The sequence below is a fragment of the Pseudomonas sp. V98_8 genome, from assembly GCF_029967975.1.
In the GTDB taxonomy this organism is placed as follows: Bacteria; Pseudomonadota; Gammaproteobacteria; order Pseudomonadales; family Pseudomonadaceae; genus Aquipseudomonas; species Aquipseudomonas umsongensis.
In genome coordinates this window covers 106,314-162,986 of record NZ_JASCAE010000003.1, presented here as the reverse complement: position 1 = coordinate 162,986, position 56,673 = coordinate 106,314, and the positions used below count along the sequence as shown (strand labels likewise).

Below are 56,673 nucleotides of genomic sequence, written 5' to 3'. Positions count from 1 at the left end.
GCCAGTCCTTGTAGCTGGCCATGCCGGCGAAGTCCGACCACTGGCTGGGGAAGTCCGCCTGCTTGAGCGGCTTGTCGGTGGACGCGCTGCTGATGCCGGTGATGCGTCCGTCGAAGCCGCGCATCAGGAACCATTCACCGCCGCCGATCGGGTCCGGGTACAGCTGGCGAATATGGTGTTTGGCGTTGGGAAAACGCTCGTCCTGCAACAGGTCGGCGAGTTCCTTGGGGTACTGGGCCAGGCCTGGCGAACTGCGGTAATAGCTGCGCAGTGCCTGGGCGTACTGGGTGCCGACCCAAAGCAATTGGCGTTCGCGGTCGCGCCGCGAAGCGGTGGACCACAACTCGCCGGCACTGGCCAGGCCCATGCCCATCACCATGATCAAAAACAGCACACCCAGGTAGGTGAAGCCGCCTTGTGCCGCAGGCTTACCACTCGGAATAAAGGCTGCCATCACGCGCCCTCCCTGTGGCTCCACTCTTGATATCGGCGACACCGCCAGCCACGCCGTCAGGCGGTGCAACCAAGACCCAGGCGTCCTTGCGTTCGACAATCGGGTCCATCGGCGGGTTGCGCAGGTAGCGCTGTTCAACCAGTTGCTCGATGGAGTCGGGATAGCGCCCGGTGTCACCGTAGTAGTGATCCAGTGCTTCGCGCATCGCCGACAGGCTCTGGCGCAGGGTGGTCTCCTTGGAGGCCTCCAGGCTGTTGAAATAGCGCGGCAAGGCGATGGTCATCAGGGTGGCGATGATTGCCATGACCACCATCAGTTCCAGCAGGGTAAAACCCTTTTCCCGACGCATATACTCACCACTCCCGGTAGGCGATGCCGTTGAGACCCTTGCCGCGGGCCTTGGAGTAAACGTCAAAGACGTCCTCGCCCTCCCGCGGGTTTTGAGCCGTACTGTCGTAGGAGCGCAAGCCCCAGCCACCTTCGTCGTCGCGCTTGACCGGTGCCAGCGGGTCATGGGGTACGCGGCGCAGAAAATAGAACTTGGCACCCTTGGCGCTGCGCACATCACGCACCCCTTCGACCAGCACCTGCAGGTTCGGCGGGTAGCCGCTGCTGTTAAGCGACTTCTCGATGTACCCGGCGTCAAAAGCACGCTTGTAGGCGTCGATGGCATCGCGGATCTGGTACAGCGCGGTACGCAGTTCCTGCTCTTTGCCCCGGCGCACCACGGTCTCGGTCAGCGGCGCGGCCATGCCGGCCAGCAGGCCGATCAACGACAGCGTCACCACGACTTCGATCAAGGTAAAACCGCGTTGCGAGGCGTTCATGATCAAGGCTTCCCAACAGTAACGGTGGTAGCGATCGGTGCGCTCATGCCGTTGGCCTTGACCTCTTCAACCTCGACCTTCGAGCGATCCGGCGCCTGGATGTGCATGCTGGTTTCGGTGCCCGTGGTGAATTCCATGTCCGACGGACTCTGGTACGGCAGGTTGCGCACGATCCGCGGGGTGATCGACAACACCAGCTCGGATTTGCTCACGTCGTCCTTGTTGCTGCCAAACAGGCGCCCCAGGCCAGGAATATCGCCAAGACCGGGAATCTTGTTGCCGGTGCTGCCATGGTCGTTGCGCATCAGGCCGGCGAGAATCTGCGTTTCGCCGTCATGCAGGCGCAGTGTGGTCTGCGCGTTGCGGGTATCGACCTGGACCGGAATCGTGCCCTGGCGGGTCGGTTCCAGTGGCGTGGCGTTGCTGACTTCCAGGGCCACCTTGATCGCCACTTCGTTGTTCAAGTGCACAGTGGGCTGCACTTCCAGTTTCAGACCGACGTCCAGGTAAGTCACGCTTTCGGTGATCACCGGTCCCTGGGTCGACGGCACCGACGTGGCGCTGATGATCGGCACACGCTGGCCGATGTGAATGCGCGCCTGTTCGCGGTTGCTGACGCGGATCACCGGGCTGGCGAGGGTATTGATGTCCTTGTCCTGGGCATTGATCTTGGCCTGTGGCGAGGGCTGGATGGTGATCCGGCTGGAATTGATGCCCTTGAGCTGATCGAGCAGGGTCACCGCCGAACCGTCGCTGTTGACCACGCCGAAGGTGTTCGGCCATTGCAGGCCCAGGTCGAGAATCCGCTGGGTGGCGACCTCCATCACTTCCACTTCCAGCACCACTTCGGGGTTGGACTGATCCTGCGATTGCAGGAGCTTCTCGGCCATGCGCACGGCGTCACCGGTGTCGCGCATGGTCAGGGTGTTGAGGCGTTCGTCGACGAACACGTCGCGGGTCTTGAGCATGGTCTTGACCATGTTCAGCGCGGTATTGGCATCGATACTGGTCAGGTAGAAGGTGCGCATCACCAGCTCCTGGTAATCCTTGAGCTTCTGCGGCGAGTCCGGGTAGATCAGCAGGGTGTTTTCGTTCACCACTTTCTGGTGCAGCTGGTTCTGTTGCAGCAGCAGTTCCACGGCGTCTTCGATGCGCACGTCGCGCACGAAGATGGTGGCTTTCATGTCCGGGCGCAGGTCCTTGTCGAAGATGAAGTTCAGGCCGGCGACCTGGGACAGCACTTCGAAGATGGTCTTGAGATTGGCGTCGCGAAACTCCAGGGTTACCGGCTTGTCCAGCTTGGTGCGCAGTTGCGGATAGGCCACCACGTTGCGGCTCTGCACCAGGCGGATATTGCCTTGCAGTTCCAGGGCGCCTTCGTTGTTGGGGTCCAGTTCGAGAATCTGCCTGACCTGACGCTCCGCGCCGTAGATGTCGCCACGGCGCAGGTCGCCACGGGCCAGTTCGAGTTTTTCATCGAGGTTGCGCATGTGTTCGAGCTGACGCATGGCGTCCTGGGCGCGGCGGTTGTTCGGTTCGATGGTCAACACCCGGCTGTACCCCATGCGAGCGGACGCGAAATCACGCTGGGTGCGATCCATGTCGGCCTGGGTCAGCAGCGCCGTGACCGCACGGGCACGAGCGCTGTTGAGGGCAATGTGCAGCTCGGTGTCGCGAGGGTTTTCCCGCAGGCCCTCCTCGATCCGGGCCAGGCCGGCTTCGTACTGGCCCTGTTCGATCAGCTCAGAGGCTTCTTCCTTGGCCACCTGCGCCGAGCTGCAGGCGGCCAGCCCTGCACAGAGGCAGAGGCTCATCAGCAAACGGGACTTGTTCATTGCGCGCTCCCCACAGACAAGGTCTGGGACAAATGCAGAGGCAAATAGACCAGGCTCAGTTCCAGATCGGAAATGCCCTCGATCTTCCATGTTTCGTCAATCACATCCCCTTTACGCACGACGTAGATCTTTTCGCCGTTTTGCAAAAACACTTGCAGGTCGGTGCGATCGTCCATCCGGCCGATGAACTGGAACGGCATGGGCGGTGCAGTGGGGACCTGCACCACCGGTGCGACATTGACCGGTTGTTCGGTGACGCTGGCCAGCGTCGGCGCGGCCTTCCAGCTGCGCGCGGCGAACAGGTCGCCCGCCGGGCTCAGGTCCTTGATCGCCACGGGCGCAGCAGAGGCCTGCGCTGCTGGCAAGGCGCCGCGTTGCTTGCCTTTGACGGGCGTGGCCACCGCGGCCACTTCAACGTCACTGTCGTCAGCCTGTTTAAAGTATTCGGGCAACCAGGTCAGCGCCGCGGCCACGCCGAGGAACGCCACCCAACCCACTGCACGTTTGTTGTTCATCATGACCTCGACAGGTAAAGGGTCATGCGGATCCGCCCGTTCAGGTCGGTGTCGGCGATCTTCTTGCGCGAAAGCTCCAGGTCCTCCACCACCACCGCCGGCAACTGGCCGAGCAAGGCGTGCATGAAGCGCCGCAGTTGCGGGTAGCTGCCCCGCACCGGCAACAGGATCTGATAGCGCGCCAGGTGGGTCTTGGGATCGATGCCCAGCGAGTATTCGCCCCTGGACAGGGTGATGCGTTCCTGGGCGGCCAGCGCATAGATCTTGTCGATGGCGACGGTGGCCTGGGGCTGGGTCGGCAATTTGCTGCGGAAATCATCGAGCTGGCGTTGCGGCACGACCGGAGCTGCGATCGAGCCCTCCTCGACCTTGGCCAGGTATTCGCGGGCGTCCTGGGTCTGCTGGCTCAGGTGCTGCAGCGCCTGCCAGTCCGGCAACAAGCCGAACAGGCCGTAGGCCAGCGCCAGCACCAGCAGGGCCAGCCCCGCCAGGCCCGGCACGCCGAGGCTTTGCAGGTATTCGTGGACGATCAATCTAGGGATTTGCATCGCCAATCTCCCAGGTAGCCGACAAGTTGAATTGCACCGGGTGTTCCGGCACGTTGGCGACGATTTCGTGGCTGAGCAACGACACGTCGGAGAGCTCGTCGCAGGCTTCGAGGCGGCGGTGGAAGTCGAGCATGGCGTCCAGGTCGCGTGCCTCGGCGCTGATCCGCACCTGGCCCTTGCGGGCATCCGGGGTCAGGGTCAGCAAGGCAATGTTGTCCCGGGGCATGGCTTCCAGGGTGGCGAACAGGCGCTCCCAAGGGCGGCGCAACTGCTGCGAGACCTTGCGCATCTCGGCCAGGTTCTGCGCCTGTTCGCGGGTTTCGGCCGGGGTCAGATTGACCTTGGCGCCGGTGTCGCCGGTGAGGACGCGTTGCGTGGTTTGCAGATGACCTTGCTGTTGTTCGACCTCCCCACTTACCTGTTGTTGGATGACGATGCAGGTCAGCGCCAGCACCACGCCACCGGCCAGCAGGCTCCAGCCCAGGGGACTGGAGCGGCGGCGCGGCTGAAAGTCGAGCATCAGGGGGCGCATGTCAGGCCACCGTCCGGGACATGACGTACAGGCTGTCGCGTACGCTGGTCCGGCCTTCTTCGAAAGTGCGCAGGTGTACGCCTGGCACCTCGGGGTGCGAATCGATGCGTGCAGGCGCATGCAGGTAGACGTTCAGTGGCCGCTCACTGGTGGACGCCTGCAATTGGCATTCGCGACCGACCAGCGCGCTCAGTGCGGCATCGCTATCGCTGCTGCCCACCGAGCGCACCGCCGTCCAGCGACCTTCGCGCGCCAGCAGCATCACGCTGCGCACCGGTTCTGCGACCACGAACAGGAAGTCGCCGGCGTCGAAGCTTTTGTCGAAGTGGTTGAACGCCGCCATCAGGTACGGTTGCACCGAACGCAGGCGCAAGCCACGGCCACTGACCAGGGCACGCAGGCGCTCGATCAGGTCTTGCGGCAGCGCGCTGGCGATCCGGTCGTAGCCGGCGGGTTCGGCCGACAGCACCAGGCTCCAGGGTTGGTTGGGCGCCCCGTAGAGGTCTTCGAAGCACAGCTGGGCAAACCCGCGCAGTTCATCGGGGCTGCTGATCTGCTCGCTCCAGGGCACCAGGCAAAACCGGCTGAAGTGGCCGGAGACCACCACGGTCAACTCGGCACCGGCACGGGCATGTTCACCCAGCAGGCGGTCGAGGGTTTCCAGGGCGACCGTCCAGGCCATGAACCCTTCATCGATGAAGCCGACGCTGCCCAGCCACAGGGTGTCGCCACCCTGGCGCTGACCGAGGCCGACACCACTGGCGCCGAGCACGGCGACATAACGCTCACGAGATAAAAGTGACACGATTGATCTCCTCGAGAGTGGTCCGGCCTTGTTGCACCAGTTCAAGCGCCGATTCGCGCAGCAGGCGCAAACCGCGTTTGCAGGCGTGGGCCTTGATTTTCGAAATGGGTTGGCGCTCGACGATCATTTGCCGCAGCTCATCGTCCAGGTGCAGCAGCTCGGCGATCGCACTGCGTCCGCGGTAGCCGGTGCCACGGCAATGACCGCAACCCTTGCCATGGACGAAGTGGTAGTGCGCGACCTGTTGCGGGTCGAGGCCCGAGCTTTGCAGCTCCTCTTCGGTCGGCGCGTAGGGCGTGCTGCAAGCGCTGCACACCAGGCGGATCAGGCGCTGGGCCAGCACCGCATTGAGTGCGGAGACCAGGCTGTAGGGGTCGATTTCCATCTGGGTGAAGCGGCCGATCACGTCGAACACGTTGTTGGCGTGGATGGTGGTGAACACCAGGTGCCCGGTCAGTGCCGATTGCACGGCGATCTGGGCAGTGTCGGGGTCGCGGATCTCGCCGACCATGATCTTGTCCGGGTCGTGGCGCAGGATCGAGCGCAAGCCGCGGGCGAAGGTCAGGCCTTTCTTTTCGTTGACCGGGATCTGCAGCACGCCGGGCAACTGGTACTCCACCGGGTCTTCGATGGTGATGATTTTGTCCACGCCGTGGTTGATCTCGGTGATCATCGCGTACAGCGTGGTGGTCTTGCCGCTACCGGTGGGGCCGGTGACCAGCACCATGCCGTAGGGTTCGGCGGCCAGGCGGCGCAGTTGGCGCAGGGTTTCCTCTTCAAAACCCAGGGCCTGCAACTGCACGCCGCAGACCTTGTCGGCCAGGTCCTGCTTGTCAAGCACCCGCAGCACCGCGTCCTCACCGAAAATGCTCGGCATGATCGACACCCGGAAGTCGATCTGCCGGCCGCTGATGCCGATCTTGAAGCGACCGTCCTGGGGCACGCGTTTTTCGCCGATGTCCAGTTCGGCCATGACCTTGACCCGGGAAATCACCTGCTCGGCGAATTCGTTGCCCTGGATCTTGCTGATGTTGTTGAGCACGCCATCGATGCGGTACTTGATCACCAGGCCGCTGCCGGTGGTGCCCAGATGAATATCGCTGGCGTGCATTTTCAGCGCGTCGTAAAGGGTCGAGTTGACCAGCTTGACCACCACGCTCGAGTCTTCGCTGATGCTGGTCAGGGACAGGCTCTGCAGGGTGTCGATTTCGGTGTTGCCATCAGCCTGGGCGTTGAGCGATTCCACCGCGTGGAAGCTCTCTTCGTGGCGCGCCAGGTAGGCTTTCAGGTCGTCGGCGTGCACCAGGTACAGTGGCGCGCCGTGCAGGCAGTCGTCGATCCAGGCCAGTCGAGCGCTGTCGAAGGGATCGGCAAACACGCCGATGACCGCATCGTCGTGACGCAGCAGGATGAATTCGCGCTTGAGGCATTGGGCCAGGGTGACCCGGTCGAACACCGGGGTGGCTTGAAACAGGCTGTCGGTGTCGAGCACCGGGTAGTGCAGGGTCGCGCCCAGGCACTGGATAAAGGGCATGGGAGCCAGTTCGCAGAGCGCCCCGAGGGCTTCGAGCATGCGCTCGCCGGAACTGCCGGCCCGGGAACGGGCCTGGGCCAATTGCTCACTGGTGAATCGAGTCGGTACGCAATCGCGCGCTGGCACATCGACGACAAGGGATAGACGGTCCATGGCTTGCTCTCCAACACCCGGGGCTTAGAGCCCTGTCGGCGCGGCGAGCAATTGCGGCGGATGCCGGAACCTCTTGTCGCGCCATTACTCCCCGGTGAGCAATTGTTCGTCGTCTGGCGCTGTGGAGGCCGTGTTACTTCGTCGGCGATCTGCAAGCACCCAACTACCGTCGTACAACTGCAGCGGGAAACTCTCGGTCCTGCTCTGGCGTCGTTCGACAAAGCCTTCGCTACTGCTCACTCCCGCTTTGGGTTCGCGCTGGCGCCCCAGAAGGTCAAGTACTGCACGTGCCAGTTCCGCCAACGGAAACGGTTTGAACAGGATATGGCTGACTCCCAGTTGCCGGGCCCTTTCGCAAACCTCTGCGGTGGGGTGCCCCGTGATCAGCACAAAATGACACTTCCTGTTCTGGCGGACGGCATCGAGCACCTCAAAGCCTTCCATATCGGGCAAGCGGTAATCGAACACCATCACATCGGGTGCGAAATCGTCAGCTTCCACGATTCCTTGCGCACCGTCGTGAGCAATCCGGACTTCCAGCGCTTGCGCCTGCAGGTAACCCTGGAGGTTTTCCGCCAGCAGCTGTTCGTCATCAACAACCAGTACTTTGTTTAACAAGGTGGACTCCTTGAAACCGCAGGTCCGAGTCCCGAACCTGGCGGAGTGCGCGCCTTGATAGGTCTAACGCACACTTCATGCCAGGCTGAGTGCCGGTAATTTTATGTATTCATGTCCTTGAATTTAAAAGCAATGCCTTAACGTCCACATTCCCCACCCCCCAAAAGCGGGGGAAAGCGATCGGATGCGCATCGACGCTTTCCCCCACAGTTGGGGAAAGCTCATTCATCGTCAATGCGTTCGATCCGATTGCTTGCGCGCAGCTGAGCCAGCGCCTGCAGACGAGCCTGGACCTGTTTCTGTCGGGCAAGGTAAGCCCGAACCATTTCAAGTCCCTGCTCTTCTGAGACATCGGCAGCCTCCAATCGGTTCTGCAGCAAGATCAAATGCCAGCCAACCGCCGTGCGCACCGGCTCGCTGACGGCCCCGGGCTTGAGGGCAAAAGCCGCCGCTTCGAACTCCGGCAGCATGCGCCCACGGGTAAAGTAACCCAGATCGCCGCCGGCGCTGGCCGAAGCGTCTTCGGAACCGCTACGGGCCACACTGGCAAAATCGGCGCCCTGATCAATCGAGGTGCGCATTGCCTGCAAGCGTAGTCTCGCGGCTTCGACTGTGGAAGCATCCGCACCCTGAGGGACTTTGATCAGGATATGCCTGACCTGGATTTCCTCGGGCCGATTCATCTCGGCGCGGTGTTCCTGATAAAACGCCCTCACCTGTTTTTCGTCCGGCGCATCCGCCTTGGTGAGTTCGGCAAACATCTGCTGCGCCGCCAGGTCACGGCGGGTGTATTCGATGTAGGCGGCCTCATCGAACCCAGCGTCTTCCAGGCGCCGGGCGAACACCTGTGCGCCACCCATGGCCTGACGGGTCTGTTCCACCTGGTCGTGCACCGCGGTATCGCTGACCACCACCCCGCGCTTGACCGCTTCCTGCCACAGCAGCTCCTTGTCGATCAAAGCGTCCAGCGCGGCCTTGCGCAGTTGTTTGTAGGCGCTGGGACTGCGGATGCTGGCGACTGCCCGGCCCTGATCCTCCAGGTATTCGGCGAAATAGCGCTCCAGGCGCAGCTGGGAAATTTCCTCGCCATTGACCCTTGCTACCGCCGGGCCATTACTGGAAAACGCGGCGGGCACCCATAGGGTCAATAGCACCAGCACAGTCATGAGTTTCATGTTCGGCCTCCGGATCAGGGCATGGCGGCAATGGGTTTGTAGGGGGCGACCAGGTAGAAGCGCTGGTCTGGCAGGTCCACGGTGACCACATGGGCGCCGTTCAGGCCCAGGCGTCGACCCGGCCCGAAACTGATCAGCGGGGTCAGGCCGGTATCGAAGTCATGCAGGCCTTCCAGGGCATTGATCAGTTTTTCCCGGCTGGCATCGCGTCCCGCCTGTTTCATGCCCTCGCTGAGCAACAGCATCGAACTGTAGGCACCGACCTGCAGCACCGCGTGTTCGCCGCCGAGTCTCTGGCGCTCGCGCAGTTGCGTCAGGGCGGTGCGCCCGGTCATCGTCCAGTCGCTGGGCACGAACGGATACGCCAGGAACACCCGTCGGGAAAAACCGCTGGGCACTTGCAGCAGATCCCCTGCCACCTGATTCGAGGCGGCGAACAGGTACGGCACCTGGCCCGCGGTCTGCAGCCGCTCGGCCAGGCGACTGAAACCGCCACTGCTGCCCATGTAGAACACCGAGCGCGAGCCCAGGGGCAACTCGTCCTGCGCCGACTCGTAAGGTTGCAGGCGCACTTTCTGCCAGTCGTTGTCCTGCAGGTACTGGGCAAGTTTCTCGGCCGCCAGGCGCTGGCCCGGTTCGTTCGGGTAGGCAATCAACGTCGGGCCTTGCAGCACGCGCAGACTGGTGGCGGCATAATTGGCCAGCGCGATCATCTGTTCGCGCAGCCCCGGCAACGGTTCGAAAATCTGTCGACTGGCCTGGGCCGTGCCTTGCAATGACAGCGGCCCGATCAGCGGCACGCCGGCCTGTTCCAGGCGCGGCGCCAGCTCGGCATCCAGCGCCGGCACCAGCGGTGCGACCAACGCGAAAACCTGTTCCTGTTCGATCAACTGGTCGAGCGCCTGCTCGGCACTGGCACGGTCGGGACCGGGGTCAAGGATGGTCAGGCGCACCTGCCGGCCATGAATCCCCCCCGCTTCGTTGATCCGTGCCACGCTGCCCCTGAGTACCGCCGCCACAGTGGCCCCCTCCTCGCCCAGCATGCCGGTACTCGGCAGCAAGGTGCCCAGGTGCAGGCTGTCGGGGCTCAGGCCCGGATCGCGCTCATCGGCCAGGCGCTTGAGGTAGGCCGTCAGGTTGCGTTGATCGTTCATCGACAGCACGAACCGCGGCATCGCTGCATCCAGCCGGTTGTTGCCCGGGTCACGTCCCTCCTGGATCGCACGGGCCAAAGTACCCTCGGTGTAGGCCGGGTAGGCACGCCCGTTGATCTGCTGTTGACCATAGGTACTGGTCAGCCGCGACCAGCTCAGGTCTGGCGGGCGCACCCCGCCTTCCGGGCGCCCCAGGCCATCGCTGCCGTGGCAGTTGGCGCACGGCAGGCTGGTGGCCGGCAGTAGCATGCCCGCCGCCCCGATCCTGGCCATGATCGGTTCACCGCTGGCCGAAACCCCCTCGCGGTACAGCCGTTTTCCGGCGCTTTCGCTGGGCGTCAGCGTTAACGCCTGGGCGCCCAGGCTGATGCCACCGAGAAGAAGCAGGCTGAGGATCAAGGCATTTTTCATGGCCCGGACTCAACGACCAGCCACGGGCATTGCCAGCAACTGCAAGCGCTGGGCAATGGCCGCGGCCGGGGCATCGGGACGGATCTTGCTCCAGCGCTTGTTGGCCACGTCACCGACGATCAACTGGGTGGAGTGCTGCTCGGGGGACGGTATGACCTGGCCAATTCGCCCAAGGACCAGGTCCATTTGCGCTTTGTCGCCGGTAAGAAAAAGCCAGTGGGGCTCATCGACGCCCTGCTTCAAGGTGTAAGCCTTGAGTACCGCCGGGGTGTCCCGCAGCGGATCACTGGTAAGGGAGATAAAGGTGATGCCGTCCGCCTTGTCGCCCAGCACTTCGCGCACTTGCTTGAGCTTCTGGGTGATCAATGGGCAGGCATCGGTGCAACTGGTGAAAATCACATTGAGCAGCACCACGCGGTTGTGCAGCGCGTCGCTGTAGAAACGCAGGGTATTGCCGTTCTGGTCCTGCAACGGCGTGTCGGTGAACCAGGTCTTGGCATCGCGAGTGCCACCAGCCGGCTGCGCGGCAGCCGCCACCGTGGCGGAGTCGGTTGCGGTTTGCTCGTGCCCTTCATGGGCCAAGGCCAAGGAGCTGGCGAGGCAGGCGCAGAGGCTCAGGGCGATCCAGTCGAGAAGTCTCATGGCTGATGCTCCATGGCGATGGCGGTGTGTTTGGCGTGGGCGTTGCGTTCACCGCTGAGCTTCTCCACTTGCCGGGTCAATACGGCCGGGTCGGTGAAGCCGTAGTAGCGGGTCCAGTGACGACTGTTGCCGTCCCCCACGAGGATCAGCGGTGCGTGATTCTTGAAGTCGCCACTGAAACTGCCCAGGCCCTTGAGTGTTTCGTTGACCGACTGAGTGGAGCCGGTCAGCCAGCTCCAGCCCGGACCGTTCTGGAAGGTGCGTGCGTAGTCGTTCAGGCGCTTGGCATCATCGCGCTGCGGATCGATGCTGATCGACACCAGTTGCACCTCGGTGCCGACCCGTGCCCCCAGCTGTTTCTGCACCTTGCCCATGATCGACGACACCACCGGGCAGACCGTGGTGCAACTGGTGTAGATAAAGCTCATGACCACGATCTTGTCGGCCACCAGGTCTTTTTCCAGGCGCACGGTCTTGCCGTTCTGGTCCACCAGCGCGACGTCGGCGAACTTGACCTGGGCGGTCTCGGAACTGGCGCTTTTGGCCGCCATGGTGTGGCCGGCATGTTCATCGGCCGAATGGGCCAGGGCCTGGCCGATCCCGGCAGTCAACAGGCAGAGCGTCAGCAGTCCGTGATATGCGAATCGGTTCATGTCGATGTCCTCTTCAATGAGCAATGCCGGGGGTCACCCGAACGCTGGCAAACGTCTGGTCGTCGAAATTCGCGCCCAGGGACGCCGCACGCACGTGCAGGTACCAGGCGCCTTGCTGGTCAAGGGTGACCGGGGCTTCATAGATTCCATTGCCGACGTCCAGTGCCGCGACGTAGTGGGGCCGTGAACTGGGCGCCAGGAAGTAGCGCACCTGCACGTCCTTGACCCCGCTGCGCTGGACCTTCTGTTTGCCCTGGACGATGCGAAAGCGCACGACAAACGGGTTGCCCAGGGCGGCCGTGGTCTTGTCGAGCATGAACTCGACTTTCGGGATGCCGGCGACGGGGCCCAGGCTTGCGTTCGGCTCAACCACGGCGCTGAAACAATGGATGATGTTGGGCTGGTTGAGCAGGAACGCCACGTCGAAGCGCCCCGCCGCCGGCAGCTTGATCCGCGCGCTGTATAGCCCCGGTTCGACTTCGCGCAGGCTGCGGTCGATGACCAGTGCCGCACGGGCTACTTGTCCGCGATTGGGGTAGCCGGACATCGGCGCGTTCATGCCTTCGGCGTAGAAGTAGGTGGTGTTGTCCACCGGGTTGACCACAAATACCGCGTTGTCGTCCCGCGACACCGCCAGGCTCGAGGCCAGCGGCAAGTCACCGGCCAGGCGCGGCGGTTGCGGCCCGGCTTCAAAGCCCTGGCTGATCGGCTTGCGGCCTTCACCGAGGGACGCCAGGTTGATCATCGTGACCTTGGGCGAGGCCAGTCCGCGCACGTAGGCATAGGCCTTGGTGAACACCACTTGATAAGGTTCGGCGGCCACGTCCAGCTCATGGATCAGCGAATCGGTGGCGGCGTCGATCACCGCGGCCTGATTCTCCAGGGTATTGAGCACGATGCCGAAACGGCCGTCGGCGCTGAAACCCATCGGGCCGAGGCCCTGCTTGATCTTGATCACCCGCCGCACCGACTGATTCGCGGCGTCGACCACGGTCACCGTGCCGTCCTTGCCATCGGCTACATAGGCCGCGCCGGACAGTGGCGAGTACACCACCGACAGCGGGTGCGAGCCGGTCTTGAGCTGCTTGGCGATGGTCAAGGTGGCGACATCGATGATGCTCAGGGTGCCGTCGTCGCGGTTGGTGACAAAGGCGAAGCGGCTGTCCTTGCTGAAGGCGATTTCGTGGTGGCCGCTGCCAGTTGCCAGGTGCTTGAGGGTCTTGAGGCTGGCGGTGTCGATCACCGTGACCCCGGAAAGCTCGGCCGACGGCGCGTTGTTGCCGACCCACAGCAAGCGCTCGTCCGGTTGCAAGGCCACGCGCACGGGCTGGCTGCCTGCGGCCACCGAGTCGAGCAGCTTGAATTGCTCACTGTCGATCACCGCGACTTCGCCCGCCGTGGGCATCGACACGAACACCCGCTTGTTGTCCCTGGGGGTGACCCAATCCATCGGTGGTTGCTTGATATCAATGCGGGTCATGGTGCTGGTGATGCCGCCCACCGAGACCGAGGGGTCGACTACCGAGACGCTGGCATCACGGTTCATCACCATCAGGAAGTAGCTGTTGAGGTCGAGCAGCGGCCGTGCTCCGATACTTGATTTAAGGAACACCCCGACCCGCGCCTTGCAACTCTGCTCGCGGCCCTGGGCCTGGTCAGCGGCGACGGTTTCGGGGTCGATCCAGGCACCGGGGGCAACGCCCGCCAGCGGTTGGCCCGACGCCTTGTCGGTGACGTTGAAACGCACATCGGCAAATTCACCCTCGCGCAACACGCCGTCTGCAGCCAGCGGCCGCACTTCGAGGGCCACCGACACGCCGTCACGTTCAAGCGTTTGGCCGGTCCAGGTGTCGGGCAGCGCGATGTCGCTTAGCAGGGTCGGTGGCGACGTGCGCCACACCCCGAGCCAGATCAGCGCAACCCCGACGACCAGGGCAACACTGGCGATTTTGATGGTCCTGTTCATGTCACATCTCCCCTTCAGATCTGTGCCTGCTTCACCGCGTCCCCCTGTGCGAGCGAGCCTGCTCGCGAAGAGGCCAGCACATCCAGCATTGATGTGTCTGACACTCCGCCTTCGCGAGCAGGCTCGCTCCCACAGGTATTGCGTTGTTTCCCGCCCTACGGCGCTGGCGCCGGTTCCGGTTCGTTGGTTACCCGCAACAATCCCCACAACCCGGAGGTGTTGCCGTAGGCGCCGTAGTCGCGGAACAGGTAGTCACCCGGTATCGCGTTGACACCCCCGGCGCTCGGCAGCATGAAGCTGAAGTGCGCTGCCGGCAGGACGCTCTCGCGGGCGCCGATGTACATCGACATCGGGTTGTAGCCGAACCGCACCGAACCCACCCCTGGCGTACCCATCGGATAACCACCGGTATCGCTCTTCTCTGGCTGGAACGGATTGGTCGACCAGACATGACCGTCAAGCTGGAAGGTCGTGCCGCGACTGCCGCCGGTAGGCATCAGGATGTGCGTACGGAACGGTTGTCCCGGCTTGGCATAAAGCACCGGAGTCTGTGGATCGCCGCCCACCAGCGCGTTGCTGAAAGCCATGTGTGCGTTAGGCACATCGCCATAGCCATGCCCGTCAGCGTGTCCGAACGGCGCATCGGGGGCGAGACCGAAGCGATACCACATCGGTTCTGTCTTGTAGTTGATGGCCATGCTGGAGTTGTCCTGCGGATCGGTCGGTACACCGGCCTCCGAGGCAATACCTTCCACCGGGCGACCATTGGCCCAGCGCATGTTCAACGCCTTCTGCCAGACCATTGCGAAGTCGCGGTAGGTGGTTTGCGCCGGTGCGGTGACGGTCGCATTCACCTTGCGCGCATCTTCAACCCAGGTAGCGCCGACAGGCAGGATGCTCATCGCCCCACCCAGGCCTTTTTGCGACTGCTTGATGACGTCCGCCGGCGTGATATTCAACCCACCGAACTCCACCGCAGTGGCGTTGATGTTGTCGACACTACGCCCAAGTTGCGTAATCGGTTTACCTTCACGTTCCAGGTGCCCGGCGTAGTACTGATACGTACGGCTCGGATACGCCCCGGTGCTGCCTACCCGCGGTGGCACCGTCTGGATCGGGTTGGTGCCGACGTTGGTCCCGTCGGATTTGGTGATGTCGTAAGCCAACAGTTGTGCGTGCAAGCCTACGGTGCTCGATGGCCGTATCAGGTTATTACTGAAGGTGGTCGAGCCCTCGCCGTTGTTGCGATCACGCTTGACCATACCCATCACCGATGCCGTCTGGGTCAAGTCTGGCATCACGCTCGGCAGACGGTTCTCCAGGGTGATGTTGATGCAGTCACCGGCCGCTGCACGCAGTACCAGCGGCTCGACAGGTACACCGGCTTTGAGCTTGCCGGTGGCCGGGTCGAGGTCGGCCTTGCGCACATAGAGGATCGCGGTCGGGTCATGCAAAGGCCCGCTTTGCCCGCCGATGGTGAAGGTCACACCGTCTGCAGGGTCGGTTACGGTGACCTGTGGAATGCTCACCGCCCGCGAGTTGAACACCAGGGTGCCGCCGGCCGGATTCAAGGGCCCGCCCACGTGTTGGCCGAGGCCCGCGGGATCACCGATGGTCAGGCCCAACGGATTGGTGAGGATGTCGTTGGCCAGCGCCGCGACCACTTCATAGTTGCGTTGCGGCGTCGGCCGGGTGCCGATGCCATTGGGGTTGGCGCCATACCTTGGGCAGACGCCGTCGAAGGCCACGGTGTTGCGCATACCCATCGGTTTCGGATTGGTCGGCAAGGCAAACAGATCGTTGCGCTGGGTGGTGTAGTTGCGCATCACGCCCCAGATTCCGCTCCAGTAGCCTTCAATGGATGCGTCCATCGAGTACAGGTAGTCACCGGTGGTGGCCGCCGAACTGGACAGCATCGAGACCGGCGCAACGAAGCCCATCTGCTCGGAGATGCCGATCATCTGCGACGCGCGCCAGCCGGAGTTGGAGCTGTTGCCGAAACCGGACCCACTTTGCAGCCACTTCACGCCGTGCAGGGTGACGTTGTGCTCCTCTTCATGACCGCCGGCATGCACCCGCAGCCGCACGTTGTCGCCGGTGTAGGTACGCAGCATCGGGGTGAACGGATCGCCAGGTTCGGCGCCGCCCTTGTTGATGTGCGGCGGGAACAGCGTGGTGCCGCCGGTGGGGCCGGTGGCCGAGGTAATCAGGTTCGGCGCCAGGTTCATCGCCGGGATTGCACGGTCGGTACGGCTTTGCATGGCGTACGCCAGGTCGCCGCCCAGGCCGTCGGCCTGCATGCCGCGCTTGCCGTCCGGGCCGACCTTGTTCGGGTCATACACCCGCAAGGCCAGCGGTTCGTTGCGATAGTTGACGACGAACATGCCCGGGTCATCCACCGAAATGGCTTGTGGGCAAGGCCGGCTTGGGCAGCCGGGCATCAGCCCGCCGCGGGCTTCAACCACCTGCTCCAGCAGGGTCTCGGCTTCCTTGCGCACTGGCGGGTTGATCGCGTAGCGGAAGCTGTCGGCGGTGGCCGGGAAGCTTTGCGCATCGGGTTTACCGTCAGGTCCGGCGCCCACGTACACGCCGGCTTCATAGGCGTGCTGGAAGTCGCTGTACTCGAGGAAGAACTCACGGAAGCTGTCGTTCTTGCCGTCGCCGTCCAGGTCACCGGTGGAAATCACCGCTTGCCACGAAGTCGGCCCGCCGTCCTGGCGCGCGCCGCTGTACAACGGCTCGCCGGTTTCGGCGTGGAACCAGGTGGAACCGGCAGGTTCGGCCAGCACGGTGGCATACAGGCCGATCTGTTGGTGAGTCGATGGGCCGAGGTGGTCGTGGGTAAAGATGGTGCCCAGGCCACGATCGACGCCTTTGGCGTTGACCACAGGGTCGACAAACCAGCGCTGCATCGCCGTACGTGCACCCACCCAATCGGCCCGTCCAAACTGGCCGAAGTACGGGTGGTTCTTGGCTTTCGGGCAAGCCGGCGTGCCGTCACGCGGATCGCTGCCCTGGCACTGGTTGAACTCGCGGATGGCGTGGATGCGTTCTTGCACAGCGCCCGGGGAGAGTACGCCGTCTTCGTAGTTCCAGCCGTTGGAGGAACCATCGGCCGACACCAGGTCCCACTTCGGCAGGTGAATGTGCTGGCCGATCACGTCGGTCGGCGTGCGCACCTGATAGTCGTCCATCTCATAGGTGGCCGGCACCAGGTTGGTTTGCTGGTACTGCACGCAGTCGAAGGTGTTCATGCGCATCACCAGGGGCTCTGGCGGACGCTGCTTGGTGATCACCGGCCAGGCGTCTTCCCAGAGCGCCAGGATGCGCGCTTGCGGGAAGTGGTAGCCGACCTTGTTGTACACCGCATCGAACTGGATGTTGGCCGCTTTGTAGATGCGCGGACGGTCGGCGGTGAAACTCGAGGAGCCGACGTAAGACATGCCATCGAGCCGCTCGCCGCTGTTGAATTCACCGGTGCCGGCGCTGCTGCTCAGGCGTTTCTGGCGGTCGTCCATGCACGGTTCGTAGTACGGCGCACCGGCCATGGGCAAGGCACCGTTGGTGCGGAAGGCCCGTGCCACGATTTGATTACCCGGCAACAGGGCGAAGCTTGGGTGGTCCTTCTTGGCGTGGAATGCCATGGCCGCCTGCTCGACTTCGGTGCCCTCTTCCGGCAGGTAAATCGGCTTGGCTCGGGTCACCGTCTTGGAGAAATCCAGCGACGTGGTTATGGTCTCGGCCTCGCCACCGGCAGACACGCCGTCCAGCGCATGGCGGCCCAAACCACCGTCCCAGCCACCGGACTGCGCCGGATCAAGGTCGGCCCACAAGGCTTTGCCCGTCGCTTTCAGGGCCTGCGCCGTGGCGGCATCAAGCATGTCCAGTGGCGGAGTCGGTGGGCGTTGGCCGACCGAGCTTTCCATGCCGCCAATCCAGAATGGATAGCCAGGGTTTTTCAGCGTGCCATCGGCGTTGCGGTTGGCTTCGCTGCGATCCACCAGCGCCAGGGAACCGATGGCCTGTGCGCCACCGTTGCCGCCATGGTGCTCGCCGTCATCGTCGTCTTCTTCATCGTCGTCATCGTCGTTGGCGGCCACCAGGGCCTGGCCGATTTTCGGTACGACCGCGACTTTGCCGGGCATCGGTGCCATGGCTTTGCCGGGCAGCGGCACCACCGCCGGGATCGGCGTGCCGGCAACGATCTCGCCATCGGGCAAGGCGCGCGCGCCAGCCGCGGGTTTACCGCTGCGCAGGGCATAAGGCTCGCTGTGGAATCCGTCGGGGCCTTGTTGCGACACTTCCAGCCTGGTGCCTTCTTCAAACACGTCGTGCACCCGCCACATGGACCACATGCCCTGGGCGAAGTGCGGGTAGAAGTGGCAGTGATAGATCGCATCGCCCGCTACCCGGTTGCGGTTGCCCGAACCGCCGTTGGCGATTTCATAGGTGTAGCCAGCACCCGGACCGATGCCCTGGGCGTCCACATAGTCGGAGTTGTCATCGTTGGGGTTGAACAGCCACTGATGCCCGTGCAGGTGGAAGATGTGCTGTTCATGGCCGTTGTGGGTGTTGCGGAATTTGACGAAGTCTCCGATGTAGCTGTGGTTGACGTTGGACGGCTCTGACGGATACAGCGCCATGGTCGCCTTGACGCCCACCTGATCGGCGCTCGGTGTCTGGCCGGGGGTAATGCCTTCCAGGCCGGCGTTGGCCGGTACGTCCACCAGCATCGCCACGTCACCCACGGTGTGGGAACTGAGGAAGAATTCTTCGTAGGCGCAGGACAGGCAATCGTGCATCGGGCCTACACCGAGACGGTTGGCCACGACTTCGGCACCCATGCCACCAGAGCCGTAGTTGATCATGAACGAATCGCGGGTCGGCTCCAGCACATGGGCCATCACCGGGTCGGCCCAGTAGGCTGGGAAGGCTTGGGTCGCGGCGGTTTCATCCTGGAATTGCGAGGCGAAATCGCGAAACGGCTCCAGTCGATTGGGAATGGCCGGGTTGCGTTTGCCCATGGCTTCCAGCGGATACGTCGAGGGCGGGAAGCTGCCATCGGCGTTGCTGCCCATGACGATCGCGTCACTCTCGCTGGAAATGATTTCATTGCCGTCGACCATATTGATGATCGGCGTACCGGCCTTGCCTTCACGGATCCACGGTTCGCGCTGCGGGTAACGCGCCTGGTAATCGACGATCGGCTGACCGGCCGGGGTGCGGCCGGTGGTCGCCAGGCGCATTTCTTCTTCGGTCACGGTGTTGCGGTAAGTACGCCCACCCTTGGGCACCACCACGACCTGGCCGAACAAGCCGTTGGCCACGTTGCCGGCCGCTCCTTCGCCACCGAAGGTTGCGCCACGGCTGCTGGCGGCGAACACCCCTTCGCGTTCGGCATACAAGGTGTAGGAGCGGCTGGCACCCGGAGCGATCAAGCTGTTGGCATTGCGGCCGGTGAACGAAGCGATGTCATCGATGCTGTTGACCGCTTGCATGCCGTTGACCTGGAAACCGACATGCCGGTCGGCGACCTGTTCGTCGACCTTGAAGATTTCGTTGTTGCCAACCTGGATGCCTTCTTCCTCGCCCTCCCCCTCCTCGTGGGAACCGGGGTTGGCCTGATAGGCCAGCAGGTTCTGCAGGTTGATGGTCAGGCAGTCACCGGCGGCCACCCGCAACACCAGCGGACGCGGACGCTTGTCGGGACGCAGCGACACCTTGCCCGGCACCGCCGCACCGCCCTGTGCCAGTGAGATGTCATGGTCATCGACCACATCGCGGCGCAGGGCGAACATCATGCCGTTGACGTTCTGCGCACCCAGGCGGTTGAACATCAGCGGCTGGTCCAGCGCCACGACGTTGGCCACCAGGTTGCGTTCACATCGTGCTGCCGCTTCGGCCAGCTCGATGCCGAACATCGACGCGGCCAACAGCAGCCATGGAAGGACGGATGGAGCGTGAAAAATGCCGGTCATGATCACGGGCCTCACTGTGGGTGCTCACAGGAATAATTCTCGACAAAATCCTTTGAGCAATCTGTATGCCATAAAAATTCTTTATAACTATCAATCGTTTAGAACAGCCATTTAACTCACCGGGGGATATTCCCCATTAATTCCCCACTTTTTTGCCGGGGCCACCATCCCCCAATGTTGGGGAAACCCTCCCCTGTCTGCGATCACAACGGCGCATCGGCGGCCAGTCCCTGCAGACGCCGGTATTGGTTCAAGACGTTGGGCACATAACGCTGGGTTTCGGCGAATGGCGGGATCACCCCGCCACGGCTGATGACCGCCTGAGGCCCTGCGTTGTAGGCGGCCACGGCGAGGGCGATGTCGTTGTCGAACAGGTTCATCAAGCGCTTGAGATATTTGGCCCCGCCCTGGATGTTGGCCTTGGGGTCGTAGACGTTTTTCACGCCCAACTCCCGGGCGGTGTCGGGCATCAGTTGCATCAAGCCGCCTGCGCCTTTGGGCGATACGGCACCCGCGTCGTAGTGGGATTCGGCCTGGATCACCGCGTGCAGCAGCGCCGCCGGCAACTGGTTGTCCATGGCGGCCTTGGAGACCAGCTCGGCATAGGGTCGCGCGGCAATCATTTGCGGCTGCCGGTCGAGGCTGACCACCGCCGCCTCGACCTCACGGACCACCCGTTCATATTGACGGCCGGGTCGATGGACGTTGGACAAGACGTAGTCGCCCTTGGCGTCCCTGGAAACAAAGACATCGGCCTGCGCAACGCCGGCCAGCAGCATCATGCCAAGCAATCCTGTGGTGAGAGTTTTCATTGTTCTACCTCCCCTGACCGGCCCCGAAAAATGGGGGTAATGCCCCAATGGCCGGTCGTGTAGCAGCCATACGCAAGCACTGTGCCGAAAGCGCCAGGGCCCGTGGCACGGGGAGTACAGAAGGATGCCCAAGCCTTTGCCCGTCATGTGCATGGCAATTGCATAAGCCTCTATCGCGACCCTTCTGCCGACTGTGTGAGGTCATCATGAAACAGCGACACGCTTTCGCCCTGCGCACGCAGCGCGGGTTCACATTGCTAGAACTATTGGTGGTGCTGGTGGTGCTGGGGCTGTTGGCCGGCATCGTCGCGCCGAAGTATTTCGCGCAATTGGGCCGCTCCGAAGTGAAGGTGGCCAAGGCGCAAATAGAAGGCCTGGGCAAGGCCCTGGACCTGTACCGCCTGGAGGTCGGCCATTACCCGTCGACCGAGCAGGGTTTGCAGGCACTGGTCACCGCCCCCAGCGATGAAGCCCACTGGACCGGCCCGTACTTGCAGAAAAAACTCCCGCAGGACCCATGGGGGCGTAACTACACCTACCGCTACCCTGGGGAAAACGGCGAGTACGACCTGCTGTCCATGGGCAAGGACGGGCAACCCGGCGGTGAAGGCGAGAACGCCGAAGTCACCAGTTGGCAATGATGGGGAATGGCGACCATGCGTTTTCACCTCAAGGCGGTAGGCAAGGCCGGTGTGGTTTCGATGACGGTCGAAGCGCCGGGCGACAGTGAAGCCCGGCGCATCGCCGAAGACCAGGGGCTGCGGGTGGTCAGCCTGCACGCCGAACGACACTGGCGGGCACTGCGCGTCAAGCAGCGTGAAACCTTCAACCTGGTGTTGTTCAGCCAGGAACTGACCACACTGCTCAATGCCGGCCTGCCGTTGATCGATGCGCTGGAAAGCCTGGCGGAAAAAGAGAATGCGCCGCAAGCCCGCAAGACTTTGAGCGAACTGGTGCGCCTGCTTTATGAAGGCAAATCGTTTTCCCAGGCATTGGCCCAACTGTCGGCAGTGTTTCCGCCGCTGTACGTGGCGTTGGTTCAGTCCAGTGAGAAAACCGGTGCCGTAGGCGATGCGCTGGGTCGATATGTCAGCTATCGCCAGCGCATGGACGAGGTTCGACAGAAGATCGTCAGCGCGTCGATCTACCCCATGCTGTTGCTGGTGGTGGGCGGTGGCGTGGTGCTGTTCTTGATGGGTTATGTCGTGCCGCGCTTCAGCCTGGTGTTCGAAGGGCTGGGGTCGAACCTGCCGTGGCTGTCGCAGATCCTGATGAGCAGCGGGATGTTCCTGCACGCCCACCAGGGCGAATTCTTTGGCGCACTGGCGGCGATCGTCATCGCCCTCGCCTTTCTGCAACGACAACCGGCCTTTCGTCGAGGCCTGGACCGCCTGATCGAAAAACTCCCGGCGGTGCACCAGCGCATCTTCATGTACGAATTGGCGCGTTTCTACCGTTCCCTGGGGATTTTGCTGCAAGGCGGCATTCCACTCGTCACCGCCATGGGCATGGTCCGCAACCTGCTCACCCCGGCCTCCCGATTGCGCCTGGACCAGGCCTGCGAACGGGTACGCGAGGGGCAGTCGTTGTCGACGGCGCTGGAACTCAATCACCTGGTGACCCCTGTGTCCCTGCGCCTGCTACGCGCCGGCGAGCAGTCCGGCAACCTCGGACAGATGATGGAGCGCAGCGCCGACTTCTACGACGAAGAAATCAGCCGCTGGATCGAATGGTTCGTGCGCCTGTTCGAACCCTTGCTCATGACCTTCATCGGCCTATTGATCGGGGTGATCGTGATTTTGATGTACATCCCGATATTCGAGCTGGCTTCCAGCATTCACTGAGCCCTCTGGGGACGGGGCCTGGCGGTTTGTTGCAGGATTTATCAACGTTGCACCGAATAAAATTTCAAGTTGAGGTGTTAACCGACGTACCTACTGGATTTTCCCTACCGAACGAAGCAGCACGCGGCATGGTTTATCAACGTTGCAAATGAAAAAAGAAGACGGAGATCGATATGCACATGAACAAGCTTTTGTTGGCTGTGGCTATTGGCGCAGTTCTGTCAGCGTCTACCGTACTGATTCCGGACAACTTGTCGGGGGTTTCGAGCGCTCAAGCTAAAGAAGGCGGTAGTGGTGGCGGTGGTGGCGGTCACGGCGGCGGCAGTGGTGGTGGTGGCGGCGGCGGTCACGGCGGCGGCAGTGGTGGTGGCGGCGGCGGCGGTCACGGTGGCGGCAGTGGTGGTGGCGGCGGCGGCGGTCACGGTGGCGGCAGTGGTGGTGGTGGCGGCGGCGGCGGTCACGGTGGCGGCAGTGGTGGCGGCGGCGGTGGTAATGGCGGCGGTCACGGCGGCAACAGCGGCGCCAGCGGTCATAGCGGCAGCGACCACGCTTCGGGGCACGCCGGCAATACAGCCTCGAATTCCGGGCGTAGCAGCAACCACGCCGAACCGGGTGACGATCACGGCGTACATCGCGCCGGCGAAGTCGGTGATGACCATGGGGTTCATCGCGCCGGTGATGACCATGGCGTGCACCGTGCCGGCGAAGTCGGCGACGATCGCGGCGTGCACCGTGCCGGTGAAGTCGGTGACGATCGCGGCCTGCATGCCGCCGGCGAGCCAGGTGACGATCGTGGCGTTCACGTCGGTGGCGAACCGGGCGACGACAAACGCGTCAACTGACCTGCTTTACCCCTTGCAGGAGCGAGCCTGCTCGCGAGAAACGTCCAGACAACGGATGCATTCAGACTGCCCGCGTCATCGTTGACGTCCATCGCGAGCATGCTCGCTCCTACAAGGGGTCCAGGCGGTCACGCAAAAACTCGATCAACGCCTGCACCGGTCGCGACGTCTGACGATGCTGCGGATACACCGCCGACAACGTCAGCGGCTGCGGTTGAAACTCCTCCAGCACCGCCATCAGTCGCCCGTCCTTCAGAGCCGAACCGACAATAAACGTCGGCAAATAGGCAATCCCCATCCCGGCAATCGCCGCGTCCTTGAGCAACTCGCCATTGTTGACCCGCATGCGCCCGGTGACGTTGACCAGCAACGGCTTGCCCTGCCCCTCAAAGCGCCATTGCACTTGACGCCCGTGGCCATAAGGCAGGCAGTCATGATGGTGCAAATCATCGGGTTTGAGCGGCGTGCCACGCTCCGCCAGGTAAGTCGGGCTTGCGCAATAGACACGCTGGACAGAGGCGATGCGCCGCGCGATCAGCGTCGAGTCTTCCAGTACTCCGATGCGCAAGGCCAGGTCATAACCTTCGCCGAGCAGATCCACCGGGCGATCGCTCAAGTCCACCTCCACCGTGACATCCCGATAGCGCTGCAAAAATTGCGGCAGCAGGCATCCCAGGTGCGCGAGCGCAAACGACAGCGGCGCACTCACTCGCAGGGTGCCACGCGGTTCGGTAGTCTGCCCAGCGATACCTTGCTCCACCTGCTCCACTTCACCGAGCAAGCGCAAGGCCGACTCGTAGTAACGCTGGCCCAGGGGCGTGACATCCAGCCGCCGGGTCGAGCGATTGAGCAGTCGCACGCCCAGTCGCTCCTCGAGTTGCATCAAGCGGCGGCTGACAAACTGCTTGGACAACCCCAGTTGATCGGCCGCGGCGGTGAAGCTGCCGGAGTCCATCACCTGGCAAAAAATTCGCATATCTTCGAACGGGTTCATTGTCATGCCTTTGGTTGACAGTCAGGCACTTTATAGCGACTTCTCCCCTTTTTATCACCCTATCGCATAACAATGTGGCAGCGAGCCTGCCCGCGAAGACGACAGGCCAGACACTGTTGCAGTGTCTGTCAAACCGTTTTCGCGAGCAGGCTCGCTCCCACAAGGTTCGCGTTTTGGCCGACGTTCTTACTTGGCGGTGAACGTGGTGTAGCTGTTGATCAAGTTGCGGTAGTTCGGCAGACGTTCGGACAGCAGGTTGGCCAGGCCTTCCATGTCGTTGCGCCAGTCGCCTTGCAGCTCGCAGGCCACGGAGAACCAGTTCAGCAGATGAGCACCGGCGGCCGACATGCGGGCCCAGGCAGCCTGTTGCACGGTGGTGTTGAAGGTGCCGGAAGCGTCCGTCACCACGAACACTTCAAAACCTTCGGCAATGGCCGACAGGGTCGGGAACGCAACGCACACGTCCGTTACCACGCCGGCGATGATCAGTTGCTTGCGACCGGTGGCCTTCACGGCCTTGACGAAGTCTTCGTTGTCCCAGGCGTTGATCTGGCCCGGACGGGCAATGAACGGCGCATCCGGGAACTGCGCCTTGAGCTCCGGCACGATCGGACCGTTAGGCCCTTTATCGAAACTGGTGGTGAGGATGGTCGGCAGCTTGAAGAACTTGGCGATGTCGCCCAGGGCCAGCACATTGTTCTTGAACTCGTTAGGCGAGAAATCCTGCACCAGCGAGATCAGGCCGGTCTGGTGATCGACCAGCAGCACAACAGCGTCGTCTTTGTTCAAGCGAGAGTACGGTACGTTGCTCATGAATAAACTCCTTGGTGGATGGTTGTCGCTTGCTGCGCGCGACCAGGAGGCCGGCGCTTATGGGTATTCGTCAAAAAGCAAAGCACGAGCAGCCGAAGGCGCCCCAGAAACCGGCAAAATCACTGACGGGTGCATTCGACAGACGCGCCCGTTCATGGCTGTGCGAGTGCACCGCGCAGGGACCGCTGCACTGGTGAACCTGCGCCTGCAGCGGCGAGTTCGGCCGCCAGTGCCCCGGTACTTTCACCACCGGCGACCAGTCCGGCAGCACCGGCACGCTGGCAGGTCCCAGCTTCTCGAAATCCCCGGCGGCATACACCACCTTGCCGCCGACCACGGTCAGTACCGACTCGATCCATTTGATCGCTTCTTCCTCGACGCTGAAAAAGTCCGCGCTCAATGCGGCCACGTCCGCCAGTTGCCCAACCTTGATCTGACCTTTCTTGCCCTGCTCGGAAGAAAACCAGGCGCTGCCATGGGTGAACAGTTCCAGCGCGGTCTGCCGCGACAAGCCCTCGGCGTGCAACGCCAGGCCACCGACGGTGCGACCGCTGACCATCCAGTACAGCGAGGTCCAGGGGTTATAACTCGACACCCGCGTCGCGTCGGTGCCGGCACCGACCGGCACACCTTCGGCCAGCATGCGCTGGATCGGCGGCGTGGCTTCGGCCGCCTTGGCGCCGTAGCGCTCAACGAAATATTCACCCTGGAACGCCATGCGATCCTGAATCGCGATGCCGCCACCCAACGCCCTCACCCGCTCGATGTTGTGTGGGGTGATGGTTTCGGCGTGGTCGAAGAACCAAGGCAAACCGTTGAACGGTATGTCACGGTTGACCTTCTCGAACACGTCGAGCATGCGGCTGATGGACTCGTCGTAGGTGGCGTGCAAACGGAACGGCCAGCGCTGTTCGACCAGATGGCGCACCACCGGCTCAAGCTCGTCTTCCATGCTTTGCGGCAGGTCTGGGCGCGGTTCGAGGAAGTCCTCGAAATCCGCCGCCGAAAACACCAGCATCTCCCCGGCGCCGTTGTGCCGCAGGTAGTCGTCGCCCTGATGCAACTTGACGCTGCCGGTCCAGTTCTGGAAATCCGCCAGCTCTTCCTTGGGCTTCTGGGTAAACAGGTTGTAGGCGATGCGAATGGTCAGTTGCTGGTCCTTGGCCAACTGCTCGATCACCTGATAGTCGTCCGGATAATTCTGGAAACCACCGCCGGCATCGATGGCGCTGGTCAGTCCCAGGCGATTGAGTTCGCGCATGAACTGGCGCGTCGAGTTGACCTGATACTCCAGCGGCAACTTCGGCCCCTTGGCCAGCGTCGAGTACAGAATCATCGCGTTGGGGCGCGCCACCAGCATTCCGGTGGGGTTGCCATTGGCGTCGCGCACGATCTCGCCACCCGGCGGGTTCGGCGTATCGCGGGTGTAGCCGGCAACGCGCAGCGCCGCACGGTTGAGCAAGGCGCGGTCGTACAAATGCAGGACGAACACCGGGGTATCGGGCGCGGCCTGGTTAAGCTCTTCGAGCGTCGGCATGCGCTTTTCGGCGAACTGGAATTCATTCCAGCCCCCGACCACCCGCACCCATTGCGGCGTTGGCGTCCGGTCGGCCTGCTCCTTGAGCATACGCAGCGCATCGGCCAGCGACGGCACACCTTCCCAGCGCAGTTCGAGGTTGTAGTTCAAGCCGCCACGAATCAGGTGCAAGTGCGAGTCGTTGAGCCCGGGAATCACGCAACGGCCCTTGAGGTCGATCACTTGCGTGCCCGAGCCACGCAACGCCATGGCCTCGGCATCGCTCCCCACTGCGACAAAGCGGCCATCACGGATGGCTACCGCACTGGCGTGTGGGTTCTCACGGTCTACGGTATGAAATTGGCCATTGAACAGAATCAGGTCGGCGTTCATCGCGTTTCCTTGGGCGAAGTGGATGAGGACAGCCAGGGCGCGAACAAGCGCGTCGCCATCGGCATGAACAGGTACACCACCGACAGCACGATGGTCAGGGTGATCAGGAATGTCGCGACCACGTATTGGGAGAGAAAGGCGTTGAGTTGCAACAGCGGTCCCCAGAGCAACGGCACCAGCAAGGTATGCGGCAGAATCACCAACAGCGTGACCACAGCCTGCTTCCAGCGCGGCGGCGGCGAGCCCGTCTCGGCCTGCGGGGCGAACCAGAATTCGTTGACCGGATTGACCTCGGTCTGGTCGCCGTCGGCCAGCATCGGCGTGGCTTCTTTGACCAACGCCTGGCGTTGCGGCGAATCGAGCCAGCGCTGCATCGCGCCGGGGGAACAAAAACGCAAGACGCAAGTGTACATGTCGAGGCCGGCGTTCTTGCCGCGCATCACATCCACACCCAGGTGCCCTTCCTGCTGTCCGGCGACACTGACAATATTGCGCAGCCAAGCCTCGTAGGGCACTTCAAAACCGGCTTTGACCCGGTGTTTGATAACCAGGGTCACGACCTCCTCGAAAGGCGAGTCGGGCACGTTGGAATCAGGCATGACGCAGGGCTCCGGCGAAACGATAGGGGGGGCGAACAGACAACCACGGGAGTTGATCGCCGCTATTGAGTTGGATAGTGCCGTTGCGGAGAAGAAAAAAATTGAATGTACGTGCTGTCTTTGCGAGGGGACGCGCAGCCACGGGACAACAGGGGTCGTTGTGGTCGCGCGCTTGCTCGCGATGGCGCAGCGTGTCAGTTAATATAGCTGTTGAATGACGAACCGCATTCGCGAGCAGGCTCGCTCCCACAGTGGGTCCGTGTACATCTGCAGGAAACAGGTCGGCTGTCAGGCCGCCATCGCGAGCAGGCTCACTCCTACAGTGGGTCTGTGTACATCTGCAGGAACCAGGTCGGCTTGGAGGCCGCCTTCGCTGGCAAGCCAGCTCCCACAGGGGATGGGTACATCTGCCAGATGTTGGTCGGCTGTAAGGCCGCATTCGCGAGCAAGCCCGCTCCCACAGGAGATTGGGCACATCAGGAAGGTCAGGTCGGCTGGGAGGCCGCCTTCGCTGGCAAGCCAGCTCCTACAGAAAAGCAAAAGCAAAGCGGCGTACACCACCCCGCTCTTCACCACTCATCAGGCCGAGCGTTAGCTCGCCTTCAGCTTTTGATCTTGATCTTGATCTAGGGACTCGCCGTAAGGGCGAAACCATAAGCCGCCGTTACCGCAGCAACGGATATGTACTCAAACAACCAGGTCGACTACCAGGCCGCCAAGGTCAAGCCAGAACAGCCAAAGGCTCAGACATGAACTGACTGATGCGCGACCGCAACCAGCGCTCCGCCGGATCATTGTCATGCACCCCACTCCACGCCATCGACAACTGCGCCGCGGCAATCTCGAACGGCGGATCTTCAGCGCGCAAGCCACACCCCTCCACCAACGCACAAGCTGCATAATCGGGCACCGTGGCAATCATCTCGGTCCCGGCGAGCAACGCGCGCAAACCACTGAACTGCGGAACCCCCAGCACCACACGGCGGGTGCGACCCACCTTCGCCAGATCCAGATCGATATTGCCGCTCAGGTCTCCGGAAAACGAGACCATCGCATGGGGACGCGCACAATACTCATCCAGGGTCAGCGTTCCTGGTCGCTTGTCACCGCGCAGCACTTTGCAGGGAATATCGCGCAGTTTCTTGCGCTTGGCATTGGCCGGCAACTCGGTGGTGTAGCTGACGCCCACGGAAATTTCCCCCGACGCCAGTAAGGCCGGCATCAGCAGGTAATTGGCCCGGCGTACCACCACGACAATGCCCGGTGCTTCTTCCTGCAGCTTGCTCAGCAGTGGCGGGAACAACCCGAACTCGGCATCGTCCGACAGGCCAATGCGAAACACATCGCAACTGGTCGCCGGATCGAACTCCTTGGCACGACTGACCGCGCCGGAAATGGTATCCATCGCCGGTTGCAGTTCCTTGAGAATCGCCAATGCCCGCGCCGTCGGCTCCATGCTTCTACCGTTGCGCAACAGCAAAGGGTCATCGAACAGATCGCGCAACCGTCCCAGGGCCGCGCTCACGGCAGGCTGGCCCATGAACAGTTTTTCCGCGACGCGGGTCAGGTTCTTCTCGAACATCAAGGCTTCGAAAATCACCAACAGGTTCATGTCGACGCGGCGCAGATCGTTACGGTTCATAGGCACGGTTCCTTTTTGTGTTGAGCCAGGCGCGAGGCAGCGATTGTGTCTGACTTTACGCAAGAGTGCCCGCCATGGACGAGGAATTAACAACGTTTAACTCGCAAGCCAGAGCCCTGGAGTTCAAGAATGAAGCCTACCGACACGGACATTCGCCATGGCTCAGTTGCAGCAAAGCGCCGCCCGCGCGGCAGTCGCACACACACAAGGCAAAAGCACCAGCGGCCTCAGTCCGCAGCGCGAGCGGTTGGTCAAACGACTGATCCTCGAGCGCCTCGGAGAAACCCTGCAAGTGACCGAGCTGGCCCAGGCCTGTTCGCTGTCGCGCAGTCATTTTTCCCGGGCGTTCAAGTGCAGCACCGGTTGCTCACCCCAGGAATGGATCCGCCAACAACGCATCGCCCGGGCCAAGCTGCTGATCCAGCACACTGACCTGAGCCTGACGCAAATCAGCCTCGAATGCGGCTTCTGCGACCAGGCGCATTTCTGCCACATGTTCACCCGCAGTGAAGGCATCAATCCGTTTGCCTGGCGTTGCCGCACAGTACGCGCCCTTCCCGCCTCACCCGCACAAACATCCCTGCAAGAGCCGGCGATGGCGACTTCGCGAACGCCATCGCCGGCATACATCAACCCTTGAGGAATGCCAGCAGATCGGCGTTGAGCTGATCCTTGTGGGTGTCTGTCAGGCCATGGGGCGCGCCAGGGTAGACCAACAGCTGCGAATCTTTCACCAATCCTGCCGACGCGATACCCGCGGCCTCGATCGGCACCACCTGGTCGGCGTCGCCGTGCACCACCAGCGTCGGCACGTCGAATTTCTTCAGGTCTTCGGTAAAATCGGTTTCCGAGAATGCCTTGATGCAGTCGTAGGCGTTCTTGTGGCCGGCGGTCATGCCCTGCATCCAGAACCAGTCGATCATGCCCTGGGACGGTGTGGCGCCGGGCTGGTTAAAACCGAAGAACGGGCCGCTGGCGAGGTCCTTGTACAGCTGCGAGCGGTTCACCAGCGAAGCCTGGCGAATGCCGTCGAACACTTCGATCGGCAGGCCGCCGGGATTGGCGTCGGTCTTGAGCATCAGCGGTGGCACGGAGGAAATCAGCCCGGCCTTGGCCACCCGCCCGGTACCGTGACGACCGATGTAGCGCGCCACTTCACCGCCACCGGTGGAGAAGCCGAACAGCACGACGTTGTGCAAGTCCAGGTGTTCGATCAATTGCGCCAGGTCATCGGCGTAGGTGTCCATGTCGTTGCCGAACCATGGCTGGCTGGAACGGCCATGTCCACGGCGGTCGTGGGCAATGACGCGGTAGCCCTGGGTGGCCAGGAACAACATCTGCGATTCCCAACTGTCGGCATTGAGTGGCCAACCGTGGCTGAAGACGATCGGCTGACCGCTCCCCCAATCCTTGAAATAGATCTCGGTGCCGTCGCGGGTGGTGAACGTACTCATGGGGTGTGCTCCTTACGTGGGGTTGAGGTCAATCAATCGGATGTGCGGCGCATTCGCTCGGCCAGCCGCGCCACGCGCTCGCCCAGGTGTGCCGCGGTGCAGCGGTCCTCGGCGGGCGGTGCGAGGTCGGGGGACTGTTCGACATTCGACTGGGCCATGGCGCCCAACGAACTGCCCAGCCGGTTCATCTGGCCGTCGAATTCGCCCGTGGCGGAGCGCGCGGGCAGCAGGTCGAGGCCGACCCAGATCATCGAATGCTGGGCCGCGAAAACCGCCATCTGCAGCAGGGTGTTGAGTTTGTCGCCGCACAGGCAGCCGGAATTGGTGAAGCCGGCAGCCAGCTTGTCGCGCCAGGGTTGCGCCAGGTAAAACGCCGCCGTAGCCTCCATGAAGGCCTTGAAGGCTGCCGAAGCGCTGCCCATGTAGGTCGGGGCACCGAAAATGATCGCGTCGGCGTGGTGCAAACACGCCCAGTGTTCGCCCACGTCTTCGACGGCAATGAGTCGGCAGGTGCTACCCACGTGCCGTTGCACACCCTGGGCCACGGCTTCGGCCATGACCCGGGTGTGCCCGTAACCGCTGTGATAGACCACCACCACGCTGCTCATCTCTGGCGTCCTCCAGACATGTAGAATCCATTTAGGGTTCGCAGTCTTGGCGTAGACCGGACGCACGACGAGTTAAACGTTGTTAATTTTCCCAGGCACGCCAAAAGCCCCGGCGACCCGGTTTAATGCATCTTCGACCAATGTTCACGGGACCGCCCGCCATTACCTGATACACGACATTCAATGCGTTTGAGCAACAGTCACTCGCGCAGCGCATTGCAAGGCGGCAAAAACCTGAGGAATATGCTCGAAAAGCGCGTCCCAGACGCATGCATACAGGAGTGAACCGTTGACCCTCGCCCCCGAACAGGCTGTGCATTTCGGCCCCTACAGGATCTACCCCGGACGACGTCTGGTGATGGAATCCGAACGGCCCCTGCGCCTGGGCCGACGCGCCATGGACATCCTGTTGATCCTGCTGGAGCACGCCGGGAAGGTTGTCAGCAAGCAGGACTTGATGGCGCAAGTCTGGCCCGACAGCGTGGTGGAAGAGATCAACCTGCGGGTACACATGGCAGCCTTGCGCAAAGCCCTTGGCGACGGTCAGGCCGGCCAGCGCTACATTGTCACCGTGGCCCAGCGTGGCTACAGCTTTGTTGCGCCGTGCGCGCTGGAGCACAGCGGGCAAGGCCTACACAGCGACGCCGGGACATTGAGTGGCCACAACCTGCCCTTGCGCAGCACCCGTCTGATCGGTCGTCAGGTGCTGGTCGACAACCTGGTGGCGCAGCTGCCACGCCAGCGTTTCATCACCCTCGTCGGCCCCGGCGGTATCGGCAAGACCACGGTCGCGCTGCGCGTTGCCGAGCAACTGATCGGCCATTACCGAGATGGCATCCGCCTGCTGGACCTGGCACCGATCAACGATCCAGCGATGGTCTGCGGTCACCTGGCGGCAGTGCTGGAACTGTCCCTGCACGACAGCGAACCGATGAACAGCCTCGCCACGTTCCTGCGCGAACGGCATATGTTGCTGGTCATCGACAACTGCGAACACTTGGTCGACAGCCTGGCATTGCTGTGTGAAAGCCTGCTGCGTGGCGCGCCGCAGGTGCATATCCTGGCCACCAGCCGCGAGAGCCTGCGAGCCGAAGGCGAATACGTGCAGCGCCTGGAATCACTGGACTGCCCTCCGCCCATTGCCGTGCTGGACCACACCCAAGCGCTGGGTTTTTCCGCAGTGCAGCTATTTGTCGAGCGGGCCATGGCCAACCACGACAGCTTTGAACTGACCGACGCCCAATTGCCGCTGGTGATCGATATCTGCCGGCGCCTGGACGGTATTCCGCTGGCCCTGGAACTGGCGGCCGCGCAGGTCGCGAACCTTGGCCTGCAGGGTTTGCTGACGCAGTTGCAGCAAAGCTTTGGCCGACTGACCCACAGCAACCCGACGACCCTGGGCCGGCACCAGACCCTGCGCACGACGCTGGACTGGAGCTTCAACCTGCTCAATGCCTGCGAACAAACCTGCCTGCGTCGACTCGGCATCTTCCGCGGTGGCTTTACCCTGGAATCGGCGGCGGCGGTGATCGTGGGTGAACACATTGAACCGAGCGAGGTGTTTGGCTCGATCACGCAATTGGTGGCCAAGTCGCTGTTGAACGTGGACGTCGGTGACGAAGCGGTTTTCTACCGCCTGCTCGACACCACCCGCAGTTATGCCCTGGAAAAACTCGAACAGTGCGCTGAATTGCCCGCTACCCGCGACCGTCACGCCCAGAGATGCCTGGTACTGATGCAGCAGGCGCAAAACGACTGGGAGCATATTCCCACCGGGCAATGGATCGAACGGTATGCCCGCAGCCTCGAAGACCTGCGCGCGGCGCTCGACTGGGGGCTGTCTGCGCCAGGCCCGCATGCGTTGGCGATCCGCCTGACCGCGACATCCACGCCACTGTGGCAGGAACTGTCGCTACTGAACGAGTACGGCGGTTATGTGCGCAAGGCCCTGACGCTCCTCGACGCAGCACCCGAGCCCTGTCCGCGCTTGAAAATGCTGCTGAAACTGGCTTTGGGCAGTACCAGTTATCACACCCAGGGCGGCACTGCGCAAACCGTCGAAGCCTTCGTCAGCGCACGGGCCCTGGCCATTCACTGCAACGATGTGGCCGGTCAGTTGCGCGCCATTTCCGGGCACCTGGCCGTCAACCTCAGTTGCGGCCACTATCAAATGGCCCTGGAACAGAGCGAGCAATTCGACCGACTGGGGCTGCACAATGACGCCGCACTGTCCTTGAGCACCCATCGCCTGCGCGTGCTGACCCTGCACTTTGCCGGCGACCAGCAACGGGCGCGGATGAACGCCGAAGAGGTGATCCAGCGCATGGCCCACAGCGGTCATCTCAATCGCTTCACCCATGGGTTTGGCGTGCAATACGACCAGAGCGTCGCCGCCCTGACCATCCTGGCCCGCATCCTCTGGATTCAAGGCCACCCCGAGCAAGCCTGGCGTACGGCCCGGCAGGCGCTGGACGTTGCGCTGCAGATCAACCATGGCACATCGATCTGCTACACCCTGGCCCTGTCGGGCTGCCTGATCGCCCATTACAACGGCGACAGGCAAACCGCTCGCGAACTCTTGCGCCTGCTGCTGGAGCAAGCGCAGAAGCACTCGGTGCTGCTGTTCCATACCTGGGCTCGACACTATGCGCAGGTCATCGACAGTGCCGACGCCCAGGCGTCACCTCGTCCGGGTGCGGGTTTGATCAAGGAAATCATGGTCACCCTCGACAGCGGCCTGGTCGATGACGATTTACTGCAACGCGCCGAAACCGGCGCGGCAGGCTGGAGCACCGCGGAGATTCTGCGGGCCAGGGCCAATGCGCTGCTGGCGGCCGATTGCCCGGTGAAAAACTGTACCGCCGAGACCCTGTTGATCAAGGCGCTCAACATAGCAAAAGCCCAGGGTGCCCTGGCCTGGGAGCTGCGTAGCGCCACCTCGCTGGCGCGGCTTTGGCAACGCCAGGGCCGCTACCGACAAGCCCGGGAGTTGCTGTCGCCGGTCTACCAGCGGTTTACCGAAGGCCATGCCACCCCGGACCTGGTCGCTGTACAACGGTTACTCGCAGAGTTGCAGGGCCATGGGCCTGGCTGAAGGTCGGCGGCTGTGACTGACGTAGCCGGCGTAGCGCATTTCGTAGGTGCGCAAGGCCCCGCTCTGTTCGAGTTTTTCCAGGGCATAGCAGCGGGTCGTATTGAGCAAGCGATAACGGGTCACACCCCGGACTTGCTCCACCGACACCAGCGATTTGAGCGCCAGGCTCTCCATGGTGCTGGCCAGACTCGACGGCGGCAGCATTGCGCAACTGATCACCTCCAGCGCCGCGTCATTAGTAAACGCCGACTTGAACACTGCCAGACGCTGCAACACGGTTTGCTCCATCGGTGCCAGCCGCTCATAGCTCCAGTCCAGGGCCGCTTTCAGGGTCTGGTGCCGCGGGACTGCCGTGCGTCGCCCCTGGGTCAGCATCTGAAAACAGTTATCCAGTTGCGCCTGCAGTCCCACCAGCGCCAGTGCATCGATCTGCGCGGCGGCAAGCTCGATGGCCAAGGGCAAACCATCGAGTCGCCGACAGATTTCGCGCACAGCCTTGAGGTCCTGCTCGCGCAGGGCAAATCCTTGCTGGCGAGCTCGGGCGCGGCTGACGAACAGCTGCACCGCCGAATAACTCATGACCTCATCGAGACTGCACAATGCCGACGCGGGGGGTACCAACAGTGGCGGTAAAGGCAGGAGCACTTCCTCGGTGACCCGCAGCGGTTCACGACTGGTGACCAGGATCGACAGGCGAGGTGCCGACGTCAGCAACGCCTCGACCAACGTCCGGCAGCCTTCCAGCAGGTGTTCGCAATTGTCCAGGACCAGCAATGCATGCCAGCGCCCCAGCGCGTCCACGTCCGCTCCGATGCCCAGCGGCAAGGTGCGCGTCAGATGCTCGACCAGTTGCGCCGGGTCATCGATCAGCGCCAGATCCACCCGCCACACGCCATCGCGATAGTGCTGCAACAGCAATTCAGCGACACGCAGCGCAACGGTGGTCTTGCCGATGCCACAGGGCCCGACCAGTGTCATGCAACGGCGCACCGGCAACTGGCGCACCAGACTGCCGACAACTGCGTCGCGACCAGTAATGGGCGTAAGCCGTGCCGGCAAATTGTGCGCCGGGCTCGCAAAGGCGTCGCAGGGCCATGGAGTCACCTCCAGCGCCTGTCGCACTGGCGCGACAAAGCTGTAGCCACGTTCAGGAATAGTGGCGATGTAGCATTGCCCGTCGTGCCCGCCCTGTCCGTCACGAAAGACCCGACGCAGCGCCGCAATGTGCACGCGCAAGTTGATTTCCTCGACCACCGACCTTGGCCAGACCCGGGCGATCAGCTCGTCTTTGCTGACCACCGAGCCTGCACGCTCGACCAGCACCTGCAGGATATCCAACGCGCGCCCGCCCAGGCGCAACGGCTGATCACCTTCCAGGACCAGTCGCTGCTGGAGGTGGAACGCGTAGGGACCGAAGTGCAACACCGCGTCGCTGGTTACGTTTGTAAGGCTGTTCATCCACTGTCACCCGCTGGAAAACTGCACGGCACGCAGAACCTTCCAGGCGCTGCGTGCCTTCATTGCAATGAGCTCAGCGGTATCTTGGCAGGCCCGGGTGACGGTACAACAGCCACGGGGGGAGCGTCACGGCCATTAGGGTGCGCACGACGGACAAGGGCTAGCTGAATTGCTCACGATACTGGGTCGGGGTCAGGCCAAGCTTTTCACTGAACAGGAAACGCATGTGCCGCACGCTGCCGAATCCACTTTTGAACGCTACGGTCTTGAGCGGCAAGTCACCGGATTCCAGCAGGCTCCTGGCGCAGTCGATACGTGCGCTTTGCAGAAACTCCATGGGTGTCATGTTCACTTCCCGGGCGAAGACCCTGGCGAAATGCCGCGGGCTCATATTCGCCAGGCCGGCCATGCGTTCAATGCTGAAGGTTTCGTCCAGATGTTCGAGCACATGGTTCTGCACCCGGGTAATCGCCGTTTCGTGCGCAGCCACTGCCGCCATCAACGGGCTGAACTGCGCCTGGCCACCCTGGCGCTTCATGACCACCAACAACACCTTGGCCACGTCCTGGGCAACCTTCTTGCCATGGTCTTGGGCGACCACCGCCAGCGCCAGGTCAATGCCGGCGGTGACGCCGCCGGAAGTGATGAGGTTGCGGTCCTGGACATAAATCTGGTCGGTCTCGACCGTGGCCTGGGGGAACGCCTTGATCAACCGGTCGGTGTAATGCCAGTGGGTGGTCACGCGATAGCCGTCGAGCAAACAGGCGTGTCCCAGCACAAACGCCCCGGTACAGATCGAACCATAGGTTTTCGATCGACTGACGTTGTGCTTGAGCCACTCGAGCAAGGGCGGATGTTTTTCGTTGTAGGCACCAGGCCCACCGGGCACCAGCAGCAAATCAAAGCCATCACAGGCCTGGTCGACAGGCAGGTCCGCCTGCACCTTCACGCCATTGGACGCCCTCAAGGCGCCGGGCTCGGTGCCAAGGGTCGTCAGTACATAGTGGTCATCGGGTTTCAAGTAACGATTGGCAATGGAAAACACCTCCATGGGCCCGGCCATATCGAGCAGGAGAAAGTCGGGAAACAGCACCATTGCGACAGTTTTCATGGGTTCAACATCACTGGAAAAAAAGGATATGTACTGCGCACTTGTGGGAGCGGGCCCTCAGACGCATTATTGTCAACTTGAAAGAGACAGTATTTCAATTTTCAGCTACTTATTGCATCAATCGATAAATATTAACCTTCTCCTCACTCGGACGAATTGACGTCCCCACAGGAGATTTCATCATGCTGACCCTTCGCAAAGCATCGGATCGTGGCCTGGCCAATCACGGTTGGCTGAAGTCGTTCCATACCTTTTCCTTCGCCAGTTATCGCAACCCGAAGGAACAGGGTTTTTCCGACCTGCTGGTGATCAACGATGACCGCGTGGCAGCCGGCAAGGGTTTCGGCCAGCATCCGCACCGCGACATGGAGATTTTCTCCTATGTGCTCGAGGGTGCGCTGGAACACAAGGATACCTTGGGCACTGGCTCGGTGATCCGTCCCGGCGACGTACAGTTGATGAGTGCCGGCAGCGGCGTGGCGCACAGTGAGTACAACCACTCGGACTCGCGCCCCGTGCACTTCCTGCAAATCTGGATCGTCCCGGACGTCAGCGGAGCCAAACCGCGCTATCAGCAAGAACACTTCAGCACCCAGAAGAAGCGCGGTCGCCTGCAATTGATCATCTCCCCCGATGGCGCCAAGGGCTCACTGAAAGTGCGCCAGGATGCGCGAGTGTATGCCGGCCTGATCGATGGCAAGGAAACTGCGACCCTGGAACTGGCCGCCAATCGCTACGCCTACGTGCATGTGGCGCGCGGTCACGTCGAACTCAACGGCGTGCCGATGCAGGCAGGCGACGGTGTGCGGGTTCGCGAAGAACAGTTGCTGACCCTGAGCAATGGGGTGGATGCCGAGGTGCTGGTGTTCGATCTGCGGCCGCAAGAACTGCCAGAAATGCCGTAATAAACCTGTAGGAGCGACCATGCTCCGGGTGGCGTTCCGACGAAAAACCTGAGCACGCCACGGGGTGTCAGGTTTATAGCGTCATCGGTAACGTCTATCGCGAGCATGCTCGCTCCTACAAGGTCCCGGAAAAACCTTCGACAATCTCATCAATCACCGCACGGACCCTCGCGGTATGCCGAAGGTCCGCGTGGGTCACCAGCCACACGTCATACGGTAACGTGCGCGTGCGCTCCGGCCACAGCCGGACCAGTCCATCCTTCTCTCCCATGTACACCGAAATTTCCCCGATCCCGATCCCCGCGGCAATCGAACGCCGCACCAGCAGGCTGGAATTCAAGCTCGCGGCGATCCGCCCGCGCACCACGGGTTCGTTGACCAGTGTCATGTCCTTGCCGGCCTGCAGGTACGGTTGATACACCACCAGATCATGCCCATCGAACGCCGAGCCCGGCTCGGGTATGCCGTGGGCGTCCACGTAGGCTTGCGAGGCGAACAGGCCCACCGGCCAACGGGCGATTCGCCGGGCTATGAGGTCCGGGTTGTCCGGCCGGGTATTGCGCACGGCGATGTCGGCTTCGCGCTTGGCCAGGCTGAAGATTTGTGTCGAGGCGTCCAGTTGCACCCGCACGTCGGGGTGACGTTGATGCAAGCGAGCGACGGCCGGGATCAGGAAGTCGATGGCCAGAGAGTCGGTCGTAGTCACCCGCACGATGCCCGTCAACCGGTCGTCGAGGCCCTGGATGCGCCGCTGCAGTTCCAGAGCCGAATGCTCCATTTTCTCAACCGCGCGCATCGCCGCTTCGCCCACGGCTGTCAGCGCGTACCCGTCGCTGGTGCGCAGGAACAACGTGGCGCTCAATGATTTTTCCAGCGCAGTGATGCGCCGTCCCACCGTGGCCTGATCGACACCCAATACCCGCGCGGCACCGCGCAGTGTTGATTCGCGGCAGACCGCGAGAAACACCCGTGCGTCATCCCAATTCATCAGGTCCTCCATCAGATGCATTTACGCATCACCATAGCGCGAAATCGCTGCATTAGTGCATCACAGAAGTTGGTTAAGCTGATCACCAGTAAAAAATCTGCAGGAGAGCGCTCATGCTCACTCCCACGAACACCCCACGTAACGCATTCTGGCTACCGATCCTTGCCGGCCTGTGCGCCAGCCTGGTCAGCATCGGCCTGGCGCGGTTTGCCTATACGCCGTTGATTCCCTCGCTGATCCAGGCCCATTGGTTTTCCGCCAGCGACGTGGTGTACCTCGGCGCCGCCAACCTGGTGGGCTACCTGGTCGGTGCACTGGTCGGCCAGCCGCTGGCACGTCGCACGTCCAACAAAAGCGCACTGCGGCTGATGATGCTGGCGGTCACCCTGTCGTTCTTCGCCTGTGCGTTCCCCTTGTCGGTGAGCTGGTTTTTCGGCTGGCGTTTACTCTACGGTGTCGCCGGCGGCGCGATCATGGTGCTGGTGGCGGCCACGGTGTTGCCCCATGTGCCCGCCTCGCGCCGAGGCCTGGCCAGTGGCGCGATCTTTCTCGGCATAGGGCTGGGCATTGCCGGTTCGGGAACGATCGTTCCGCCGTTGCTGAGCCTGGGCCTGCAGCAAACCTGGCTCGGCCTCGGTTTGCTGGCACTGATCCTGACCGCCATCAGCTGGTTTGGCTGGCCGGCGGTCGCACGCCAGGCAATGACGACAGAGACGCACCATGGCGCGCCGACCCGCACCCACCCGGGTGTCTACCTGCTGTTCGCCCAATACGCACTCATGGCGGCGGGGCTGGTGCCGGCCATGGTATTCCTGGTGGATTACGTGGCTCGCGGCCTCGGCGCCGGGCAACATGTCGGCGCACTGATCTGGGTGATGTACGGCCTCGGCGCGATTGTCGGGCCGGTGAGCTATGGTTTTCTTGCGGATCAGTTGGGCGCCAAGCGCAGTATCCGCCTGGTGTTGCTGGTGCAGGCGATTGCCGTGGCTGCGCTGTCGGTATCCAGCGCCTTCGCCTCATTGGCCGTGCTGGCGCTGATCCTCGGATCGTTCCCACCCGGCATCGTGCCGCTGGCACTGGCACGGGTTCACGAACTGGTCCCTGGGCATCATCAGCAACAGGTGGTCTGGAGTCGCGCCACTGTGTCCTTCGCCACCTTCCAGGCCATTTCCGGTTTCGCGTATTCGGCCCTGTTCAATGCCAGCGGCGGCCATCATGGGCTGATGTTCGAAATTGCGGCCGGAGCCATTGTGATGGCGTTGTTGCTGGAGTTGGCGGTGCGCTTGATGAATCGACCTGACCCTGTTGTTCAGGCCAGTTGCCCATGAAGGTCAAAAGATCGCAGCCTGCGGCAGCTCCTACAGATGTCTGCATTCCCATGTACGAGCTGCCGCAGGCTGCGATCTTTTGATTTTCCACACAGGTATATGCAATGAATTTGCCTAAAGACATGACCTTGATTGAAATCACCCAACCGGGTGGCCCCGAAGTCCTGCAACCGCGCCAGGTACCCTTGCCCACGGCGGGCGTCGGTGAAGTGCTGATCCGCGTACACGCCGCCGGGGTCAATCGCCCCGACGTGATCCAGCGCGCCGGCAAGTACCCGATGAAACCCGGCATGAACCCGATCCCGGGACTGGAAGTGGCCGGTGAAGTGGTCGCCGTTGGCGCGAAAGTCAGTGATTTTATCGTCGGCGACAAGGTCTGTGCGCTGACCAATGGCGGCGGCTATGCGCAGTACTGCGTGGTCCCGGCCAGCCAGGCCCTGCCGATACCCGAAGGCATGGACTGGGTGCAAGCGGCGGCGGTCCCGGAGACCTTCTTTACGGTGTGGGCCAATCTGTTCGACATGGGCGGCGCCAGCAAGGGCCAGCGCGCGTTGATCCACGGCGGCACCAGCGGCATCGGCACCACCGCGCTGATGTTGTGCCGCGAATTCGGCATCAAGGCATTCGCCACGGCGGGCAGTGAGGAAAAGTGTGCGGTAATCCGCCAATTGGGCGCCGAGGCGATCAACTATCGCGATCAGGACTTCGTCCAGGTCATTGCGCAAAAAACCGCCGGCAAAGGCGTCAATGTCATCCTCGACATCATGGGCGGCTCGTACCTGAACCAGAATATCGCGGCGTTGGGCATGGAAGGTCGACTGGTGATGCTGGGCTTCCTCGGCGGTGCCTTCGGCAAGGACGTCGATTTGCTGGCGATCATGGCCAAGCGCGCCGTGGTCACCGGTTCGCTGTTGCGTTCGCGCACCCGGGAAGAAAAAGCCTCGATCGCCGAACAGTTGCGCGAATACGTTTGGCCGGTGCTGGCGGCCGGGCGCTGCCTGCCGATGATCGACCAGGTTTATCCGCTCACCGAGGCGGCGCAGGCCCATACGCGGATGGAAGCCGGCGACCACATCGGCAAAATCGTGCTGCGCGTGGACCTGTAGGAGTCGGCTTGCTGGCGATGGCGGTGTGTCAGACAGCATCAATGTCAACTGTGCCATCGCCTTCGTCGCAGCGCCGCCTGGAGCAACCCCGCTCCCACAAGTCGCATTTTCCCCCACCCCGCGCGCGCATCTGTTAAAACGCGCACTTCATGTCCGTACCGGTGAACCACCCGATGGCCACTGCCCTTCTCACTCGTCTGCGCCTGCGCTGGCTGCCGCTACTGTGCATGGCTGCGCTGATCGTTGGCCTGCCCGTGGGTTGCGGCGCACTCAAGTACAAAGAGCGCGAGTTGCTGTTTCGCATTGAACCGGGCACGGCCAACTGGTATCGCGGTTTGCCTGGGGACGTACAGGAGTTCGACATCAAGCCCGTCGGGTTCAAGGCCGGGCAAAACCTGCATGCCTGGTGGTGGCCGGCCGCACGCCGTGACGCGCCATCGATTCTCTACCTGCACGGCGTACGCTGGAACCTGACCGGCCAGGCCTTTCGCATCGAGCAGTTGCGAGCCATGGGCTACTCGGTGCTGGCGATCGACTATCGCGGATTCGGACAGAGCCAGGGTGACCTGCCGTCGGAAGCCAGCGTTTACGAAGATGCCCGGGCCGCCTGGGATCGTTTCACCGCGATGCAACCGGATGCCAGCAAGCGCTTGATCTACGGACACTCCCTGGGTGGCGCGGTGGCCATCGACCTGGCGGCGGACCTGACCGCCCAGGCGAAAAAGGCAAAACGCCCGGTCCCGGTGCGCGGCCTGGTGATCGAATCCACCTTCACCTCACTGGGCGATGCCGTCACTGAAGTCGCGGGCAACAACCTGCCGGTGACCTGGTTGCCGGTGCGCTGGTTGCTGTCGCAGAAGTTCGACTCCATCGACAAGATTGTCGACATCGACATGCCGTTGCTGGTGGTCCATGGCCTCGCCGATCAGTTCATGCCGTCACGCTTCAGTCAGCAGTTGTTCAATGCGGCCAATGAACCCAAGCGCTTGTTGCTGATACCCGGCGGCACGCACAACAACAGCATGAGCCTGGGCGGCAGCCAGTATCGCCAGGCACTCGAAGGCCTGATGCGGGCAAAACCGCAGATAGCCGGGGCTAAGGGTTCACGGGGTGCCGAGGATTCCTGAGTGTTATCGATAACCCCGGGCCTGCAGATCGAACAGCTGCGCGTAACGCCCTCCGGCCGTGACCAGCGTGGCATGATCACCCCGTTCGAGGATGCTGCCCTGATCCAGCACGATGATGTGATCGGCGTTGCGCACGCTGGAAAAACGGTGGGAGATCAGCAGGGTCATGCGACCTTGGGTGTGCTGGCTGAAATGCTCGAACACCGCCGCTTCCGCCGCCGGGTCGAGTGCCGAGGTCGGCTCGTCGAGGATCAGGATATCGGCATCGCGGCGCATGTAGGCACGCGACAAGGCGATTTTCTGCCACTGCCCGCCAGACAGCTCCAGCCCTCCGGCAAACCAGCGCCCCAACTGCGTGGCGTAGCCGCGATCGAGGCGCTCGATGAACGGCGCGGCCATGCCTTCGGCGGCGGCTTGCTGCCAGCGCTGCTCATCCTTGAACGCCAGCGTATCGCCCACGCCGATGTTCTCGCCGACGGAAAACTGGTAGCGGATGTAGTCCTGGAAGATCACCCCAATCCGCCGGCGTAGCGCGTCTTCCTCCCAAGCCTGCAGATCGCTGCCGTCCAGCAGGATGCGGCCTTGATCGGGCCGATACAGCCGGGTCAACAGTTTGATCAGCGTGGTCTTGCCCGAACCGTTCTCCCCCACCAGCGCCACACTGTGCCCCGGTACCAGGTGCAGGTCGATGCCCGTCAGCGCGGCGCGACTGGCCCCCGGGTAACGGAAACCGACGTTCTCGAAGCGCAGGCCATCGCCAGGCACCGCGCCCACGGTCAGATGACCGGTGTCGGCAACCACGGGTTCGGCCAGGTATTCGTAGAGGCTCGACAGGTAGAGACCATCCTCGTACAAACCACTGATGGCGCTCAGGCTGCTGCTCACCGCCGCCTGTCCCTGTTTGAACAACACCAGGTACATGGTCATCTGGCCGAGGCTGATACTGCCGTGGACCGCATCGACTACCACCCAGGCATAGGCCAGGTAGAACGCCGCGGTGCCCAGCAGGCCGAGGGCAAATCCCCAGCCATCGCGACGCAGGGTCAGCCGCCGGTCCTCGGCGTAGAGCCTGGCAAAGGTGTCGCGGTAACGCTGCAACAGCAGCGGCGCGAACCCGAACAGCTTGACCTCCTTGATGTAGCCCTCATGGGAAAGCAACGTCTCGATGTAGTTCTGCTGCCGGCTCTCCGGTGCGCGGCGGGTAAACAGGCGAAAGGCATCGCCGGAAAAGTGCGCCTCGGCAAAAAATACCGGCAACGCACCGACCACCAGCAACACCAGGGCCCAAGGCGAAAAATGCACCAGCAACACACCGAAGCTGATCAGCACGATCAGGTTCTGGACCAGCCCCAGCGACTTCATCACCAACGCCAACGGCCGGGTCGAGGCTTCGCGCCGAACCCGCACCAGCTTGTCGTAGAACTCCGAATTCTCGAACTGCACCAGCGATAACGTCTGGGCCTTCTCCAGAATCATGGTGTTGACCTTCTGCCCCAGCTGCACCCGCAACAGCGACTGCTGTACCGACAGCGCCCGCTGGGTGGCGGACAGCAAGGCCAGCACACCCGCTTCCAACAACACGTAGCGCAGCACCGGCCACAACGGCGCACTGCCCTGCTGCGCGTGCAATTGCATGGCGAAGACCACGGCGTCGACAATCCGCTGGCCCAGCCATGCCGCCAGCGCCGGAAGTACACCGGCAACCAGCGTTGCCAGCACCAGCCCCAGAAACAGCCCCCGGGATGTGCCCCAGACAAGGAGCAAGGCACGGCGTGCCTGGTCGAGAAGCGTGGTAAGGCGGTTCAAGGCAGCCGCATGCATAAAGGTTAAGTTCGCAGAAAAAAGGACGATGATGCGCCATGGTTCTTAACCGCGCTACAGCCCTGTTCACAACCGCGCACCGCTTCATCCAACATCTCGATCTGGAGAGGATATGAGGCACCCGGCTTCAGTTCGGCAAACTTTCTCGGGCAGCTTGCCTGGCGGATTTGCGGTCTAGCGGGCATGCATCAATGCTGGTCAGGCTGGCACGAGGCACAAACTGAATGAATTTGGAGTCTGTCTTCCAGGGCCGTACAAAGTAGATGCCATCCGCCTCGGCGAGTATGCGAAACGGGCGACTGAATCCAGGCCTGTCCGGGTCCATGATTGCCTCAAGGCCTTTGCTCTCCGGGCCGAGGCCCAGTACGGCGCAATTGCGTGCCCCGGAGGACGATACCTGCAACGCAAACCCGCCCAGTTTGGCACTCGATGCTGGATACAGCCCCAATACAACGACCATTACCATCACCCCTATCGCTACAAAGGCCACAGGATGCTCATGGCCGCGCATTTTCACCACGAACAGCGCGCCGAGTAGCTGGATCAACCCTAAGAACAGCAACTCGCCTGGCACCAGAAGCAATAGCCACCACAGGCTACTGACGTAACGGCCGGCAATTTCCATTACCACAATGGTGACGTTCAGAATCACGCCAATCTGCACAAATGCAGACATCACGCAGGCCATACGAAAGTCAGTGGATACCGAGCCTTCCACACCGAGCGTGATGAATCGGTAGTAAACAAAAATTGTCAGGCCGGCGCCCGATATCGCCGCGCATGTCCAAAACACATTACCCGTGACCTGAAAGCCAACACCCGTAAGCAGCCCGCAAAATACCCCGAGGATCAACAGGCCACCGCCCCAGCGTCCCAAGAGCCGCAAATGGCGCGCGCGTTGCTCCGCGCTCCTCTGCTCGAAACTGAAATCGTCGCTGAGGCGCTTATCCGAAGCGTTCAATCGATGAAACAGTACGAAGATCGGCGAGAGGATAAAGGCAACCAATACAGAGATGATAAATACAAGAATCGCCGACATCGCCGGTAGCGCAGCCAGGACCGCCGAAGATGTAATGCTCAACGGTATTTGTTCTTCCAGAATGTACTGATACAGGTAAAGCCCGGCCGTGAGCAGAATACCGACGCTCAATGGCCAGGCACGATCGTTGAGCCATTTAAGACTCCCGCTCAACTGGGCATAGCGGTTGGGTGCCGAGCGTGACGATTCGGTTTCGATATTTTCGATCTGGCTCACTTCGTCTGACTCCATTTTTTTTAATTCCATGGAGCCACACTTTACAACCTGCAACGGACTCGGCCCCGCCCCCGAGGTAAAATCAGGCATGTCTGACAGACGTTTCGACTCTACTCCTGAAACCGCGCCCGATACCGCCCCGGGCTCTCTCCTGTCCACTTCTTGAACGCCCGGTGAAATGCACTTGGCTCCTGGAAACCCAGTTGTTCGGCGATATCGCCGATACTGGCCTGGCTCCCGCGCAACTGTTCGAACGCCACCGCGCGTCGCACCTCGTCCTTGATCTCCTGATAGGAGCAGCCTTCGCGTTCGAGTTTTCGGCGAAAGGTGCTGGGGCTCAGGTGCTGTTCGAGGGCAAAGGCCTGCAGGGTCGGCCATTGGCTGTAATGGCTGTTGCGCAAGCGCTGGTGTACCTGCGACGCCAGGCCGTGCTGGTTGCGAAAGCGGATCACCAGCCATTGTGGCGCGGTGCGCAGGAACACTTTGAGCGACGCCAGGTCCTGGACCACCGGCAGGCGCAGGTAATGACTGGCGAACTCGATTTCGGTGCGCTCGGCGCCGAAGGTCAGGTTCGGCCCCCAGAGCAAACGGTCATCGCTGAGTGACAGGCGCGCATGGCGAAAGTCCGCGCGGTCGATCGGGATGCGCCTCCCACCCAGCCAGCAGAGCAGGCTGATCATCAACACCAGGAACGTCTCTTCGCCGAATCGGCTGACGTCTTCGTTGGCCGCCTGGCTGTCCAGACTGATGACCGCCCGCTTGCCGCGCACGGTCAGCGTGCCGCGAAAATCCCGCAGGAACAGGGCGAAGTTGGCCAGGCACTGGCGCATGGCCTTGTGCAGGTCGGGCTCCTGGATCAAGGCGCGGCAAATCAGGGCGAATGCGCCCGGCGGCATGCCATGGGAATCGAGCCCGAAGAACTCGTCATTCAGCTCGCGGATCTGAATCAGCCACAACGCCGCAAAGGCATTGGCTGACACCCGCGAGGTGGGGTCCTGCATCAGCGCCGGATCGATACCGGCCTGTTCCAGCACAGCCCGAACTCGCTGTGGATCGTCCCCCAGCCCGTGGATCATCGCCTGCACGAAGTAGGCGGCTACCGAGTCCTTTTCCCGCATGCGAACGCTTCGCTCCCCATCACCCGAAATGGCAAAAAACATCAGTGCCGTTGAACAGTTTCGGCATAGGCCAACCACTGCGCCGGCTCTAGACTCGCGGCAATAGTACGCTTTCGGCCATCACGACGGCCAAGGTATCGCAAGGTTTATCGAAAGGACGGCAACATGAATCTGCAAAACATTGGCGTGATCGGCGCCGGCACCATGGGCAATGGTATCGCTCAAGTCTGCGCCCTGGCCGGTTTCAACGTGACCCTGCTGGACATCAGCGAGGTTGCCTTGCAAAAAGCCCTCGCCACCGTCGGCAAGAACCTTGACCGGCAGGTCGCCAAGGAAACCCTGAGCGTCGAGCAAAAAAACGCCGCCCTCGACAAGATCCGCACCAGCACCGACTACAGCAGCCTGCACGATACGCAACTGGTGATCGAAGCCGCCACCGAGAACCTCGACCTGAAACTGCGGGTGCTGCAACAGATTGCCGCGCAGGTCAGCGCCGAGTGCGTGATCGCCTCCAACACTTCGTCGCTGTCGATCACCCAGCTGGCAGCCAGTGTCAGCCAGCCTGAACGCTTCATCGGTCTGCACTTCTTCAACCCGGTGCCGGTGATGGGCCTGATCGAAGTCATTCGCGGCCTGCAAACCAGCGATACCACCCACACCCTGGCGCTGGACATGGCGACCCGCCTGGGCAAAACCGCAATCACCGCCGGCAACCGCCCGGGGTTCGTGGTCAACCGGATCCTGGTGCCGATGATCAACGAAGCGATCCTGGTACTGCAGGAAGGCCTGGCCAGCGCCGAGGACATCGACGCCGGCATGCGCCTGGGTTGCAACCAGCCTATCGGCCCGCTGGCCCTGGCGGACCTGATCGGCCTGGATACGCTGCTGGCGATCATGCAAGCCTTCTACGAGGGCTTCAACGACAGCAAATACCGCCCGGCGCCATTGCTCAAGGAAATGGTCGCCGCCGGTTACCTGGGACGCAAGACGGGGCGCGGCTTCCATGCCTATGCCTGAGCGTTGCTCGCGTTTCGCCGAATACCGGGACAAGGTGCTGGAGCTGTTCGCCAGCAAGGGTTTCGGTCAGGTGGGCATGCGCGAGCTCGCGACGTGCCTGGGGCTTTCCCCGGGCTCGCTGTATCACCATTACCCGAGCAAACAGCACCTGCTGCTGGATTTGATCGAAGAGTTTTACGAAGAGCTGCTGGCCACGCTGGGGCGCATCAAGCAACAGGCGCCGGCCAAGCGCGACCGACTCAACAGCCTGATTCGCGCGCACGTGAATTTACATCGCGACTTGCCCTGGCATTATCGCCTGGTGGAGCGCGACAGCGGTTGCCTGAACGAAGAGCAGCAGGCTCGGGTGCAAAAATTGCGCGAGCAATACGAGCGCCAGTTGATGGTCCTGCTCGGCGCTCGTTCGAGGTTCAGTGAATCAGGTCTCCTGGCGGCCGGCCATGCCATCGCCGCCCTGCTTAACAGCGCACCCAGCTGGCTGACCGCCCATTCGCTGGACGAAAGCGAGCACGATGAACTGCTGGAGAACCTGGTCGGCGGTGCCATCGAGCGCGTGCTCGCGCCGCGGCGCACGAGCGAGGCTATAAGCCTGGCGCGCCCTATCGAGAAAATATCTAAAGATACCCAGGCTGCCTCCGCGTTTTAGCGCTTTGCTTGCCCAGTCGATGCCATCGGAATTCGCGCTTGCACCCAGCGTCCAATTCGATGTGTACCTTCCACTGACCGGGAGCGCAATCATGAAAATCAATCCCTACCTGATCTTCAACGGCGACTGCAAAGCCGCATTCACCTTCTATGCCGAAAGCCTCAAGGGCCAGCTCGAAGCCATGCTGACCTTCGGCGAAACACCTGCCGCCGAGCACGTCCCCAAGGATCTGCACAACCTGATCATCCACACCCGGCTGGCCGTGGGAGACCAGGCGATCATGGGCTCGGACACCACTCCCGATCGCCCCACCGATGAGATGAGCGGTTGTTCGATTTCGCTGAATGTCGACAGCATCCAGGAGGCTGAACAGGTGTTTTCAGCCCTGTCCGAAGGTGGCAAGGTGCAAATGCCGCTCGAGGCCACCTTCTGGGCCGCGCGTTTTGGCATGTTGGTCGATCGCTTTGGCGTGTCGTGGATGATCAACTGCGAAAAGGACCAGTAACAGCATCGTGCGCAGAAACGCTGTTCAAGTCTTCAAACAGCTCCGGCCTGGAACGGTCGGGCACTCTGGCAACTCCCGGGCCGTCTGCTACCGTCAACAAGCTACCCGTGTGGCAGCGGCCCTTCGGAGGAAACCACCATGCACACCCATGACCCGTCATGGTCCACCCGTCTCAAACTGTCGCTGCTGGCAGGAGGGCTCGCCGCCACCCTGCTGGCACTCAGCGGTTGCGCGACAGTCGATGCCCAGACCACCGCCTACGTTGGCGTGGAACATCCCGCACCGACACTGCCCAGTGAAGTCGTCGTATTGCGCTCCGAGCCTTTGCGCCCGCATGTTCGGCTAGGCGAAATATTGATCGACGCCAGTGTTGACCCTGCCCCGCCCATTACCGAGGTCGAGCAGAAACTGCGCGAAGAAGCCGCCAAGCTCGGTGGCGATGCCGTGGTGGTGGTCTATGACCATATCCAGCCGGTAGGTGCCTATCTCAACGGGCCGCTATGGGCTCGCGATGTGGAGACCGTCAACGGCCGCAAACTCAAAGGGATCGTGATCAAGTACAAGTGAACAGCAGGTTTTTTCGCTGAAATTGACAACGCGGGGCGCAGTTTCCCCGCGAGCCAGCGGCCGCATTCGTGTCCGCTTACCACCCCGTGTCCCCTCCCTGGATCCAGCAAAAATCGGCTATCGGCCATCAAGCCCGCCTGAGCGTTTGCACATGAGTCTTGCCCGGGCCTGACTTGCCAATAGTGACAGTGACGCTTTGGCATTTTTTGCCCGCGACTGATATGTTTTTTTTCATTTGTTTGATTTATGAAATTTTATGTGCCATTTATAGCCTCGCAAATCCCCGCAGCAGTCCCCTTCGACAGATCGGACAATCGCTGCGCGCAACACCCAAACACCTCATCCAGGGAGTCAACAATATGAACAAGACAGAACTTCTAGGTACTCTGGCACTGTGCGCCGCAAGCTTGCTGGCACAGGCGGACGAAGACAGCCTGCGCATCGGTATCGAAGCCGCCTACCCGCCCTTCTCCTTCAAGACGCCGGAGGGCAATGTCAGTGGTTTCGATTACGACATCGGCAACGCGCTGTGCGAAGAAATGAAGGTCAGGTGCGAATGGGTCATCCAGGAATTCGACGGCATGATCCCCTCACTGAAAGTGCGCAAGATCGATGCGGTGTTGTCGTCGATGTCGATCACTGAGGACCGCATGAAATCCGTCGACTTCAGCAAAAAGTACTACCACACGCCGGGCAAGTTCGCGATGAAGGCCGGCAACGTGATCAACGACCCGCTGGTCGATCTCAAGGGCAAGAAAGTCGGCGTCCAGCGTTCCTCGACCTATGACCGTTTCGCCACCGAACAGCTTGAGAAAGCCGGCGCCTCGATTGTTCGCTACTCCTCGCAGAATGAAGCCTTCCTCGACCTGGCGGCGGGTCGCCTGGACGCCACCCTCGCCGATATCGTCAACACCGATGAGAGCTTTATCAAGACGCCGTTGGGTAAAGGTTTTGCCCTGGTCGGACCCGACATCAACGACCCCAAATACTTCGGCAAAGGCGCCGGGATTGCAGTGCGTAAAGGCGACAGCACGAACGTTGCACGCCTGAGTGCGGCAATTGACGCCATCCGAAGCAATGGCAAGTACCAGCAAGTGATGGCCAAGTACTTCGCGTTCGATATCTACGGCGAATAAGCCTTTACCCCAGACCCTGGCGCTGGCCTGTGCGGGCGCCACTTGGCTTGTCTCGCGCGCCTCGCGGCGCGCGCTTGAGGAACTTCATCATGCTCCACGGCTACGGATCGAGCATTCTCGATGGCGCCTGGCTGACCATCAACCTGGCCCTGACCTCCATGACCCTGGCCATTACCTTGGGCCTGATCGGCGCCGCCTTTCGGTTGTCGCCCTTCAAATGGCTGGCGGTACTGGGTGAAGGCTATACCACCCTGATCCGCGGGATTCCCGACCTGGTGTTGATCCTGCTGATCTTCTATGGCGGCCAGGATCTGGTGAACCGGCTTGCCCTCGCGCTGGGCTACACCCGCTATATCGACATCAATCCCTTTATCGCTGGCGTCTGCACCATGGGTTTCATCTTTGGTGCCTATCTCTCGGAAACCTTTCGTGGCGCCTTCATGGCAATCCCCAAGGGCCAGGGCGAGGCCGGCGCGGCCTATGGCATGAGCGGCCTGCAGGTGTTCTGGCGGATCCTGGTGCCGCAGATGATTCGCTTCGCCATTCCCGGCTTCACCAACAACTGGCTGGTGCTGACCAAATCCACCGCGCTGATCTCGGTGATCGGCCTGCAGGACATGATGTTCAAGGCCAAGAACGCAGCGGACGCCACCCATGAGCCGTTCACGTTTTTCCTCACCGTCGCCGCGCTCTACCTGATGCTGACCAGCGTGTCGTTGCTGGGGCTGCGCTATCTGGAAAAACACTACTCGGTCGGCGTCAAAGCCGCCGAACTGTAACGGGGAGCACAGGCATGATTCTCGACTACAACCTGATCTGGGAAAACCTGCCGCTGTATTTCAATGGCGCGCTGGTGACCCTCAAAGTCCTGCTGATTTCCCTGGCCATTGGCCTGGTGCTGGCGATTCCCATTGCGTTGCTGCGGGTATCCCGTTCGCCGCTGCTCAACTTCCCGGCCTGGCTCTACACCTACGCGATTCGCGGCACGCCGATGCTGGTGCAACTGTTCCTGATCTATTACGGGTTGGCGCAGTTCGAAGCGGTACGCCAAAGCGCGCTCTGGCCGTACCTGTCCAGTGCAACTTTTTGCGCCTGCCTGGCTTTTGCGATCAATACCAGTGCCTACAGCGCCGAACTGTTGGCCGGCAGCCTGAAGGCCACCGCCTACGGCGAGATCGAAGCCGCCAAAGCCATGGGCATGTCGCGTTTGACCCTGTACCGGCGGATTCTCCTGCCGTCGGCCCTGCGTCGAGCGCTGCCGCAGTACAGCAACGAGGTGCTGATGATGCTGCAAACCACCAGCCTCGCGTCGATCGTCACGCTGGTCGATATCACGGGAGCCGCGCGAACGGTCAGTTCACGGTTCTATCTGCCGTTCGAGGCGTTCATTACCGCGGGCCTGATCTATCTGGCCCTGACCTTCATCCTGGTTCGTCTGTTCAAGCTGGCCGAGCGCCACTGGCTGGCCTACCTGGCACCGCGCAAGCACTAAGGAGTCTCATGCAACACATTCAATACCTGTTGCCGTGGAGTGCCTCGGGCACAGAACGAAAGCTCTCGCTGTTCCGTTTTGGCAGCGGTGTGCGCAAGGCCTACATCCAGGCTTCCCTGCACGCCGATGAGTTGCCGGGGATGCGCGTCGCCATCGAACTCAAGCGCCGCCTTCAGGCGCTGGAAGAGGAAGGTCGCCTGAACGGGGTGATCGAATTGGTGCCAATGGCCAATCCGATCGGTATCGCCCAGATGTTCCAGGCCACGCACCAAGGTCGCTTCGAGTTCTCCAGCGGGAAGAATTTCAATCGCGACTTCCCGGAACTCGGCGAGGACGTGGCGCAGCGACTGGAAGGTCAATTGGGCGACGATGCCGATGCCAACGTCGCCCTGATCCGCCGCGCCATGGGCGATGCCCTCGCCAACCTGCCGGCAGCGACCTCGGAGCTCGACGGTTTGCGTCGCCTGTTGCTGCAGCATGCCTGCGACGCCGATGTGGTGCTGGACCTGCACTGCGACTTCGAGTCGATCATGCTGTTGTATGCCATGCCGCAAAACTGGCCACGCCTGCGCTCGTTGGCCGCCCGCCTGGACGCCGGCGTTGCCCTGCTGGCCGAGGCTGCGGGCGGCAGCGCCTTCGATGAAGCCTGCGCACTTCCCTGGCTGCAACTGGCCAAGCGCTTCCCTGAAGCCAATATTGCCCTGGCATGTGTAGCCACCACTATCGAGTTGCGCGGCATGGCTGACACCGAACGCGAAACGTGTGCCGACAGCGCGCAAGCCATTCTCGGCTATCTCGCCGAGCAAGGCCTGATCAGCGGTGACTGGCCTGCGTCGCCCCCGGGCAGGTGTGAAGCGACACCGTTCGCCGGTGCGCAGTACGCCTACGCGCCACACCCGGGGGTGGTGAGTTATCTGCAACCGCTGGGGGCCCGGGTCAAGGTCGGCGATCCGCTGTTCGAAGTGATTGATCCACTCACCGACCAGCACAGCGTGGTGCGTGCCAGCACCGACGGCATTCTTTACGCCCGCGAACGCCTGCGCTTTGCCCAGCCCGGCCTGTGGCTGGCGAAAATTGCCGGCAGTACCCCCATTCGCCAAGGCCGCTTGCTCAGCGACTGATAACAGAGAGTCAGAACCATGTACAAGCTGGAAATAAAGGACCTGCACAAAAGCTACGGCACCCATGAAGTACTCAAGGGCGTGTCCCTGGAGGCGAAAGCCGGTGACGTCATCAGCATCATCGGCTCGAGCGGCTCGGGCAAAAGCACCTTCCTGCGTTGCATCAACCTGCTGGAACAACCCAACGCCGGCGACATCGTGCTCAATGGCGAACAGCTCAAGCTGGTGAGCAACAAGCTCGGCGGGCTCAAGGCTGCCGAACCCAGGCAGCTGCAACGCATGCGTTCGCGGTTATCGATGGTGTTTCAGCACTTCAATCTCTGGTCGCACATGAGTGCCCTCGAAAACGTCATGGAAGCACCGGTGCATGTACTGGGCATCGACAAGAAACAGGCGCGGGAAAAGGCCGAGCACTACCTGGACAAGGTCGGCGTGGCACACCGCATGGACGCCTGGCCGGCGCATATGTCCGGAGGTGAGCAACAGCGCGTGGCGATTGCCCGGGCATTGGCGATGGAACCGGAGGTCATGCTGTTCGACGAGCCCACGTCGGCACTCGACCCCGAATTGGTCGGCGAAGTGTTGAAGGTCATGCAGGACCTGGCGCTGGAAGGCCGGACCATGGTGGTCGTGACCCACGAAATGGGCTTTGCCCGCGAGGTGTCGAACCAGTTGGTATTCCTGCACAAGGGCCAGGTCGAGGAACGTGGCGACCCGCGAGAGGTGCTGGTCAACCCGCAGTCCGAACGCCTCCAGCAGTTCCTGGCTGGCAGCTTGAAATAAGCCTTCGGCGCACACCGACTCTTGGCCCGTCGCTGCACACCGAGGGTCGGCTTTGAAACGCTCCGGGCGGGATGTTGCCCACCCAAAAGTTCTTCACGGAACCGCCTGAAACAACGAGCTCATCTCCCTCAGGTCAATCCTCCTGCTAATAAAGAAAACCCCGAAAGCAGCATTAAAATATCCAGGAGCCTTTGAAATGTCGTCATGGAGATTTTCAGCGTGATGAATTTGCCAATCGACATACCTGCGGCCAGCGAGAGCCCGATCAGCAGGCCTTTCAATACGACGGTCAGGGGAAGGCCTCCAATCGCTTTGAAAGTGATTGTCTTGCTCAAGTAAATAACAAACGAGGCGGCTGCTTCGGTTGAGAGCAATGGGCCTTTCAATAACCCGTATGCAGAAAAAATTGGAATGGTCAGCGGCCCGGTAGAAAGAACAATACCCGTGAGGTAGCCGATAAAAGCCCCTGTGATTGAGAGATGCCAAAGCGAAAGAGTGAAATTTCTTGATTTTGCCCAGTGGCGATAGGGAATCATGAGCAGAAAGAACGTCCCGAGGGCTATATCAATCCAGGTTGCTTTCAGGTTCCAGAGTGTGTGTGCACCAAGAGCCGCTGCGGGTACCCCTGTCACCGAATAGGCTAAAAACGCCTTCCAGTGAATATCCTTTCGCCAAAGAATAACTCTTGAAATATTGCCAACGATTGCTGCCACCGCCATGATCGGCACCGCCTGCTTGGGGCCGAAACAAAGGGCGAGCGCAGGCAGAAGCATGATCGATGCCCCCGTACCGATTACACCACTGACGACGCCTGAAATGACCCCGATAAACAAAACGAGTAAGTATTCTGTCATTTGTCTTTCACTGCGGGTGTTGGTTTTCGTGCTGTTTCAACGCCGCTCTAACACACCGAGAACTTCACTAACTTAGTAAGTTAATTTTTTTCTCAGGGTGATTGCGGATTCGATAAACCAAGCCACCGTGCCAGGCTTCGATTAATTTTTGTATGTGGATGACTTGAGAGATCTTTCTTTATATTTTGTAGGAGTTTTCGCCTACTTTGTTGCATGGTCGTAGTGAAGCCTGAGTACTGCAGCAACTTCAGGCGCGAGAGCTTGAAATAAGCCTTCCGCGCACACCGAGGGTCGGCTTCGGATACACTCGCTGGCAGAACCCTGTAGGAGCGAGGCTGCCCGCGAAGCGAACGCCGCGGTGTTTCAGAAACTTCGCGTCATCGTTCTTCGCGGGCAAGCCTCGCTCCTACAGTCTTGTATGCGCCCTAACCCTCAGGACATGTTGAACCGGATATGCCAAGCCCTTCGAAAGACACCACGGTCTATGCCGCGCCAGTGATGCGCAAACTGGCGGAAATCGTTTCCGACCTGCCGCCGTCACTGCGCAAAGTGGCGGACTTTGTCCTGCGTCACCCGCTCAGGGCCGCGACGTTGACCATCGAAGAAATGGCCCAAGAGACATCCACCTCGCCAGCAGCGGTCAATCGACTGGCCAAGGCGCTGAACCTGGGTGGTTACACCGGTATGAAAGCCGAGCTGGTCGCGACGTTGCAGCAGATGGTGTCGCCGGTCGACAAGTTGCGCAACGAACTGGCGCATCGACCGGGTGGCGCATTTGGCCTGCATGAGCAAATCCACAGCGCCAGCAGCAATCTCGCCACGGCGGCGACCAACAACCATGCCGAGACCTTCGAGGCGTTTGTCACTCGTCTGATCGAGGCGCGGAAAATCTACATCCTCGGGTTTGGCAACAGCGTCTACTTCGCCGGTCTCGCCGCCTCGACCCTGATGCCCTTCTGCGCGGACGCAACCGCCATCAGCATGGAGGGCGGCAACGAAAACGCCGCTTACCGGCTGGCTGCCATCACTGATGAGGACGTACTGCTCGCGATCTCCCTGCCGCGCTACTCCCTCGATACGCTGCAACTTGCACGCTTTGCCAACGCGCGCGGCGCCTCGGTATTGGCGATCACCGACTCACCCGCCTCCCCCCTCACCGCCATTGCCGAACACGTGCTGTTTGCCCCGGCTGACCATCCGGTGTTGACCAGTTCCAACATTGCCGTGCTCGCCCTGATCGAAGGCCTGGTGGCTGGCGTAATGGCTCGCAACAAGGAAGCCGTCAAGCTGGCGACCGAACTGACCGAAAGCGTGATGTCCTACCTGCACATCCCCACAAGCAACAAATCGCCGAAAAAGTGAGGGTTCCCGGGCGCCCGTTGCAACACTTCGGATCTGCCGCCCGTCCGCCACTGCGCACCTTCCTGTGAGCCGTGCTTCAAATGCCGTACATCCCCTTGCACGGAAGACTCAAACGATGAACATCACCATTGCCGCCCTCATGCTGTCGGGCTTTCTGTCGGCCTCGCCGCTATGGGTCCAAGCCGCCGAGAAAACAACTGAGGATGCAACGATCCCACCTTCAGCGCTTCCCGGACTGAACCAGCCTGAATCCAACGAAGAAAAAGCCGATAAAAAGGGCGAGGAGGCAGCGGGATCAAATGCCGGCTCCGACGCGCACTCCATGAAAAAAGACGCGGAGTCGCAGGATGACGGGGGCACTGAGAGGGGCAGTGAGTCGGGAAGCTGACAACCCCTGCCCCTTTTTTCAAAAGACGCTGGATGTATCAGTCGTCCCGATCGTCACGATCGCGATAACGACGGTTGTCGCGATCATCGTCGCGACGATCGTATCGATGGTCATACCCTCGGTCATCGTCATCGCGATCATATCCACGGCGATGATCATGATCGTGGTAGCGAC

The 56,673-nt window shown here is 61.8% G+C and carries 52 protein-coding genes (2 of these 52 running past the window's edge); 20 read left to right on the top strand and 32 right to left on the bottom strand.

The window, feature by feature from the left end:
• From QLG10_RS03805 to QLG10_RS03725, 17 genes are all read right to left on the bottom strand, one after another.
• Window positions 1-454 carry the 5' portion of a type II secretion system protein gene (locus QLG10_RS03805; protein ID WP_110753120.1) on the bottom strand. 86 nt of this gene lie to the left of the window's left edge, so only the first 454 of its 540 coding nucleotides appear in the window; the start codon lies at window positions 452-454; the stop codon falls past the left edge of the window.
• On the bottom strand, window positions 429-803 hold the full coding sequence (locus QLG10_RS03800) for a type II secretion system protein (RefSeq protein WP_020796389.1): 375 nt from the start codon (window positions 801-803) through the stop codon (window positions 429-431). The genes QLG10_RS03805 and QLG10_RS03800 overlap by 26 nt, the downstream gene beginning before the upstream one ends.
• A 4-nt stretch (window positions 804-807) precedes the next feature.
• A complete protein-coding gene (locus QLG10_RS03795; protein WP_188263533.1) occupies window positions 808-1,281 on the bottom strand; it encodes a type II secretion system protein in 474 nt (157 codons plus the stop codon).
• A gap of 2 nt (window positions 1,282-1,283) precedes the next feature.
• Window positions 1,284-3,116: a secretin N-terminal domain-containing protein gene (locus QLG10_RS03790; protein WP_248678389.1), complete on the bottom strand. Its 1,833-nt coding sequence runs from the start codon at window positions 3,114-3,116 to the stop codon at window positions 1,284-1,286.
• Window positions 3,113-3,631, bottom strand: coding sequence for a hypothetical protein (locus QLG10_RS03785; RefSeq protein WP_110753123.1), 519 nt, complete (start codon window positions 3,629-3,631; stop codon window positions 3,113-3,115). Before QLG10_RS03785 ends, QLG10_RS03790 begins: the two co-directional genes overlap by 4 nt.
• Window positions 3,631-4,179: a GspMb/PilO family protein gene (locus tag QLG10_RS03780; protein ID WP_020796385.1), complete on the bottom strand. Its 549-nt coding sequence runs from the start codon at window positions 4,177-4,179 to the stop codon at window positions 3,631-3,633. The genes QLG10_RS03785 and QLG10_RS03780 overlap by 1 nt, the downstream gene beginning before the upstream one ends.
• Window positions 4,166-4,711 carry a pilus assembly protein gene (locus QLG10_RS03775; protein ID WP_282485560.1) on the bottom strand — a complete coding sequence of 182 codons (546 nt, stop codon included), beginning with the start codon at window positions 4,709-4,711 and terminating at the stop codon, window positions 4,166-4,168. Before QLG10_RS03775 ends, QLG10_RS03780 begins: the two co-directional genes overlap by 14 nt.
• Before the next feature lies 1 nt (window position 4,712).
• Window positions 4,713-5,516 (bottom strand): hypothetical protein, encoded by an 804-nt coding sequence (locus QLG10_RS03770; protein ID WP_110753127.1) that lies wholly within the window; start codon window positions 5,514-5,516, stop codon window positions 4,713-4,715.
• Window positions 5,497-7,203 (bottom strand): GspE/PulE family protein, encoded by a 1,707-nt coding sequence (locus QLG10_RS03765; protein WP_110753129.1) that lies wholly within the window; start codon window positions 7,201-7,203, stop codon window positions 5,497-5,499. The genes QLG10_RS03770 and QLG10_RS03765 overlap by 20 nt, the downstream gene beginning before the upstream one ends.
• A gap of 84 nt (window positions 7,204-7,287) precedes the next feature.
• Complete coding sequence (locus QLG10_RS03760; protein WP_083348791.1) at window positions 7,288-7,821, bottom strand: response regulator; 534 nt, start codon at window positions 7,819-7,821, stop codon at window positions 7,288-7,290.
• A gap of 221 nt (window positions 7,822-8,042) precedes the next feature.
• Window positions 8,043-8,996 (bottom strand): peptidylprolyl isomerase, encoded by a 954-nt coding sequence (locus QLG10_RS03755; RefSeq protein ID WP_110753131.1) that lies wholly within the window; start codon window positions 8,994-8,996, stop codon window positions 8,043-8,045.
• Window positions 8,997-9,010: 14 nt separating this feature from the next.
• Window positions 9,011-10,561: an ABC transporter substrate-binding protein gene (locus QLG10_RS03750; RefSeq protein WP_110753133.1), complete on the bottom strand. Its 1,551-nt coding sequence runs from the start codon at window positions 10,559-10,561 to the stop codon at window positions 9,011-9,013.
• A 9-nt stretch (window positions 10,562-10,570) separates the two neighbouring features.
• Window positions 10,571-11,203: an SCO family protein gene (locus QLG10_RS03745; protein ID WP_110753135.1), complete on the bottom strand. Its 633-nt coding sequence runs from the start codon at window positions 11,201-11,203 to the stop codon at window positions 10,571-10,573.
• Window positions 11,200-11,856, bottom strand: coding sequence for an SCO family protein (locus QLG10_RS03740; protein ID WP_110753137.1), 657 nt, complete (start codon window positions 11,854-11,856; stop codon window positions 11,200-11,202). Before QLG10_RS03740 ends, QLG10_RS03745 begins: the two co-directional genes overlap by 4 nt.
• Before the next feature lie 13 nt (window positions 11,857-11,869).
• Window positions 11,870-13,822, bottom strand: a complete 1,953-nt coding sequence (locus tag QLG10_RS03735) for a cytochrome D1 domain-containing protein (RefSeq protein WP_110753139.1) — start codon at window positions 13,820-13,822, stop codon at window positions 11,870-11,872.
• 155 nt (window positions 13,823-13,977) lie between these two features.
• Window positions 13,978-19,800 carry a manganese-oxidizing multicopper oxidase MnxG gene (mnxG, locus tag QLG10_RS03730; RefSeq protein WP_282485550.1) on the bottom strand — a complete coding sequence of 1,941 codons (5,823 nt, stop codon included), beginning with the start codon at window positions 19,798-19,800 and terminating at the stop codon, window positions 13,978-13,980.
• 203 nt (window positions 19,801-20,003) lie between these two features.
• On the bottom strand, window positions 20,004-20,612 hold the full coding sequence (locus tag QLG10_RS03725; RefSeq protein ID WP_033044659.1) for a lytic transglycosylase domain-containing protein: 609 nt from the start codon (window positions 20,610-20,612) through the stop codon (window positions 20,004-20,006).
• Between the two features lie 206 nt (window positions 20,613-20,818).
• On the opposite strand from QLG10_RS03725, the gene gspG reads away from it, so the two are divergent.
• The 3 genes from gspG to QLG10_RS03710 all read left to right on the top strand — a co-directional run bounded on the left by gspG (window position 20,819) and on the right by QLG10_RS03710 (window position 23,298).
• Window positions 20,819-21,253 carry a type II secretion system major pseudopilin GspG gene (gspG, locus tag QLG10_RS03720; RefSeq protein WP_110753143.1) on the top strand — a complete coding sequence of 145 codons (435 nt, stop codon included), beginning with the start codon at window positions 20,819-20,821 and terminating at the stop codon, window positions 21,251-21,253.
• 15 nt (window positions 21,254-21,268) lie between these two features.
• Window positions 21,269-22,456, top strand: coding sequence for a type II secretion system F family protein (locus QLG10_RS03715; protein WP_188263539.1), 1,188 nt, complete (start codon window positions 21,269-21,271; stop codon window positions 22,454-22,456).
• 173 nt (window positions 22,457-22,629) lie between these two features.
• Window positions 22,630-23,298 (top strand): hypothetical protein, encoded by a 669-nt coding sequence (locus QLG10_RS03710; RefSeq protein WP_282485541.1) that lies wholly within the window; start codon window positions 22,630-22,632, stop codon window positions 23,296-23,298.
• A 109-nt stretch (window positions 23,299-23,407) separates the two neighbouring features.
• Here QLG10_RS03710 and QLG10_RS03705 read toward each other — a convergent pair whose 3' ends face one another.
• The 5 genes from QLG10_RS03705 to QLG10_RS03685 all read right to left on the bottom strand — a co-directional run bounded on the left by QLG10_RS03705 (window position 23,408) and on the right by QLG10_RS03685 (window position 29,255).
• Window positions 23,408-24,292 (bottom strand): LysR family transcriptional regulator, encoded by an 885-nt coding sequence (locus QLG10_RS03705; RefSeq protein WP_282485540.1) that lies wholly within the window; start codon window positions 24,290-24,292, stop codon window positions 23,408-23,410.
• Window positions 24,293-24,478: 186 nt separating this feature from the next.
• Window positions 24,479-25,105, bottom strand: coding sequence for an isochorismate family cysteine hydrolase YcaC (ycaC, locus tag QLG10_RS03700; protein WP_020796367.1), 627 nt, complete (start codon window positions 25,103-25,105; stop codon window positions 24,479-24,481).
• Between the two features lie 70 nt (window positions 25,106-25,175).
• Complete coding sequence (locus QLG10_RS03695; RefSeq protein ID WP_110753728.1) at window positions 25,176-27,014, bottom strand: amidohydrolase; 1,839 nt, start codon at window positions 27,012-27,014, stop codon at window positions 25,176-25,178.
• On the bottom strand, window positions 27,011-27,613 hold the full coding sequence (locus tag QLG10_RS03690) for an antibiotic biosynthesis monooxygenase (RefSeq protein ID WP_110753730.1): 603 nt from the start codon (window positions 27,611-27,613) through the stop codon (window positions 27,011-27,013). Before QLG10_RS03690 ends, QLG10_RS03695 begins: the two co-directional genes overlap by 4 nt.
• A 721-nt stretch (window positions 27,614-28,334) precedes the next feature.
• Entirely contained in the window at window positions 28,335-29,255 is a 921-nt protein-coding gene (locus QLG10_RS03685) for a LysR family transcriptional regulator (protein ID WP_020800188.1), read from the bottom strand.
• Window positions 29,256-29,412: 157 nt separating this feature from the next.
• On the opposite strand from QLG10_RS03685, the gene QLG10_RS03680 reads away from it, so the two are divergent.
• Window positions 29,413-29,895 carry an AraC family transcriptional regulator gene (locus QLG10_RS03680; RefSeq protein WP_248678382.1) on the top strand — a complete coding sequence of 161 codons (483 nt, stop codon included), beginning with the start codon at window positions 29,413-29,415 and terminating at the stop codon, window positions 29,893-29,895.
• On the opposite strand, the gene QLG10_RS03675 is transcribed toward QLG10_RS03680, so the two are convergent.
• Window positions 29,885-30,709 (bottom strand): alpha/beta hydrolase, encoded by an 825-nt coding sequence (locus tag QLG10_RS03675; RefSeq protein ID WP_110753738.1) that lies wholly within the window; start codon window positions 30,707-30,709, stop codon window positions 29,885-29,887. The two genes, QLG10_RS03680 and QLG10_RS03675, sit on opposite strands and share 11 nt — an antisense overlap.
• 32 nt (window positions 30,710-30,741) lie before the next feature.
• Complete coding sequence (locus QLG10_RS03670; protein ID WP_110753740.1) at window positions 30,742-31,317, bottom strand: flavodoxin family protein; 576 nt, start codon at window positions 31,315-31,317, stop codon at window positions 30,742-30,744.
• Window positions 31,318-31,606: 289 nt separating this feature from the next.
• On the opposite strand from QLG10_RS03670, the gene QLG10_RS03665 reads away from it, so the two are divergent.
• A complete protein-coding gene (locus QLG10_RS03665) occupies window positions 31,607-34,411 on the top strand; it encodes a winged helix-turn-helix domain-containing protein (protein WP_282485539.1) in 2,805 nt (934 codons plus the stop codon).
• Here QLG10_RS03665 and QLG10_RS03660 read toward each other — a convergent pair.
• A complete protein-coding gene (locus tag QLG10_RS03660; protein WP_188263542.1) occupies window positions 34,376-35,869 on the bottom strand; it encodes a winged helix-turn-helix domain-containing protein in 1,494 nt (497 codons plus the stop codon). The genes QLG10_RS03665 and QLG10_RS03660 overlap by 36 nt on opposite strands.
• Window positions 35,870-36,029: 160 nt before the next feature.
• Window positions 36,030-36,980, bottom strand: coding sequence for a GlxA family transcriptional regulator (locus tag QLG10_RS03655; protein WP_248678379.1), 951 nt, complete (start codon window positions 36,978-36,980; stop codon window positions 36,030-36,032).
• 182 nt (window positions 36,981-37,162) lie between these two features.
• Here QLG10_RS03655 and QLG10_RS03650 point away from each other — a divergent pair, with 182 nt between their 5' ends.
• The gene (locus tag QLG10_RS03650) at window positions 37,163-37,885 is read left to right on the top strand and encodes a pirin family protein (protein WP_188263544.1); all 723 of its coding nucleotides are present in this window, start codon (window positions 37,163-37,165) and stop codon (window positions 37,883-37,885) included.
• 115 nt (window positions 37,886-38,000) lie between these two features.
• On the opposite strand, the gene QLG10_RS03645 is transcribed toward QLG10_RS03650, so the two are convergent.
• Window positions 38,001-38,873, bottom strand: a complete 873-nt coding sequence (locus tag QLG10_RS03645) for a LysR family transcriptional regulator (protein ID WP_282485538.1) — start codon at window positions 38,871-38,873, stop codon at window positions 38,001-38,003.
• A gap of 113 nt (window positions 38,874-38,986) precedes the next feature.
• On the opposite strand from QLG10_RS03645, the gene QLG10_RS03640 reads away from it, so the two are divergent.
• The 3 genes from QLG10_RS03640 to QLG10_RS03630 all read left to right on the top strand — a co-directional run bounded on the left by QLG10_RS03640 (window position 38,987) and on the right by QLG10_RS03630 (window position 42,434).
• The gene (locus QLG10_RS03640; RefSeq protein ID WP_282485537.1) at window positions 38,987-40,201 is read left to right on the top strand and encodes a YbfB/YjiJ family MFS transporter; all 1,215 of its coding nucleotides are present in this window, start codon (window positions 38,987-38,989) and stop codon (window positions 40,199-40,201) included.
• A gap of 104 nt (window positions 40,202-40,305) precedes the next feature.
• Window positions 40,306-41,307, top strand: a complete 1,002-nt coding sequence (locus QLG10_RS03635) for an NAD(P)H-quinone oxidoreductase (RefSeq protein WP_282485536.1) — start codon at window positions 40,306-40,308, stop codon at window positions 41,305-41,307.
• 173 nt (window positions 41,308-41,480) lie between these two features.
• Window positions 41,481-42,434 carry an alpha/beta fold hydrolase gene (locus tag QLG10_RS03630; protein WP_282485535.1) on the top strand — a complete coding sequence of 318 codons (954 nt, stop codon included), beginning with the start codon at window positions 41,481-41,483 and terminating at the stop codon, window positions 42,432-42,434.
• Window positions 42,435-42,437: 3 nt separating this feature from the next.
• Here the strand turns inward: QLG10_RS03630 and QLG10_RS03625 are convergent, their stop codons facing one another.
• The 3 genes from QLG10_RS03625 to QLG10_RS03615 all read right to left on the bottom strand — a co-directional run bounded on the left by QLG10_RS03625 (window position 42,438) and on the right by QLG10_RS03615 (window position 46,628).
• Window positions 42,438-44,255, bottom strand: coding sequence for an ABC transporter ATP-binding protein (locus QLG10_RS03625; RefSeq protein ID WP_110753758.1), 1,818 nt, complete (start codon window positions 44,253-44,255; stop codon window positions 42,438-42,440).
• A gap of 127 nt (window positions 44,256-44,382) precedes the next feature.
• Window positions 44,383-45,540, bottom strand: coding sequence for a hypothetical protein (locus tag QLG10_RS03620; RefSeq protein WP_146235760.1), 1,158 nt, complete (start codon window positions 45,538-45,540; stop codon window positions 44,383-44,385).
• Window positions 45,541-45,620: 80 nt separating this feature from the next.
• On the bottom strand, window positions 45,621-46,628 hold the full coding sequence (locus QLG10_RS03615; protein ID WP_110753768.1) for an AraC family transcriptional regulator: 1,008 nt from the start codon (window positions 46,626-46,628) through the stop codon (window positions 45,621-45,623).
• 165 nt (window positions 46,629-46,793) lie between these two features.
• On the opposite strand from QLG10_RS03615, the gene QLG10_RS03610 reads away from it, so the two are divergent.
• The 9 genes from QLG10_RS03610 (at window position 46,794) to QLG10_RS03570 (ending at window position 53,895) form a co-directional block, all read left to right on the top strand.
• The gene (locus tag QLG10_RS03610; RefSeq protein WP_282485534.1) at window positions 46,794-47,645 is read left to right on the top strand and encodes a 3-hydroxybutyryl-CoA dehydrogenase; all 852 of its coding nucleotides are present in this window, start codon (window positions 46,794-46,796) and stop codon (window positions 47,643-47,645) included.
• The gene (locus QLG10_RS03605) at window positions 47,632-48,291 is read left to right on the top strand and encodes a TetR/AcrR family transcriptional regulator (protein WP_282485533.1); all 660 of its coding nucleotides are present in this window, start codon (window positions 47,632-47,634) and stop codon (window positions 48,289-48,291) included. Before QLG10_RS03610 ends, QLG10_RS03605 begins: the two co-directional genes overlap by 14 nt.
• 91 nt (window positions 48,292-48,382) lie before the next feature.
• Window positions 48,383-48,796 (top strand): VOC family protein, encoded by a 414-nt coding sequence (locus QLG10_RS03600; RefSeq protein ID WP_033045217.1) that lies wholly within the window; start codon window positions 48,383-48,385, stop codon window positions 48,794-48,796.
• Window positions 48,797-48,934: 138 nt separating this feature from the next.
• Window positions 48,935-49,363, top strand: coding sequence for a hypothetical protein (locus QLG10_RS03595; RefSeq protein ID WP_188263555.1), 429 nt, complete (start codon window positions 48,935-48,937; stop codon window positions 49,361-49,363).
• A 359-nt stretch (window positions 49,364-49,722) separates the two neighbouring features.
• On the top strand, window positions 49,723-50,499 hold the full coding sequence (locus QLG10_RS03590) for an ABC transporter substrate-binding protein (RefSeq protein ID WP_188263556.1): 777 nt from the start codon (window positions 49,723-49,725) through the stop codon (window positions 50,497-50,499).
• Between the two features lie 89 nt (window positions 50,500-50,588).
• A complete protein-coding gene (locus tag QLG10_RS03585) occupies window positions 50,589-51,278 on the top strand; it encodes an ABC transporter permease (RefSeq protein ID WP_282485532.1) in 690 nt (229 codons plus the stop codon).
• Window positions 51,279-51,292: 14 nt separating this feature from the next.
• The gene (locus tag QLG10_RS03580; protein WP_110753780.1) at window positions 51,293-51,991 is read left to right on the top strand and encodes an ABC transporter permease; all 699 of its coding nucleotides are present in this window, start codon (window positions 51,293-51,295) and stop codon (window positions 51,989-51,991) included.
• A gap of 8 nt (window positions 51,992-51,999) precedes the next feature.
• Entirely contained in the window at window positions 52,000-53,112 is a 1,113-nt protein-coding gene (locus tag QLG10_RS03575; RefSeq protein ID WP_282485531.1) for a succinylglutamate desuccinylase/aspartoacylase family protein, read from the top strand.
• 18 nt (window positions 53,113-53,130) lie between these two features.
• Window positions 53,131-53,895 carry an ATP-binding cassette domain-containing protein gene (locus QLG10_RS03570; RefSeq protein WP_110753784.1) on the top strand — a complete coding sequence of 255 codons (765 nt, stop codon included), beginning with the start codon at window positions 53,131-53,133 and terminating at the stop codon, window positions 53,893-53,895.
• 128 nt (window positions 53,896-54,023) lie between these two features.
• Here QLG10_RS03570 and QLG10_RS03565 read toward each other — a convergent pair whose 3' ends face one another.
• Complete coding sequence (locus QLG10_RS03565) at window positions 54,024-54,749, bottom strand: sulfite exporter TauE/SafE family protein (protein ID WP_282485530.1); 726 nt, start codon at window positions 54,747-54,749, stop codon at window positions 54,024-54,026.
• Window positions 54,750-55,202: 453 nt separating this feature from the next.
• Here QLG10_RS03565 and QLG10_RS03560 point away from each other — a divergent pair, with 453 nt between their 5' ends.
• The gene (locus QLG10_RS03560; protein ID WP_110753788.1) at window positions 55,203-56,111 is read left to right on the top strand and encodes a MurR/RpiR family transcriptional regulator; all 909 of its coding nucleotides are present in this window, start codon (window positions 55,203-55,205) and stop codon (window positions 56,109-56,111) included.
• 115 nt (window positions 56,112-56,226) lie between these two features.
• The gene (locus tag QLG10_RS03555; protein ID WP_248678366.1) at window positions 56,227-56,499 is read left to right on the top strand and encodes a hypothetical protein; all 273 of its coding nucleotides are present in this window, start codon (window positions 56,227-56,229) and stop codon (window positions 56,497-56,499) included.
• 37 nt (window positions 56,500-56,536) lie between these two features.
• On the opposite strand, the gene QLG10_RS03550 is transcribed toward QLG10_RS03555, so the two are convergent.
• On the bottom strand, window positions 56,537-56,673 hold the 3' portion of the coding sequence (locus tag QLG10_RS03550; RefSeq protein WP_110753792.1) for a hypothetical protein. It continues 91 nt past the right edge of the window; only the last 137 of its 228 coding nucleotides appear in the window; the start codon falls outside the window, past its right edge; its stop codon occupies window positions 56,537-56,539.

Bases quoted from the DNA above. Each gene is read 5' to 3' on its own strand.
- QLG10_RS03610 (WP_282485534.1), top strand. From the start codon at position 46,794: ATGAATCTGCAAAACATTGGCGTGATCGGCGCCGGCACCATGGGCAAT.
- QLG10_RS03680 (WP_248678382.1), top strand. From the start codon at position 29,413: ATGGCTCAGTTGCAGCAAAGCGCCGCCCGCGCGGCAGTCGCACACACA.
- gspG (WP_110753143.1), top strand. From the start codon at position 20,819: ATGAAACAGCGACACGCTTTCGCCCTGCGCACGCAGCGCGGGTTCACA.
- QLG10_RS03800 (WP_020796389.1), bottom strand. From the start codon at position 803: ATGCGTCGGGAAAAGGGTTTTACCCTGCTGGAACTGATGGTGGTCATG.
- QLG10_RS03775 (WP_282485560.1), bottom strand. From the start codon at position 4,711: ATGCGCCCCCTGATGCTCGACTTTCAGCCGCGCCGCCGCTCCAGTCCC.
- QLG10_RS03580 (WP_110753780.1), top strand. From the start codon at position 51,293: ATGATTCTCGACTACAACCTGATCTGGGAAAACCTGCCGCTGTATTTC.
- QLG10_RS03670 (WP_110753740.1), bottom strand. From the start codon at position 31,317: ATGAGCAGCGTGGTGGTGGTCTATCACAGCGGTTACGGGCACACCCGG.
- QLG10_RS03570 (WP_110753784.1), top strand. From the start codon at position 53,131: ATGTACAAGCTGGAAATAAAGGACCTGCACAAAAGCTACGGCACCCAT.
- QLG10_RS03685 (WP_020800188.1), bottom strand. From the start codon at position 29,255: ATGAACCGTAACGATCTGCGCCGCGTCGACATGAACCTGTTGGTGATT.
- QLG10_RS03590 (WP_188263556.1), top strand. From the start codon at position 49,723: ATGAACAAGACAGAACTTCTAGGTACTCTGGCACTGTGCGCCGCAAGC.
- QLG10_RS03640 (WP_282485537.1), top strand. From the start codon at position 38,987: ATGCTCACTCCCACGAACACCCCACGTAACGCATTCTGGCTACCGATC.
- QLG10_RS03645 (WP_282485538.1), bottom strand. From the start codon at position 38,873: ATGAATTGGGATGACGCACGGGTGTTTCTCGCGGTCTGCCGCGAATCA.
- QLG10_RS03655 (WP_248678379.1), bottom strand. From the start codon at position 36,980: ATGAAAACTGTCGCAATGGTGCTGTTTCCCGACTTTCTCCTGCTCGAT.
- QLG10_RS03585 (WP_282485532.1), top strand. From the start codon at position 50,589: ATGCTCCACGGCTACGGATCGAGCATTCTCGATGGCGCCTGGCTGACC.
- QLG10_RS03740 (WP_110753137.1), bottom strand. From the start codon at position 11,856: ATGAACCGATTCGCATATCACGGACTGCTGACGCTCTGCCTGTTGACT.
- ycaC (WP_020796367.1), bottom strand. From the start codon at position 25,105: ATGAGCAACGTACCGTACTCTCGCTTGAACAAAGACGACGCTGTTGTG.
- QLG10_RS03625 (WP_110753758.1), bottom strand. From the start codon at position 44,255: ATGCATGCGGCTGCCTTGAACCGCCTTACCACGCTTCTCGACCAGGCA.
- QLG10_RS03750 (WP_110753133.1), bottom strand. From the start codon at position 10,561: ATGAAAAATGCCTTGATCCTCAGCCTGCTTCTTCTCGGTGGCATCAGC.
- QLG10_RS03600 (WP_033045217.1), top strand. From the start codon at position 48,383: ATGAAAATCAATCCCTACCTGATCTTCAACGGCGACTGCAAAGCCGCA.
- QLG10_RS03650 (WP_188263544.1), top strand. From the start codon at position 37,163: ATGCTGACCCTTCGCAAAGCATCGGATCGTGGCCTGGCCAATCACGGT.
- QLG10_RS03620 (WP_146235760.1), bottom strand. From the start codon at position 45,540: ATGGAATTAAAAAAAATGGAGTCAGACGAAGTGAGCCAGATCGAAAAT.
- QLG10_RS03710 (WP_282485541.1), top strand. From the start codon at position 22,630: ATGCACATGAACAAGCTTTTGTTGGCTGTGGCTATTGGCGCAGTTCTG.
- QLG10_RS03675 (WP_110753738.1), bottom strand. From the start codon at position 30,709: ATGAGTACGTTCACCACCCGCGACGGCACCGAGATCTATTTCAAGGAT.
- QLG10_RS03790 (WP_248678389.1), bottom strand. From the start codon at position 3,116: ATGAACAAGTCCCGTTTGCTGATGAGCCTCTGCCTCTGTGCAGGGCTG.
- QLG10_RS03565 (WP_282485530.1), bottom strand. From the start codon at position 54,749: ATGACAGAATACTTACTCGTTTTGTTTATCGGGGTCATTTCAGGCGTC.
- QLG10_RS03795 (WP_188263533.1), bottom strand. From the start codon at position 1,281: ATGAACGCCTCGCAACGCGGTTTTACCTTGATCGAAGTCGTGGTGACG.
- mnxG (WP_282485550.1), bottom strand. From the start codon at position 19,800: ATGACCGGCATTTTTCACGCTCCATCCGTCCTTCCATGGCTGCTGTTG.
- QLG10_RS03560 (WP_110753788.1), top strand. From the start codon at position 55,203: ATGCCAAGCCCTTCGAAAGACACCACGGTCTATGCCGCGCCAGTGATG.
- QLG10_RS03595 (WP_188263555.1), top strand. From the start codon at position 48,935: ATGCACACCCATGACCCGTCATGGTCCACCCGTCTCAAACTGTCGCTG.
- QLG10_RS03735 (WP_110753139.1), bottom strand. From the start codon at position 13,822: ATGAACAGGACCATCAAAATCGCCAGTGTTGCCCTGGTCGTCGGGGTT.
- QLG10_RS03695 (WP_110753728.1), bottom strand. From the start codon at position 27,014: ATGAACGCCGACCTGATTCTGTTCAATGGCCAATTTCATACCGTAGAC.
- QLG10_RS03690 (WP_110753730.1), bottom strand. From the start codon at position 27,613: ATGCCTGATTCCAACGTGCCCGACTCGCCTTTCGAGGAGGTCGTGACC.
- QLG10_RS03555 (WP_248678366.1), top strand. From the start codon at position 56,227: ATGAACATCACCATTGCCGCCCTCATGCTGTCGGGCTTTCTGTCGGCC.
- QLG10_RS03755 (WP_110753131.1), bottom strand. From the start codon at position 8,996: ATGAAACTCATGACTGTGCTGGTGCTATTGACCCTATGGGTGCCCGCC.
- QLG10_RS03725 (WP_033044659.1), bottom strand. From the start codon at position 20,612: ATGAAAACTCTCACCACAGGATTGCTTGGCATGATGCTGCTGGCCGGC.
- QLG10_RS03785 (WP_110753123.1), bottom strand. From the start codon at position 3,631: ATGAACAACAAACGTGCAGTGGGTTGGGTGGCGTTCCTCGGCGTGGCC.
- QLG10_RS03705 (WP_282485540.1), bottom strand. From the start codon at position 24,292: ATGAACCCGTTCGAAGATATGCGAATTTTTTGCCAGGTGATGGACTCC.
- QLG10_RS03630 (WP_282485535.1), top strand. From the start codon at position 41,481: ATGGCCACTGCCCTTCTCACTCGTCTGCGCCTGCGCTGGCTGCCGCTA.
- QLG10_RS03605 (WP_282485533.1), top strand. From the start codon at position 47,632: ATGCCTATGCCTGAGCGTTGCTCGCGTTTCGCCGAATACCGGGACAAG.
- QLG10_RS03635 (WP_282485536.1), top strand. From the start codon at position 40,306: ATGAATTTGCCTAAAGACATGACCTTGATTGAAATCACCCAACCGGGT.
- QLG10_RS03745 (WP_110753135.1), bottom strand. From the start codon at position 11,203: ATGAGACTTCTCGACTGGATCGCCCTGAGCCTCTGCGCCTGCCTCGCC.
- QLG10_RS03765 (WP_110753129.1), bottom strand. From the start codon at position 7,203: ATGGACCGTCTATCCCTTGTCGTCGATGTGCCAGCGCGCGATTGCGTA.
- QLG10_RS03615 (WP_110753768.1), bottom strand. From the start codon at position 46,628: ATGCGGGAAAAGGACTCGGTAGCCGCCTACTTCGTGCAGGCGATGATC.
- QLG10_RS03660 (WP_188263542.1), bottom strand. From the start codon at position 35,869: ATGAACAGCCTTACAAACGTAACCAGCGACGCGGTGTTGCACTTCGGT.
- QLG10_RS03780 (WP_020796385.1), bottom strand. From the start codon at position 4,179: ATGCAAATCCCTAGATTGATCGTCCACGAATACCTGCAAAGCCTCGGC.
- QLG10_RS03575 (WP_282485531.1), top strand. From the start codon at position 52,000: ATGCAACACATTCAATACCTGTTGCCGTGGAGTGCCTCGGGCACAGAA.
- QLG10_RS03715 (WP_188263539.1), top strand. From the start codon at position 21,269: ATGCGTTTTCACCTCAAGGCGGTAGGCAAGGCCGGTGTGGTTTCGATG.